Here is a 56937-nt window from a genome sequence, read left to right on the forward strand (position 1 = left end):
ATTTCACCCATCCTACGAAATTGATCCGTCTTACCGAGTTGTCACTACAAGACATGCGCGAAGCCGTAAGACTCACCGCCGGCCGCGCCAAGCTCGAAGCCTCGGGCGGCATCAACGACAGCACCTTGCGCGCATTTGCCGAAACGGGCGTGGATTACATCTCACTGGGGACGCTGACCAAGGATGTGAAGGCAGTGGATTTGTCGATGCGGTTGGTACTGTAAAAGCCGCCACTGTAAAGCTGCCCCCAGACTTATGTTTTTCCTATCTGCCGACGGGAACCGGGGGCAGACTACGCGCCCAAGGATCGAAGAAATCGTGGCCTGTCTTTAGGTTCCTCTGGTTTCCCCTGGCCGAAAAAGTCGTAAACCAAAGTTTGTTTCTGGCTTCCGTTATAGCCACGGCCGAAGCGGCACAATAGCGAGCACCATCGTGTTGTCATCCGCCAATAGCACTACCATGGGCTGCACCCGCGCCATCAAGGGTAGCCAGCCCGTTGCCTGCGGCCATGCCGCAAGAACAGCCGCCACAGTATCGCCCTCATTGAACGCAACAAGCTGATCCAGATTTTGGGCCCTGCTTTTCATCTGTCCGGCCAAGTCTGCCAGGGGGCGATAGAGCTCGGGACGCTGGGCAATATCGCTCCCCCCCAGGACTACCTCGAATAGGATTTCATTGCGCCGTTCGCCATCGACCGGCCGAACGGCCGCTACCCAGCGTGGCCCCGTCCACGCAGGCGCTTGATACTGGGGTAGCGCTTCAGCCAGCCGGCGCGTGTCGATATCCACCACCGGTACCACATCGAAACGGTCGACATTGAAGGCCAGCCAGGCCGGCCGGCCTTGCGCGACCGTCCACAGGCCATAGCCCAAGGCGGCCAGTTGCAACGCCACGATCACCGTCAGATCGAATTTGAGAGACTTCTTGCCGGTTTTGTAGACCACAAGGGTCAACAATGGCCCCAGCGTCACATCGACCGCCAGCAGCAGCAGAAAGATCGAGGTCACACCCAGCGCCAAGTGCAGGGGGGCGGGGTACCAGAGCCCGAATACCAGACCCAGGGCGCCTAGCGCGATAGCCAGAGAACAAAGCAGATGAATAAAAAAGACCTTGAAACGGGCGGACATTGGCAACTTCCAGACAGATTTTAGCAACAGATGGGAGTCAAAAGGAGAAAGCCCCTAAACCCCAAACAGCACAACGCCCCGCAGGTGCAGGGCGCTGTTTAGATCAAACTAACTGGGAATAAACCGGGATCTATTCCTATTAGCTTTAGTTGAGATACCGCAATTAACGGCACTCAGCCGGAGCGTACTTAGCTAGCAAAGTACCTGCGGCAAGAGGAGTAATCCCGTTCGCTGTAGCGGTAACATTCGTGGCAGACGCACAACCCCAATCGATAGAACCGGTAACACCAGCGGCTTGAGCAGCAGAGAGAGACTGGCCAGCCGCGGAGTCACGAATCCAAGGAGTCAAAGTCAAGGTATTCGCAGCAGCAGCGACACCTACGTCGGTCGCATCATAGGTAATGGTAATCAGACCAGATGCGCCAGTAATCAACACAGAAGTAACATACTTGGAAGTCGCGCCAAGGTTGTTCGCCTGAGCATTCCAAGTGGTAGCCACTCGAGCCAGATCAGCGGCTGAAGCAGAACCTTCTGTAGCAATAGCTAATTTTGCAGGTTGCGCCAGATTCAATCCTTCGGTGATCCGGGTGCGTACGGTATAGTCCTGATAAGCCGGCAGCGCAACGGCCGCCAGAATACCAATAATCGCAACCACGATCATCAATTCGATCAGGGTAAAACCCTTTTGCATTTGAGCTTTCATGTTTTCTCTCCTAGGGATGGATAGGTCGGTGACCTGGCCCTACCAATGCAGGCAGCGTGCCAACCTTACCAGCAAGTCGGCCAGCCCAGGTGCTGTGGGTTTTCTGGGTTCCCGCCTACGCGGGGACGACGTTCCGAGCCGAGAGCGGCAAGGCCTTGGTCCTCTTGACGGATATGTTTGAGGGATGACAGATATTGGGGACCTCAAACAACATCCATTCTTGCATGCGGAAAAGCTCACTCCGGCACTAACTGCCAATTTTCGTCACCTCAACTAGCCTCGTTTGGCAGCCACGGGCGACTAGGTTATAAGGCAGGTATTGTTTGTGGAGCGCGTGATGAACGAGAGCATTTCCCTTTCAGGCCTGGCCAGGCAGTTGGCACAGGCCGAACTGATGGACGAAAAATCCGCCCAGCAGGCCCAACTGCAGGCCCAGCGCAACAAGCTGCCGCTGGTGACCTATCTGGTGCAGAACAAGCTGGTGAAAAGCCGAGTCCTGGCCGAGTTGGCCGCCGAACAGTTCGGCGTGGCTTTTTTCGATCTGAATGTAATCGACAAAGAAGGCCAGCCACGGGATCTGGTCAGCGAGAAACTGGTTCGCCAGCATCGTGTGCTGCCGCTCTGGCGCAGAGGCAACAAACTGTTCGTGGCGCTCTCCGACCCGACCAATCACCAGGCCGTCACCGATGTGCAGTTCAGCACCGGCCTGACCACAGAAGCAATTTTGGTCGAGGACGACAAACTCGGCGATGCCATCGACAAGTTCTTCGACTCGGCCAATAGCGGCATGGACGAGCTGGCAGACGTTGATCTGGATGGGCTGGATGTCGAGGCGGTTGATGATGAGAAGTCGGTCGGCGAAGGTGGCGCCGACGCTGACGATGCGCCGGTAGTGCGCTTCGTCAACAAGATGCTGCTGGATGCCATCAAAGGCGGCTCTTCCGACCTGCACTTCGAGCCTTACGAAAAAGCCTATCGGGTACGCTTTCGTACCGACGGCATCCTCCATGAGGTCGCTCGCCCGCCCATCCAGCTGGCGCCGCGAATTTCCGCCCGTCTCAAGGTGATGGCCGCGCTAGATATCTCTGAGCGCCGCAAGCCGCAGGATGGCCGGATCAAGATGAAGATCTCCAAGAGCAAGGCCATCGACTTTCGCGTCAACACCCTGCCCACACTCTGGGGCGAAAAGATCGTGATGCGGATTCTCGACCCCACAAGCGCGCAGATGGGCATCGACGCACTGGGCTACGAGGAGGAGCAGAAAGAGCTGTATATGAGCGCCCTCAAACAGCCTCAGGGCATGATTCTGGTCACCGGCCCCACTGGCTCGGGCAAGACGGTGTCGCTCTACACCGGCCTGAACATCCTCAACACGCCTGATGTGAATATTTCCACCGCCGAAGACCCGGTGGAGATCAACCTGGAGGGTATCAACCAGGTCAACGTCAACCCCAAGCAGGGCATGGACTTCACCCAGGCGCTGCGCGCCTTTCTGCGTCAGGACCCGGACATCATCATGGTCGGTGAGATCCGCGACCTGGACACAGCCTCTATTGCCGTCAAGGCCGCGCAGACCGGGCATATGGTGATGTCCACCCTGCACACCAACAGCGCCGCGGAAACCCTGACCCGCCTGCGCAATATGGGCGTGCCTTCCTTCAATATCGCCACCTCGGTCAACCTGATCATCGCCCAGCGTCTGGCGCGCAAGCTGTGCAACAACTGCAAGAAGGAAGTGAACGTACCGCGCGAGACGCTGCTGGCCGAAGGTTTCCCCGAAGACAAGATCGGCACATTCAAAATCTACGGCCCGGTCGGTTGCGATAACTGCAAGGGCGGTTACAAAGGCCGTGTCGGTATTTATGAAGTGGTTAAAAACACGCCCAACCTGCAGCGGATTATCATGGAGGAAGGCAACTCCATTGATATTGCCGCGCAGATGCGTAAAGACGGCTTTAATGACCTGCGCACCTCCGCTTTGCTCAAGGCCATGCAAGGGGTCACCAGCCTTGAGGAAGTCAACCGCGTAACCAAGGATTAACCATGGCGGAAAGAGCTCTAAAAACCAGTGTATTCACCTGGGAAGGCAAGAACAAAAGTGGCGCCGTCGTCAAAGGAGAGATCAGCGGCCAAAACCCATCCCTGGTTAAGGCTCACCTTAGAAAGCAAGGCATCAACCCGACCAAGGTACGTAAGAAGTCGAGCATCTCGCTTGGCGGGGCCGGCAAAAAGATCAAGCCCATGGACATCGCCCTGTTTACCCGGCAGATGGCGACCATGATGAAGGCGGGTGTACCACTGCTGCAGTCCTTCGACATTATTGCTGAAGGTTTTGACAACCCCAACATGCGCAAACTGGTCGACGAAGTGAAGCAAGAAGTGGCTGCTGGTAACAGCTTTGCGGCTTCGCTGCGCAAGAAGCCGCAATACTTCGATGAACTGTATTGCAACCTGGTGGAGTCTGGCGAACAGGCCGGTGCCCTGGAAAACCTGCTGGACCGAATTGCCACCTACAAAGAAAAGACCGAAGCCCTGAAGGCCAAGATCAAGAAGGCGATGAACTATCCAATCGCTGTTGTGGTGGTCGCCATCATCGTCTCAGCCATTTTGCTCATTAAAGTTGTACCGCAATTCGAGGAAGTTTTCGCCAACTTTGGCGCTGAGCTACCTGCGTTCACACTGATGGTCATTGGCATATCGCAATTTCTTCAGGAGTGGTGGTTCATTTTTCTACTTGGAATATTCGCTGCAGCCTTTAGCTTCAGGGAAGCTATGAAACGCTCGCAAAAACTTCGTGATTCTGTCGACCGTGGCGTTCTGAAGCTCCCCATTGTTGGTGACATCCTCTATAAATCCGCTGTAGCCCGCTTTGCGCGGACCCTTTCCACTACCTTTGCGGCAGGCGTACCGCTGGTGGATGCACTCGATTCGGTAGCTGGTGCCACCGGCAACGTGGTCTTCAAGAATGCCACCAACAAGATCAAGGCCGATGTATCCACCGGTATGCAGCTTAACTTCTCCATGCGTACAACCGGCACCTTTCCCAGCATGGCCGTGCAGATGACGGCCATCGGAGAGGAGTCCGGCGCGCTGGATGAAATGCTCGACAAGGTGGCCAGCTTCTATGAGGCTGAAGTGGACAATATGGTCGACGGCCTCACCAGCCTGATGGAACCGATCATCATGTCGGTACTGGGTGTACTGGTAGGCGGCCTGATCATCGCCATGTACCTGCCAATCTTCCAGCTAGGCGCAGTGGTCTGATTAATGCCTGTACTCGACTTTTTGGCCAGCCATGTGCTGGCCTTTGTTTTGTGCGCTCTGCTACTGGGCCTGCTGGTTGGCAGCTTCCTCAACGTAGTGATCTATCGCCTACCGGTGATGCTGCAACGTGATTGGCAGAGCCAGGCGCGCGAGGTGCTGGAGTTGCCGCCAGCACCAACCGCTCAGACCTTCAACCTGATCCTGCCCAATTCCTGCTGCCCGCAATGCGGCCATGAGATAAAGCCCTGGGAGAACATCCCGGTCATCAGCTATTTGTTCCTGCGCGGCAAGTGTTCGAACTGCAAAACCCCAATCAGCAAGCGTTACCCCATCGTCGAACTGGCCTGCGGGCTGCTTTCCGCTTACGTCGCCTGGCATTTCGGGTTTACCTGGCAGGCTGGGGCGATGCTGGTGCTGGCCTGGGGGCTGCTGGCGATGAGTTTGATCGATGCCGATCACCAGATTCTGCCGGATGTACTAGTGCTGCCGTTGCTGTGGCTGGGCTTGATCGTCAATTACTTCGGGCTTTTCACCAGCCTGGAGGATGCTCTGTGGGGTGCAATTGCCGGTTATCTGAGCCTGTGGTCGGTGTACTGGCTGTTCAAGCTGATCACCGGCAAGGAAGGTATGGGTTACGGTGACTTCAAGCTACTGGCGATGCTCGGGGCCTGGGGTGGCTGGCAGGTTCTGCCGCTGACCATTCTGCTGTCGTCGCTGGTCGGGGCGGTGCTCGGTGTAATCATGCTGCGCATGCGTGGCAGCGATTCCGGCACGCCGATTCCCTTCGGCCCTTATCTGGCGATTGCCGGGTGGATCGCCCTGCTGTGGGGCGATGTGATTACCGGCAGTTATCTGAAGTTCGCTGGGTTTTGAGTCAAACAGCCATAGTTGCCCAAGTTGTAGGAGCCCCGCCCCGGGGCGAAGCTTTTGAATTTAGCGCTGAACCTCAGCACCATTCGCCGCGGGGCGCGGCTCCTACAGGGTTTGAGCTAACCCAGCGACACTCGTCATTCCTGCGAAAGCGGGAGTCCAGGAGTTATCCTGACTCCACGAGCTGGGTCCCCGCCTTCGCGGGGATGACGGATCGCGGTACACGCGGTTCGCATCATCCAGCAATCCCCCCTACAATCGCGGCCTTGAGCAGTAACGAGACCGCATTGGCGTGATGAAACCCTGGATACTCGGCCTGACTGGCGGCATTGGCAGCGGCAAGAGCGCGGTGGCGCAAGGCTTTATCGAACGCGGCGTGCACGTGGCGGACGCCGATCATGCGGCGCGCTGGGTGGTGGAGCCAGGGCGTCCGGCGCTGGCAAAGATTGTTGAGCACTTTGGTGCAGGCGTACTGCAAGCCAATGGCGAGCTGGACCGCGCCGCACTGCGCAAGCTGATATTTGCCGCCCCCGAGCAACGCCGCTGGCTGGAAAGCCTGCTGCATCCGCTGATCGGTCAGGAGATCGTTCAGGTGCTGGCGCGCGCAGAATCGCCCTATGCCATTCTGGTGTCGCCACTACTGGTCGAGTCCGGCCAGCGGCAGATGACCCAACGCATATTGGTCGTCGACACGCCTGCCGAGTTGCAGGTGCAACGCACCATCGCACGCGATCAGAGTTCGGAAGAACAGGTTCGCGCCATCATGCAGGCCCAGGCCAGCCGCGAAGAGCGCCTGCGCCATGCTCACGACGTGCTGGTCAATGATCGTGATATGGCCTGGCTGGACGCGGAGGTCGAGCGCCTGCACAACTTTTACCTGACCCTGCGCGGAGGCCAACCATGACCATTACCGTTCAATGCCCAACCTGTAGCGCACCCGTCGAGTGGAAAGCCGAAAACACCTACCGCCCCTTCTGCTGCGAACGCTGCAAGCTGATCGATCTGGGCGCCTGGGCTGCCGAAGAGCATGCGATTCCCGGCAATGACCTGGAAGACGAGCTGTTCAGCGGCGACCTGCCGACGCGCCCGCATTGATTACAGGCCTGGAAAGAGCCGATTGGCTCGTCTCTCGCTACCACTCTTGGCGACGAGGAAAGCATCGTGACTAGCGCAGCTTGTCCGTAGGAGCCCGCTTGCGGGCGATCAAGTACAAGAGCATCGCCAGCAAGCCGGCTCCTACAGGTTGCTATGCAGCTTTCTATGGCCGCATAAAAGCGTAGTCGCGGTCATCGTCGAGGTTGTCGGCGAGAAACTGCAGTTCGTGCGCCAGCTCCTCGGGATCACGTAGCGACTTGCTCCGCTGTACGACCTCCGACAGCAGCGCACGCAATGCCACGACAGGCTCATGGCCCTGCACTTCGGCGTCATGTAAGTCGTCCTGAACAACGTTTCTTGCCCAGCTGTGAACACTCATATCGAGTCCCTCGGAGGCGTTTCTCACAGCATGGCGGCAGGCCCGTTTCAGATATTGACGGGGATCAATCCGCTCGCCGCCATTCAATCGGCCAATACGGCGTCATTCACTCGCCGCGATCACTCTCCTTCCAGGGCGCCTGCAGGTAACGGCTGCGGTTGAAGGTTTCCAACCAGTCCGGGTAGAACACCACCAACGCGGTGACGATGGTGCCGTTGATAAAGGCTTCGGGGAACGCCACCAGCCACAGGTAGCCGGCAAAGTCGTCCAGCCAGGGCGGCATGGGGAACAGCCCATCCATCCACAACAGGGCGAGACCGCCGAGCAAGGTCATCAGGGTCGCCAATGCCGCCGGGAAGAACCCGCAGAAGAAGATGTAGACGAACAGGTTGCGCGGCTGCGCGCGTTCTACACGGATTGCGCACAGCTCGGTGACCAGCACCGGAATCAGCACCAGCAGCACGCCGTTGATACCGAGCGAGGCCAGGTCCATACGACCGATAGCCAGCAGGCCAAGCTGCGCCGCCAGTCCCGCCAGCACGGCAAGTGGCCAATCAAGCAACAGGGTTACGGCGGTCATACCGATGAAGTGATAGGAAAGCCCGGAGTCGAAATCGCGGCGCACCAGCCAAAGCAGGAACAGCGCGAGCATGGTGCCGAACAGCAGATGCTGGCGGCGCAGATCACTGAACAGCTCGACCCAGGGCGCCCGCGCCACCGCCCAGAGCAGCGCCAGCCCGTAGACCAGCCAGCCGACCAACAAGGTGGAGAACGCCAGCAGGTTGGAAGCGATCATGCGCGCACACCCTCTCCTTCATTCATCGCCATGCCCGGCAGTCTACACCGGTACTCGAATTTGATTTTGCCGGCAGAGCAACTGCAATGGCGACTGCCCTGCCATTGATCGACAACAGCCAACAAAGCCCAGCTGGATTTCCACGCTCACTGGAACGACCGAAGCTGCAGGCACTGGCATGCGGGTAAGCGCTGCGGCTAAGCTTCAGACATGGACGATTCCGATTATCTGCGCTTACTTACGCACCAGGCCGAACAAGCCAATGCCTTCCTCTCCAACGCCAAGAAATGGGAGCGTGAGCGTTGGGTCTGTCAACGCCTGCTGCAAGCGCTGAACGTGCGCCATCACAGCAATGACTTCACGCCCAGCGGCCAGGAGCCGCCGGACGTGCTGTTTCGCGATGCCAATTTCGAAGTGTTTTTCGTGCTCGATGAAGGCCGGCGCCTCAATGACGAGTGGCGCGCCGAACTGGAGCGGCGCCGCAGCGCCTTTTCCCTGAGCCAACTGGTGCGTCGCGAAGCGCGCCCCAAACGCATTCCCGCCAGCGAAATGCAGGCGCGCCTGGCACCAACCCTGCGCAAGAAGGCGCATAACTATCGCGAGCGTGGCATCGACCTCGGCGAACTCGACCTGGTCGCCTTCGTCAGCCTCAAGCGCGCCGTGCTCGACTGCAACAGCCACTTCCCGCCCCCTACCGAATACCTGCGCCAAGGCTGGCGCTCGCTGTCGCTGGTTGGCCCGCGCTTCGCCCGCGTGCTGTTCGCTCACCCGGATGCGCCGGATTTTCTACGGCAGAACCTCGGGCGCAGCCTGCTGTTCGACATCGGTATCGGCCTGTGAGCCCCTTGCAGGAATTGCTCGCCGACGTGCCGCAAGTCGGCCAGGTGCGCTGGATAGGCGTGCGCCCCAAGGCGCGCGAGGCGATGCTCGAAGTCGAGGCCGTGGAAGCACGGCGTGAAGCCGGCCTGACCGGCGATCACAGCCGCCCCGGGCCACGCAATGCGCGGCAGGTCACGCTGATCCAGTGGGAACACCTGGCCGTCGTTGCCGCCTTGCTCGGCCGCGATGCGCCCATGCCGCCCAGCGAGCTGCGCCGCAATATCGCGGTCGCCGGCATCAATCTGTTCAGCCTCAAGGGCCGGCGCTTTCGCATTGGCCAGGCGCTGCTGGAAACCACCGGCTGGTGCCAACCCTGCGCCCGCCTGGAGGAACGTCTCGGTCGCGGCACCTTCCAGGCCATGCGCGGCCATGGCGGCATTACCGCTCGTGTGATCGAGGGCGGCATCATCCGCCTGGAGGACGCCGTAAGCGCGGAATCCCTCGAAACGATATCTGACCCGCAGGACAACGACGCTCGCCAAGGCTGGCGGGCACGCCTAGCAGGCCGTTGAAAAACGTAGGCGACGACTGCATGGATGCAGGAGGTAGAGCGAAGCAGGAAGCCCGAGCCGAGGCAGCCAATGCAAGGCAAAAAAAGGCGAAAAACGGTCGGAGTCGCGCTCGACTTTACGAGCTGTAAATGAGCATTTTGAGCCTGTTTTTAACGCAGCAGTGGCAACGCAGATAGTTTTTCAACAGCCTGCTAAGATAGCCGCATTCAAGCAGAGGCCCACCCATGACCAGTCGCCTGAGCCCCGAAGACCAACAGAAAGTCGACCAATACCTGAGCGCACCGCAGCATCAGGTTGAACGTCAGCCGTTTCGCGTTTGGCGTCTGCTGGCGCTGGTCGTGGTCGTGACCATTGGCCTGGGCCTGCTGAGCCGCTTGCTGAGTCGACTGGTGCTATGAGCTGCCTTGCGCTCGCCCTCTCGCACTCACACCGTCTTTTTCAAAGCCTTGTGAGCAATATCCATGTCCCATCGCATCGTGATTGTCGGCGGCGGCGCCGGCGGTTTGGAGCTGGCCACCCGCCTTGGTAGAAAACTGGGCAAGAGTGGCGCTGCCCGGATCATTCTGGTCGACGCCAACCTCACCCATATCTGGAAGCCCCTGCTGCACGAAGTGGCCGCCGGCTCGTTGAACTCCTCGGAAGACGAACTGAACTACGTGGCCCAGGCCAAGTGGAACCATTTCGAGTTCCAGCTCGGGCGCATGTCCGGCCTCGACCGTACCAGCAAGAGCATCACCCTGGCACCGACGCTGGATGACGATGGCCAGGTACTGATGCCTGAACGCCGCATCACCTACGACAGCCTGGTCATTGCCGTTGGCAGCACCACCAATGACTTCGGCACGCCTGGTGCCGCCGAGCACTGCATTTTCCTCGACACCCGCGCGCAGGCCGAGCGCTTCCACCGGCGCATGCTCAGCCACTACCTGCGTGCACATGCCAGCGAGAACGAATACGGTTCGAAGATCGATATCGCCATCGTCGGCGCCGGTGCCACCGGGGTCGAGCTGGCAGCAGAACTGCACCACGCGGCCAAGCAGTTGGTCGCCTATGGCCTAGACCGCATTCGCCCCGAAGACATGCGCATCACCCTGATCGAGGCCGGGCCACGTGTGCTGCCTGCTCTGCCCGAGCGCATCGCACGGCCGGTGCATCAGACCCTGGAGAAGCTCGGCGTCACCGTGCTGACCGGTGCGGCTGTCAGCGAAGTGACTGCCGACGGCCTGAAAACCGCCGACGGCAACTTCATCCCGGCCAGCCTGAAAGTCTGGGCTGCCGGCATTCGCGCCCCCGGTTTTCTCAAGGATCTCGACGGCCTGGAGAGCAACCGCATCAACCAGCTGCAGGTTCGTCCGACCCTGCAAACGACGCTCGATGACGACGTATTCGCCTTCGGCGACTGCGCAGCCTGCCCGCAGCCGGGCACTGAGGGCCGCAACGTGCCGCCACGCGCCCAGGCAGCGCATCAGCAGGCATCGCTGCTGGCCAAGTCGCTACGCTTGAAGATCAGCGCCCAGCCGCTGCCGGAATATCGCTATCGCGATTACGGCTCGCTGATCTCGCTGTCGAGCTTCTCCGCGGTCGGTAACCTGATGGGCAACCTGACCGGCAGCGTCATGCTCGAAGGCTGGCTGGCACGGGTGTTCTACGTGTCGCTGTATCGCATGCACCAGATGGCCCTGTATGGCGTGCCACGCACCCTGCTGCTGATGCTCAGCGACCGTATCGGGCGCAGCACCGAGCCGCGCCTGAAGCTGCACTAGAAGCGACCCAATAGGTAACTGTAGGAGCGGCGACCCGCCGCGAACCTGGGCGGCGCGGCTGGAAAAGCTTCGCCCCGAGGCGGGGCTCCTACGAAAGGCTGTTCGCATCAGCCACCCAAGGCCTGCCGATCCCCCTCTCCCCCGGCCCCTCTCCCGCAAGCGGGAGAGGGGAGACAAGCACGCAGCGCAATTCCAGTCTTGTAGGGTGGGCCGGGCGGCGATCCGCTTCAGCCCACGTCCACCACCGCTGGTGGGCTAAAGCCCACCCTACGAGCTGAAGCGCCCGCACGGAGAATTTGGAATTGCCGCTGCAGACAGCCGGTTGCCCGTGGTGCGCATGGCGCAAAGCCGATACGCAAAAACGAAAAAGCCCGCGCTAGGCGGGCTTCGTCGTTGTGGTGGTGGGTCGTGTAGGATTCGAACCTACGACCAATTGGTTAAAAGCCAACTGCTCTACCAACTGAGCTAACGACCCGAAAATGGTCGGGGTAGGGGGATTCGAACTCCCGACATCTTGCTCCCAAAGCAAGCGCGCTACCGGACTGCGCTATACCCCGATTGGAAGTTGGCTCCGCGACCTGGACTCGAACCAGGGACCCAATGATTAACAGTCATTTGCTCTACCGACTGAGCTATCGCGGAACTTCGGTCTTCCAGCTCTTCTGCGCTTTGGCTTTCGCTTTACCGCTTCAGAGGCGCGCCATTTTACGTAGCAAAATTTCCCTGTCAACCCCTGCAAACTGCTTTTACGACAATGCTTTGCAGACAAGCCATGGACTACTATATGTTTCATCGAACTGTGGCACGACGCAGGACGCGCCAGCCGAAGACGCCAGCCAGGACAGTCCATGAGCAACCAGGACAAGCCCCCCATTCATCCCAAGGTGGTTAGCCTCGCCAGCCGCGGTATACAGCCGCGTTTCAGCGATCTGGTACAAGCCTGCCGCAAACTGGTGATGAATCGACTGGCGGAGCATCTGAGCGGTGTATTCGGCCAGGTCGATGACACCCTGTTCGAGTGCGCCGAGAAAGCCGAGAACAACAAGGTGCAGACGTTGTTCTTCGACAACATGCGCGAGATCCGCCGCCAGCGTCCACAGATCGAGCGCAGCTACCACCAGGCCATCGCCAACAATTTTTCCGATTTCCTCGACGGCAAGCTGCAGGATCGGACGCCGGCCGAAGTGGCCCCCGAGCAATTGGCCCTGGTGCAGAACGAGGATTACGAAGAAACCCTGCAAGTCACCAATATGGTCAGCCGGGTCAAGGCACGCTGCACCCAGCCGCTATTCGCTCTGGAGCAGCGCCTGGCGCTGCTCAACAACGGCCAGAAGCTCGGCGAGGACAGCAACCCCTTCGGCCCACAGGCCATTGCCCAGGCGTTTCGCGATGCGCTGGCGCCCTGCCCCTTCCCACTGCAGATCAAGACCATCCTCTACATGCTCTTCGATCGCCATGTGATGCAGAGCCTCGATTCACTCTATGGCGCACTCAACCAGCGCCTGATCGATGCCGGCGTGCTGCCCAACCTCAAGTACAGCGCACAGATCAATCAAAGCGTCAGCCGCCCCGATGCGCCTGCGCCAGAAGCCCCGACGCCCCAACAAGCAGCGGGCAGACCGGGCACGACGCCAGCGCCCGTAGAACCGGCGCTGTTCGATCTGGATCTCAGCGCACCGCCGCCGAGTGATCCGGGCGCGCTGTTCAGCGGCTTGTCCAGCCTGCTCGGCGAGCACCGCCAGAGCCACCCGGACGCTCCGCTGCTGGGCGGCACACGGAGCATCGTCAGCTTCTCACCGCGCGAGGCCAGCCGCACCTACAGCGCCAGCGAGTTACTCGCTGCGCTCAACCGCATGCAACAGCAGTCAGCCCACGAACTGACCCAGCGCCTGCATCAACCGCAAGCCGTTGAAGGCCTCAAGGCCGACCTGCAGCAGCAACTGGAATCGCACAGCAGCCTGCCGGGCGACAGCAAGGTGTCCGATCAGGAAGCCGACGTGATCGACCTGGTTGGCATGCTGTTCGACTTCATCCTCGATGACGAGAACCTGCCGGACGCCTGCAAGACCGCACTCTCGCACCTGCATACGCCCTATCTGAAAATCGCCCTGCAGGACAAGGCACTGTTCACCCAGCACCATCATCCGGCACGACGCCTGCTCAATACCATGGCCCAGGCTGGCGTGCTTTACGGCAGCGAAGGTGACGAACGCGGGCTGCTGGCCAAGATGCAGTGGGTAGTCGAACGGGTGATTCACGGTTTCAGCGGTGATCTGGGACTGTTCGACAGCCTGATCGAGGAGTTCAACGAGTATGTCGAGACCCTACGCCACAAGGTCGAACTGCGCGAACGCCGCGCGGTCGAGGCGGCCAAGGGGCGTGATCGTCTACTGGGGGCTCGCGAGCAGGCGCTTGAGGTGGTTCAGCGATGCGTCGGAAAGCGCGACCTACCAACCATCATCCGCAACTTCCTCGAACTGACCTGGGCCGACGTCCTGGTGTTCGTCCTGCTGCGCCATGGCGAACAGAGCACGGAGTGGAAGCGCTCCTGTGAAGTGGCCGAACAGCTGGCCTGGAGCGGCACACCGCTGGGCGAGGCCGAGGTGCTGCAGTTGCAGGAACAGCGCGTACCGATGCTCAGCGACCTGCGCAAGGGCCTGGAATTGCTCGGCGGCTACCATGAGGACGGCATCCGTCGCCTGCTGCAGGACCTGGTGGCCTGCCAGCATGCGGTGCAAGCCAAACAACCACAGTTGGCCGCCCAGCTCAAACCTACCCTGCCAGAAAGTCCCCTGGGCGCCATGCTTGGAGAAGATGCCGATCTGGCTCGCCAGGCACCTTTGCGCAGCAAGCTCTCGGCACGCGCACAAGCCCTGGCCAAGGAGTTGGCCAGCGTCGAGTTCGGCACCTGGTTCGAGTTCGTCGAGGGCGGCAAGAGCCGCGCGCTCAAGCTTTCCTGGTTCAGCCCGACCACGCACAACTACATGTTCGTCGACCACAGTGGCCAGCGCGTGGCGATCAAGCCGCTGACCCTGCTGGCCAGCGAGATGGAAAAGGGCCTGGCCCGCATCGTGACACCCGAACGCGCGGCGCCCCTGGTGGATCGCGCGCTGACTGCCATTTACCGTGTGCTGCAGCGTTTCACCGGGCGCACGGCCGAACCCCGCTGAGGAATTTCCATGGAAGAGCGTCGTCAACACAGCCGCCATGGCATCGAAATGCAGCTGGAGGTCTTCGACCTCAACAGCGGCCAGCGCCTGGGCCGGATAGTCGACCTGTCTGCCGATGGTTTCATGCTGTTCAGCGGCACCCCCCACACCGCCGACGCGGTGCTGGAATGCCGCCTGGTGTGCACCTCAGGTAGCGATGCGGTACAGGAAGTGCGCCTGGGCGCCGATTGCCTGTGGAGCCGCCCCGGCGCCGACGGCCAGCATTGCTGGGCCGGCTTTCATATCATCGATCTGGCCGAGGATCAGGCCAAGGCTCTGGAGAGCCTGCTGGCCAGGCTTTGAGGGCACCAAACCTACACCAACGAAAAAGCTGATGCCAATCAGATAAGCACTATAAGGCGGTCTTGCGTGGGAGCCCCGCCCCGGGGCGAAGCTTGTGGATTTGTGCTGAACGCGTGATCGATTCGCCGCTAGGCGCGGCGCCTACAGATAGGTAGTGCTCTTTCGAGCGACACACACGCCGAACGGATAGGCGTTCCGCCCCAGGGCGAAGCTTTTCGTGTCCCCCCGGTTCGCGGCGGGGCGCCGCTCCTACAGATGGCCTGCACCCGCAACGAAAAACGGAGCCCGCAGGCTAATGCTGATCAGATAAGTTCGTCACCACCCCCTCCTACTTGCAGTAGAGGGGGCGCTTTTCGTAGGAGCCAGCTTGCTGGCGATGCTTTTTATGGCGGATCGCCAGCAAGCCGGCTCCTACAAAAATCGAGTGCAACGGCTTAACTGACTGGCATTAGCCCGCAGGCTCCGTTTTTTCATCCCGGCGTAACACCGGGATATCGCATGGTGGGTTACGCGGCGCACTCTGCTCGTGCAACCAGCCAATTACGTGCCTGGCGCCGCTAACCCACCCTACGCCAGCTTCTTGTAACGTACACGGTGCGGCTGCGCGGCGGCATCGCCCAGGCGTTTCTTGCGGTCGGCTTCGAACTCGGTGTAGTTGCCTTCGAAGAAGTTGACCTTGCCGTCGTCCTCATAGGAGAGGATGTGCGTGGCGATACGGTCGAGGAACCAGCGATCGTGGGAAATCACCACGGCGGCGCCCGGAAAGTCCAGCAGCGCCTCTTCCAGCGCGCGCAGGGTTTCCACGTCGAGGTCGTTGGACGGTTCGTCGAGCAGCAGCACGTTGCCGCCCTGCTTCAAGGTCAGCGCCATGTGCAGGCGACCACGCTCACCACCGGAGAGGTCCTTGACGAACTTCTGCTGGTCGGCGCCCTTGAAGTTGAAGCGGCCGACGTAACCGCGCGACGGCACCTCGTAGTTGCCGACCTTGATCATGTCGAAGCCGTCGGAAATCTGCTCCCACACGGTCTTGTTGCCGTCGAGCATCTCGCGGCTCTGCTCGACGCTGGCGATCTGTACGGTTTCACCGATCTCGATGGTGCCGGAGTCCGGCTGCTCCTTGCCGGTGATCATGCGCAACAGGGTCGACTTACCGGCGCCGTTACCACCGATCACGCCGACAATGGCGCCTTTGGGGATGCTGAAGGACAGGTCGTCGATCAGCACGCGGTCGCCGAAGGACTTCGATACGTTGTGGAAATCGATGACCTTGTCGCCCAGACGCGGGCCAGCCGGGATGTAGATCTCGTTGGTCTCGCTGCGCTTCTGGAATTCCTGCGACTGCATCTCCTCGAAGCGCTGCAGGCGCGCCTTGGACTTGGACTGGCGTGCCTTGGCACCCTGGCGTACCCACTCCAGTTCGGCCTTCATCGCCTTGGCGTGCGATGCCTCGGCCTTGGCTTCCTGAGCCAGACGGTTGGCCTTCGACTCCAGCCAGCCGGAGTAGTTGCCCTCGTAGGGGATACCGTGGCCGCGGTCGAGTTCGAGAATCCAGCCGGCGACATTGTCGAGGAAGTAACGGTCGTGGGTGATGGCCACCACGGTGCCGGGGAAGTCGTGCAGGAAGCGCTCCAGCCAGGCCACCGAGTCGGCGTCCAGGTGGTTGGTCGGCTCGTCCAGCAACAGCATGTCGGGGGCCGACAACAGCAGGCGGCATAGCGCCACGCGGCGTTTCTCACCACCGGACAGGTGCTCGATCTTGGCGTCCCAGGCCGGCAGACGCAGGGCGTCGGCGGCGACTTCCAGCTGGCGCTCGAGGTTGTGGCCGTCGGAGGCCTGCAGGATGGCTTCGAGCTTGGCCTGCTCGGCGGCCAGCGCGTCGAAATCGGCATCCGGCTCGGCGTAAGCGGCGTAGACTTCGTCGAGGCGCGCCTGGGCCTGCTTGATCTCGCCTACGGCCTCTTCGACGATGTCACGCACGGTCTTGCTCGGGTCGAGCTGCGGCTCCTGTGGCAGGTAGCCGACCTTGATCCCCGGCATCGGACGGGCCTCGCCGTCGATCTCGGTGTCGACGCCGGCCATGATGCGCAGCAGCGTGGACTTACCGGCACCGTTGAGGCCCAACACGCCGATCTTGGCGCCTGGGAAGAATGACAGGGAGATGTCCTTGAGAATTTCACGCTTCGGCGGGACAACCTTGCTGACCCGATGCATGCTGTAGACGTACTGAGCCATGGAGAACCTGACTGGTGAGAATTGGGAGCTGGAAACGGCGCGCCATGCAGGTCGCGTGAAAACATGATGAATGCGTTGAGGGGCTATGTTCGCGTTAGCTGTTGTACACCCTGTAGGAGCGGATTTATCCGCGAAATTCGCGGCTGAAGCCGCTCCTACCGAAAAGCCAGGGTCGTTAACGTGCGCTAGCCATCAGTTTTCACACCACTTACGTGTACGCAATGTGCAGAGACCTTAGCCCCTGCGGTGGCGAACGCCAAGTACCGCGCGGACAGTTCACGCGCGCGGCGCAAAACTACCGGAATGTGCGTGACAGGGCAAACCTACGTTCGTCGGCGCAGCTGGCACTTGGCCACGTTTGCAGGCATTCTAACCGGCTCGCGCGAGCGCAGGCATGCCCGCGCGTCTCAACGCTTAAAATAGCCCAGCACTGGCTGCAGGTTCACAGAACGTGTCGATTCCCTCATCCCTGCCTTCCTCCTCCCCGGGCGAGTCGCGCGCAGCATTGCGCCGTGCACTGGTGGTGCTGGTGCTGGCGATGCTGGGATTGCTGGCCTGGCAGCTGACCCAGGAATACCGCCAGTTGCTCGATAGTCAGAAGCAACTGAGCCAGGGTTACAGCGCCCAACTGGCCAAGCACCTGAGTCTGAACATGCGCCTCAAGGCACAGGCGGGCCAGGCGATGCTGCAAAGCAGCCCTGCGCGCGCTGGCGACGGCAGCGAATTGGTCACGGCATTGCGCAGCATCTTCCCGACCGTCAACAGCGTGGCCTGGCTCGATGCCGACGGGCAGTTGCTGGCCGACAGCGCCAGCGAGTCGCGCGACCTCAGCTTCATTCGCAACCAGCAGCAACGCAGCGGCGCGGCGCCCTATCACTTCGCCTTCAGCGCACTGGACGGCGGCGCGCTCTACCTGCTGCTGCGTCAGCCTGACGACAGTCACCGAGTATTGCGCATGCGCACCAGTGCGTTGCGTGGCTGGCTGCGCGAGCAGCACCAGAGCGAGCATGACTGGTTGCTCGAAGATCTGCTCAGTCACCGCGTGATAGCACGTGCCGATGACCTGCAACAGGCTGGCGGCATCATCGCGCCGGTTACTGCGGCAGAACAGGCACAAAGCCTGGAACTGATCGCCCTGCCCGGCAGCGACTGGCAACTGCGCGCCCTGTTCGATGCAGAACGCGCCGGCAACGAGCTGATGCCGACCCTGGCCGGCAAGTTCCTGCTGTTCGCGCTGTGCAGCCTGCTGACCCTGCTGGCCCTGTACGGCCTGCAACGCGAGCAGCGCAGCCTGCAGCGCCTGAATACCGAAACACGCCGCTCGCTGCGCCAGGCCGCCAGCGCGCTCGGTGCCGTCGAAGAACGCATTCTGGTGACCCAGGCCGATGGCAAGGTGCGCTACCTGAACCCGCAGGCCGAAGCGCTGTTCGGGGTTCCCAGCAACGTGGCCGGGGAACTCCATCTGCTTGATCTGCTGCCCGATCTCGACCCGCTGCTGCTCAACAGTCCACAACTGAGCAGCGATCTGGGACCGGAGCTGATCAGAGTCGAAAGCGAGGGGCGCGAGCGACTGTTCGCCGTGACCCGTAGCGATATCAGCGAAGTCGGGCGTCATGCCGGTTACGTCTGGGTGCTGCGTGACGTGACCGACGAGCAGCAGGCCATGCGCGTGCTGCAGGAAACCCGCAGGCGCTATCAGGATATCTTCGAGGGCACCGGCGTGGCCCTGTGCGTGCTCGACCTCTCCGGCCTGCGCTGCCTGTTGCTGCAGCACAAGTTGCGCGATGCGGCGGGTCTGCAGCGCTGGTTGCAGGCCGATGCCGAGCATCAGCAACTGTTGGTCGAGCAACTACGCATTACCGAAGCCAACCAGGTGGCGCTCAACCTGCTCGGGGTGAAGAGCACCGAGCAGGCCTGGCAGCAACTGATCGACAACGGCCCGATACAGCACGACGATCTGCGTTATCGCCTGGCCGTGGCCGTGCTCGAAGGCCCCAATCTGGTGGAGCTGGAAACCCAGCTGGTCACCGCACAGGGCCTGCAGCGTCATGTATGGCTGGTACTGCGTCTGCCGGAAATGATTCAGGATTATCAGGCCGTCACCCTTAGCATCAGCGATATCACCAGCCGCAAGCGTATCGAGCTGTCGCTGATCGAGCGTGAGCGTTTCTGGTCCGAGGTGGTGCGCTCGGTTCCTGACCTGCTCTATGTACATGACATGCAGAACCGGCAAGTGCTGTTCAGCAACCACAGCCTCGGATTGCAGCTGGGCTATAGCGTCAGCGAGCTCAAGGCGATGGCCGGAGACTTCTGGGAGCAGGTACTGCACCCGGACGACAGCGAATACTACTGGCGCATTCGCAACCTGCAGAAAGTGGTCGGCAACGGCCTGCTGCTCGAATCGGTGCTGCGCTGGCGTCACCGCAATGGCCAATGGCACTGGTTCAGCATCCGTGAGCAGGCTCTGGCGCGTGATGAGCGCGGTCGCGTCAGCCGCCTGATCGGCTTGGCCAAGGACATTACCGAGCAGATCGAGCGCAACCAATCGCTGCGTGACAGCGAGCAACGCTACCGTCTGCTGGCGGAAAGCATCAGCGACGTGATCGTCTCCACCGACGACAGCCTGAACCTGAACTACGTCAGCCCGTCGGTGGAAGCCATGCTCGGTTACGACGCCGAATGGGTGACAACCAACGGCCTGCAAGGCCTGGCGGCCAACCCGCAGCAGCTCGCCAGCCTCTACCAGCTGCTCGAGCGGATTCGCGATTCGCTCGGCGAGCGTGACCGCCTCGAGCGTCTGCGCGAGGAGCTGCCGGATCAGCTCTTCGTCTTCGACTGCCTGCGCGCCGACGGCCACAAGATCCCGGTGGAGCTGCGCCTGGTGCTGATGTGGGACGAGAACGGTCGCTTCGGAGGCATCCTCGGCGTTGGCCGCGACATCAGCCAGCAACGCCGCGCGGAAAAAGACCTGCGCATGGCCGCCACGGTATTCGAGCACTCCACCGCAGCGATTCTGGTGACCGACCCGGCCGGTTACATCGTTCAGGTCAACAAGGCCTTCAGCCGCGTCAGTGGTTATTCCGCCGGCCAGGTGCTCGACCAGCTTCCCGGCATGCTCACCGCCGACCGCCAGCAGGCGGCGCACCTGCAGTACATCCTCGGCCAACTCAACCAGCGCGGCAGTTGGGAAGGCGAGGTGTGGCTCAAGCGCAAGGGTGGGGAGAACTTCCCGGCCTGGGTCGGCATTACCGCGGTGCATGACGAGGAAGGCGACCTGGTCAGCTACGTGTGTTTCTTCAGCGACATCAGCGAACGCAAGGCCAGCGAACAGCGCATCCATCGTCTGGCCTACTACGACGCCCTGACCCACCTGCCCAACCGCACCCTGTTCCAGGATCGCCTGCACAGTGCCCTGCAGCATGCGGATCGGCATGACGAATGGGTGGTGCTGATGTTCCTCGACCTCGACCGCTTCAAGCCGATCAACGATTCGCTCGGCCACGCCGCCGGCGACCGCATGCTCAAGGATGTAGCCGTGCGCCTGTCGGCCTGCGTCGACGGCGACGACACCGTGGCGCGCATGGGCGGCGACGAATTCACCCTGCTGCTGCAGCCGCGCGCCACCCGCGAGGGCGCATTGAATCGCGCCATTCATGTCGCCGAGCAGATTCTCTCCAGCCTGGCGCGCCCTTTCGTCCTCGAAGGCCGCGAATTCTTCGTCACCGCCAGTATCGGTATCGCCCTCGCCCCGCAGGACGGTAATGAGCTGAGCCAATTGATGAAGAACGCCGACACTGCGATGTATCACGCCAAGGAACGCGGCAAGAACAACTTCCAGTTCTACCAGGCCGACATGAACGCCAGCGCCCTGGAACGCCTGGAACTGGAAAGCGACCTGCGCCACGCCCAGGAGCAGGGCCAGTTCGTGCTGTACTACCAGCCGCAATTTTCCGGCGACGGCCGCCGCCTGACCGGCGTCGAGGCACTGCTGCGCTGGAGTCACCCGACACGCGGCCTGGTACCGCCGGATGAATTCATCCCGGTGCTGGAGGAGCTCGGCCTGGTGGTGCAGGTCGGTGAGTGGGTACTGGAGGAAGCCTGCCGGCAGCTCAAGGCCTGGCATGAGGAAAAGATCCGCATCCCCAAGATCTCGGTCAACCTGTCGGCCCGGCAGTTCGCCGAAGGCGATCTGACGACGCGCATCGCCGCCATTCTGACCAGAACCGAGGTGCCTCCGGCCTGCCTGGAAGTGGAGCTGACCGAAAGCATCCTGATGCGCGACGTGGACAGCGCAATGCAGACCCTCAGCGAACTCAAGCACCTGGGCCTGTGCATTGCCGTGGATGATTTCGGCACCGGTTACTCGTCGCTGAATTACCTCAAGCAGTTCCCCATCGACGTCTTGAAGATCGACCGCAGCTTCGTCGACGGTCTGCCGGACGGCGAACAGGATGCGCAGATCGCCCGCGCCATCATCGCCATGGCACACAGCCTGAACATGATGGTGATCGCCGAAGGCGTGGAAAGCCATGCGCAGCTGGACTTCCTGCGTGAACACGGCTGTGACGAAGTACAGGGCTACCTACTGGGCAGGCCTATGCCTGCACGCCAGCTCACGGCCCAGTTCAGCGGTGCAGCGCTGTTCATGCTGAGCTAGCGCCGCAAGGCAGATTGGCCGCCCCTTGCGCACGAGCAGCATGAAGGCCATTTGTCAGGCTCATGACCGACCTTCATATGCCTGAATGCGACCTTTGCGGTAGAATCCGCCGCCTATTTCTTCCGCCCAACTGGTTTTCAGGGGATTGCTATGTTCAGCCGTGATTTGAACCTCGCTCGTTATGACGCCGAACTCTTTGCCGCGATGGAGCAGGAAGCTCAGCGCCAGGAAGAGCACATCGAGCTGATCGCCTCGGAAAACTACACCAGCCCGGCGGTGATGGAAGCCCAGGGCAGCGTGCTGACCAACAAGTACGCAGAAGGTTATCCGGGCAAGCGTTACTACGGTGGTTGCGAGTACGTCGACGTGGTCGAGCAACTCGCCATCGACCGCGCCAAGGAGCTGTTCGGCGCCGACTACGCCAACGTCCAGCCGCACTCCGGCAGCCAGGCCAACAGCGCCGTCTACATGGCCCTGCTCAACGCCGGTGACACCGTGCTGGGCATGAGCCTGGCCCACGGCGGCCACCTGACCCACGGCGCCAGCGTCAGCTTCTCCGGCAAGATCTACAACGCCGTGCAGTACGGCATCAACGACCAGGGCCTGATCGACTACGACGAAGTCGAGCGCCTGGCCATCGAACACAAGCCGAAGATGATCATCGCCGGCTTCAGCGCTTACTCGCAGGTGCTGGACTTCCCACGCTTCCGCGCCATCGCCGACAAGGTCGGTGCCTACCTGTTCGTTGACATGGCTCACGTGGCGGGTCTGGTCGCTGCCGGCCTGTACCCGAACCCGGTGCCGTTCGCCGACGTGGTCACCACCACCACTCACAAGACCCTGCGCGGCCCGCGCGGCGGCCTGATCCTGGCGCGCAAGAACGAGGAGCTGGAGAAGAAGTTCAACTCCGCGGTATTCCCGGGCGGCCAGGGCGGCCCGCTGGAGCACGTCATCGCCGCCAAGGCCGTGTGCTTCAAGGAAGCGCTGCAGCCTGAGTTCAAGGCCTACCAGGCTCAGGTGATCAAGAACGCCCAGACCATGGCCCAGGTGTTCATCGACAACGGCTACGACGTGGTCTCCGGCGGTACCGAGAACCACCTGTTCCTGCTGAGCCTGATCAAGCAGGACATCACCGGTAAGGATGCCGACGCCGCTCTGGGTCGCGCCTTCATCACCGTGAACAAGAACAGCGTACCGAACGACCCGCGTTCGCCGTTCGTCACCTCCGGCCTGCGTATCGGCACCCCGGCCGTCACCACTCGCGGCTTCAAGGAAGACGAATGCCGTCAACTGGCAAGCTGGATCTGCGAAGTACTGGCCAATATCGGCAACGATGAAGTCGAAGGCCGCGTGCGCGAGCAGGTCAAGGCCCTGTGCGCCAAGTTCCCGGTCTACGGCAACTGAGGCCGCGTCTGAAACGAAGAAGCCCGCCAAATTGGCGGGCTTCTTTTTGCCTTCTAGATTTCCCTCTCGTGCACGGGATACAGCCGGTGCGCAGGGCGCACCCTACTGAACTCCGCGGGCCGTAGGGTGCGCCATGCGCACCGACAACGAAGCGGGCTTTACCGCCTACGCCGGCTGTTTCACATAGCGCGCCAGCTGCGCGTCACGGCTCATCACCTCGAGCGTGGCTGCCAGCACCTGCTCACTGGTGGCGTCGGCTTTACTGAAAATGCTGCCGAAGTTGTCGTGGGTGACCTTGGCGAAATGCGCACGATCCTGAGCCTCCACACCCAGCAAGGTGGCGTAGGCGTCCAGCGCTTCGCCCTGGCCCATCGCCATGTCTTCAGCGATGGAGTCGAGCATGCCGTTCATCGCCAGCATGGAGCGGCCGTTGTAGCCCAGCGCGCCACTGGTGTCGCAACCGTTGGTACCGGAAGTCATACCGAAAGTGGCATTACCCGAAGTGCCATTGGTGGTGGTGGCCAGGAAGTGCGGCGCCATGCCACGCTGCCCTTCGAACAGCATGTTGCCCCAACCGCAGCCATTGCCACCTGCAGCGTCGGCATACGCACCAACACTGGCCATGCTCAACAGGCCGAAGACCAAACCTTTGCCCAGCAGTCGCTTGCTCATATGTGTCGCTCCGCAATATCGAGTAATAAAAACTACACAAGGAGCTTTGGCGAGACTTGGCCACCTGTCAAACTTATGTACCTCAGCGGCGTCCGGCGGTACAGGGACGAAGCACGAGGCCGCCAGCCTTGGCTATAGTGATGTAAATCCTTCAGGAGTATGGGCATGAGTGAATCAGCCAACGAGCGTCGGCGCTTTCAGCGCATCGCCTTCGACGCCCCCACCGTGATTGCTCAAGGTGAGCGGCAATGGTCGGCAGCTCTGCACGATATTTCACTCAAGGGCCTGCTGGTCAAGACCCCACGTGACTGGAACGGGGACCCGAACCAGCCCTTCGAAGCCCTTATCGAACTGGGGGACGAAGCCAAGGTGAAGATGGAAGTGGTACTGACGCGCACCCAGCCGCAGTCGCTCGGCTTCGTCTGTCGGCATATCGACCTGGAATCGATCAGCCACCTGCGCCGCCTGATCGAGCTCAATCTTGGTGATGAGCAACTGCTGGAACGTGAACTGGCGGCATTGGGCGAAGACGACTAGGTTCTATACGAAAAGTCGTCGAGCGAAGGTCAGGCGAGGCAAAAACCGGTGAGGAAGCGCAGTTTACGAGTGGTAAATGAGCATTCCGAACCGGTTTTTAACGAAGCATCACCGAGCGCAGGCACTTTTCGTACAGAGCCTAGCAGTCAGTGGCGCAAGCAGGCAGCCTCTGCCTGTTCACGACGTTGGCGACGCGCCTGAATACGCTGCGCCTGACGACGCGCATCGCGCGACTCAATGGCCTTGGCGTCGAAGTTGAAAGCCCGGGAAAAGAAATCGAAGAACAGAAACATGATGGCGTCTCCTTCAGTGGATACGCCTTCATGCTGCGCGTCGATAGCCTGCTACTTATTGACCTCGGTCAATTTTCGACCCGCCCCACTCGCGGCAGAACGCCGCAGCCGATACAGAGACGTAGCCCGATGGATCTGTAGGAGCCGGCTTGCCGGCGATGCTTTTATCGATGATCGCCCGCAAGCGGGCTCCTACAGTTGGTACATGTGCAGGTACAGCAGGAAGGGTTTTAGCCGCGACTTTAGTTACTCGAAAAGCGCATCCAGCGCCTGTTCCAGGCGCGTGACGGCTACTATCTGCAAACCCGGCGGTGCTTCCTTGGGCGCATTGCCCTTGGGCACGATGGCGCGTTTGAAACCGTGCTTGGCCGCCTCTTTCAGACGCTCCTGACCACTCGGCACCGGACGGATCTCGCCGGACAGGCCGATCTCGCCGAACACCAGCAAGTCATGCTGCAACGGCCGGTTGCGCAGGCTGGAGATCACCGCCGCCATCAGTGCCAGGTCGGACGCCGTTTCCAGCACCTTGACCCCGCCGACCACGTTGAGAAATACGTCCTGGTCATAGGTCGGGATGCCGCCGTGGCGGTGCAGCACCGCCAGAAGCATGGCCAGGCGGTTCTGATCCAGGCCCAACGTGACGCGGCGCGGGTTGCCCAGGTGGCTGGTGTCGACCAGGGCCTGCACCTCCACCAGCATCGGCCGCGAGCCTTCCCAGGTGGCCATCACCACACTGCCGGGCACGGCTTCCTGAGCACGGGTGAGGAAGATCGCCGAGGGGTTGGAAACTTCCTTCAGGCCCTTGTCGGTCATGCCGAACACACCCAGTTCGTTGACCGCGCCGAAACGGTTCTTCACCGCCCTCAGCAGGCGCAGACGACCGTCTGACTCGCCCTCGAAATACAACACGGTGTCGACCATGTGCTCCAGCACGCGCGGGCCAGCCAGCGCGCCTTCCTTGGTCACGTGACCGACGAGAAAGATCGCCGTGCCGCTCTGTTTGGCGAAGCGCACCAGCAGCGCCGCACTCTCGCGCACCTGAGCGACGCCGCCGGGGGCAGACTGCAGTTGCTCGGTGAAAATGGTCTGGATCGAGTCGATGACCATGACCTTGGGCTTTTCCTGGCGCACGGTGGCGATGATCGACTCGATGCAGGTTTCGGTCATCACCTTGAGCTTGTCCTGCGGCAGATCCAGGCGGCGCGCACGCATGGCCACCTGCTGCTGCGACTCCTCACCAGTGACGTAGAGGGCGGGAAAACGCGTGGCGATATTGCACAGGGTCTGCAGCAGGATGGTCGACTTGCCGATGCCAGGGTCGCCACCGATCAGCACCACCGAGCCATCCACCAGGCCGCCACCGAGCACCCGATCCAGCTCGCCGGATGCGGTGGAAAAGCGCGGAATTTCCTCGACACTGACCTCAGCCAGGGTCTTGATATTGGCCTTGTCGCCGGCCCAACCAGTGCGCCCGCTGGGCGTGGCGCCCTCGACCACGGTTTCGACCAAGGTATTCCAGGCGCCGCACTCACCACACTGCCCTGCCCATTTGGGAAAGGTGGCGCCGCACTCGGTGCAGCCATACATGCGTTTTGCCTTGGCCATTGCGATCAATCCTGCCGCTGAACGAAGGCTGGAACGATACCGAACAACTGGATAAATTTACAGACCACACCACTCTGCCCGGAATGCTCATATGCAGATCCAACTGCTACCCACCAGCGCCGAACAGCTGCCGCTGCTGGCCAACCTCTACCAGTTCTACGCCTACGAGAGTTCCGACTGGGAGCAGGAGGATGTGGAGACGGACGGACGCTTCTACATCCACCAACCACACCTGCAACGCTACTGGCAGGAGCCGGGCTGGAGTGCGCAGCTGATCCTCGCCGATGGTTTCATCGCCGGCTTTCTGCTGATCGAGCGCAGCGACCTGCCGGGTATCGATGCGCCGGAATTCGCTGACCTGTTCATCCTGAAAAAGTACCGCCGCCACGGCATCGGTCGTGCGCTGGTGCAGCAGGTAATGGGCGACGGCAGCCCCTGGCTGCTGCGTTTCTACCACCAGGATGAGTTGGCCTGCGCGTTCTGGCAGCAGCTGTTGAGCGAATGGCCCAGACCGGCGCGCGAAGTGTGGACGGAAGAAGAGGCGGACGGGCTAATGCTGATCAGATAAGTTCGTCACCACCCCCTCCTACTTGCAGTAGAGGGGCGTTTTTCGTAGGAGCCAGCTTGCTGGCGATGCTTTTTATGGCGGATCGCCGGCAAGCCGGCTCCTACAAAGATCGAGTGCAACGGCTTAACTGACTGGCATTAGGCGGACGGGCTGCTCACTTATCTGATCAACCCGCCCGTACATTGAAAACGTCTGATCGCAGGGGCCCACTTGCGGGCGATCAGCCTTTCACCAACACGCCGGCAAACCGGCTTCTACGACTCAGCCCTTGCAGCCATTGCCACAACCGCAGCACTGCCCCGCAGCGCGTTTGAGCTGGCGCGCCAGCTCGTCCTTCATTGCCACACGGTTGAGTTTCAACGCGCTGAGGGCGACGTCATCGAGCAACTCGATACCGTCCTCGATACGGCAGATGCGCTTGTCCAGTGCTTCGTATTCTTCGGCCAGGCGCGAGAACTGTTCATCGCTCTGGCGCAGGCGCTGCAGTTCGTTGCGCAGTTCGGGGAAATCATGAACCAGCGGATGATGGTCGACGTGCATGGTGGAGCCTCTGACAGGAAAGATGGCTCCAGCCTAGCGTCACAGACACCCCGCTCACTTGATCAGGATCAAGCACTGCCCGCCTTGCGCAACAGTTCGGCGATCTCGTCCTTGAGCGCCACCCGCTGCAACTTCAGGCCCTGCAGGATCAGATCATCCGCAGCCTCACGCCCCGCCTCGATGGCGTAGATACGCCTGTCCAGTGCTTCATAGTCACTGGCCAAACGTGGAAAGTGCGGGTCGCTGTGCAGCAACGTGCGCAAGGCATCGTGCTGCTGCGGAAACTCTCGACTAAGCGGATGATGTTCGAGCGGCATGGAGGATTCTCCGGAAAGGGTTTCCTTAGGGTCTGTTGCCGTTTCGACGCGAGCCGCGTTGCTGCGCGAAACGGCAACAGACCCTAGCCTAGTCGAAGCTGCGCCGAATGCTGCAGCGCAAGGAGTTACAAGCCCTTGCGTACCTGCGCAGCCCTCTGAAACAAAATGTTGCAGCCTTGCTGCAATATCACCTGTCCTTTTGCGTTAATTTTATCGGCCGTTCGTCACTAGCCCATCTACATGACACTCCTGATAGCGTTCGCTGTCCTCTCCATCCTGGTTTCGTTCATCTGCTCCATCCTCGAAGCCGCCCTGCTTTCCCTCACGCCTAGTTACATCGCACAGCAGAAGGCCGACAAACCGCAGCTGTACGAAAGGCTGAAAGAGCTCAAAGACAAGATCGACCAGCCGCTGGCGGCCATCCTGACCCTCAATACCGTGGCACATACCGTTGGTGCGACTGGTGTCGGTGCGCAGGTGGCAATCGTCTTCGGTGACGGTTACCTGGGTATCGCCTCGGCGGTCATGACCCTGCTGATCCTGGTGCTTTCGGAAATTCTGCCGAAGACCATCGGTGCACGTTACTGGCGCGCCCTGGCGCCCGTTCTGCCGGGCATGCTGCGGGCAATGATCCTGCTGCTCAAGCCGTTCATCGTGCTTTCAGACCTGATCATGCGCCTGTTCGGCGGCAAGGAGCCGGAACATGATATTCGCCAGGAAATCAAGGCACTGACCCTGCTCGGCCGTGAAGTGGGCAAGCTCGACGAAGACGAACATCGAGTGATCAGCAACATCCTCGACCTGCACGAGATTCGCCTACGCGACATCATGACGCCGCGCATTGTCTGCGAGTCGGCCGCACCGGATGAGTCGATTGCCGCATTCAAGGCACGTGCCCGGGAAAGCCAGTTCTCCCGCTACCCGGTCATTGGCGAAGACGAATCCCCGCTGGGCGTGGTGTTTCGCTACGACGCCCTGGCCGCCGAGAACGATGCCGAGCCAATCACCCGCATCATGAAGCCGCTCAAGGTCGTGCCGGAAAGCATGAACGTGGAGAACCTGATGACCCTGATGATGCAGGAACGTCAGCACATGTGCCTGGTGTACGACGAATTCGGCAGCTGGCGCGGCCTGGTGACCCTGGAAGACATCATGGAAACCATCATCGGCAAGCCGATCCTCGATGAGACCGATGACATTCCCAATATGCGCCGCTTCGCCAAGCGCCGCTGGGAGCACCGCATCAAGGCCATCCGCGAGGACTGATCACCAGTAGTTCTCCACCGCCACCTGACCCGGTCTGCGGGTCAGGCTCAGGTTGAGGCCGCGCGCTTTCAGACGCTGGCGAATGTCTTCGATCATCTGCGGGTTGCCGCAGATCATCACCCGCGAATGCTCGGGCGTCAATTCCAGCCCGGCAGCGCGCTCCAGCTCGCCGCTGTCGAGCAGGTCGGTGATCCGCGCATGCAGGCAGCCCGGCGCCTGTTCACGGGTAACCACCGGCAAATAGGTGAGCTTGTGCGCGAACTCGGCCAAATGCTCCAGTTCAGCGAAGCTTCTGATCAGCGGCTGATAGGCCAGCTCGGCGCTGGTGCGCGCGCTGTACACCAGCACGATGCGCGCGAAGCGCTGCCACACCTCGAAGTCCTGCAGGATCGACAAAAACGGCGCGATGCCGGTGCCGCTGCCCAACAGCCACAGATCGCGGCCATCGACGAAGCGATCCAGGGTCAGGTAGCCGGTGGCCTGCTTCTCCACCAGCAGGCTGTCGCCAACCCGCAGGCGGCTCAGCTCGCGGGTAAATTCACCGCCCGGCACCACGATGGAGAAGAACTCGAGAAACTCGTCATGCGGCGCGGACACCAGCGAATAGGCACGCCAGACCACTGAACCATCGACTTTCTCGACACCGAGACGTACGAACTGCCCGGCGCGAAAGCGAAAGCCCGCATCCCGCGTGGTACGCAGGGTAAACAGGCTCGGCGTCAGGCTGTGAACCTCGAGCAGCGTCTGACGGGTGAACTTGTTGTCACTGACGGTCATAATCTCCCCCCTTGTCCGAATCTGCTGTCAGTGTCGCCTATTGTGCGACCGGCAAACACCGACGGTTTCCATGCCTATTTTCACAACCCCCTTCGCCAGCCTCGAACTCCAGCGCCAGCCGCATCAGGCCAACGAGCCGCTGCAAGCTTTCGACGCAGCCGACGAATACCTGCTCGCGCACCTGCACGAGCACGGCATCGAAGCCGGTAGCCGCGTGCTGCTGCTCAACGACAGCTTTGGCGCCCTCGCCTGCTCACTGGCCGGGCACTGCCAGGTGACCAGCAGCAGCGATTCGCACCTGGGCTTTCTCGCCCTGCAGAAAAACCTCGCCAGCAATGGCCTGAGTGGCGACGCAGTCACTTTTTTGCCGAGTAGCGAAACGCCACAGGGGCCGTTCGACTGGGTACTGATCCGCGTGCCCAAGACCCTGGCGCTGCTGGAAGAACAACTGATCCGCCTGCACGGCCAACTGGCGCCGGGCGCTCGCGTGGTCGCCGGGGCGATGATCAAACACCTGCCGCGCGCTGCCGGTGATCTGCTGGAACAATACATCGGCCCGGTACAGGCCTCGCTGGCGGTGAAGAAAGCCCGCCTGCTCAGCGCCATGCCTGAGGCCAAGGCCGCGCCACGCTCGCCCTACCCGAGCCGCTATCGCCTGGATAAACCGGCGCTGGAGCTGATCAACCACGCCAACGTGTTCTGCCGCGACGGCCTGGATATCGGCACCCGCGCCTTCCTACCGCACCTGCCACGCCACCTCGGCGCACGCCGCGTCGCCGATCTGGGCTGCGGCAACGGCGTGCTCGGCATCGCCTATGCCCTGGGCAGCCCGCAGGCACAGCTGACCCTGGTGGACGAGTCGTACATGGCGGTGCAGTCGGCGCAGGAAAACTGGCAGGCGGCGCTGGGTGAGCGACCTGTCACCATTCGTGCTGGCGACGGCCTGGCCGAGCAGCCGGCCGACTCGCTGGATCTGGTGCTGTGCAATCCGCCGTTCCATCAACAGCAGGTGGTCGGTGATTTCCTCGCCTGGCGCATGTTCCAGCAGGCCCGCGCGGCATTGGTGACCGGCGGTGAGCTGTGGATCGTCGGCAACCGCCACCTGGGCTATCACGCCAAGCTGGCGCGGCTGTTCCGTGGCGTCGAGCAGGTGGCGGCCACCCCGAAGTTCGTGGTGCTCAAGGCGAAAAAGTGACCCGTTGATTGTAACGACCGAAAAGTATCACTAAAGTGACACTTTCATCTTCGCAACGGGCACCGTCCATGAAAATCGAGTTGGTCACCAACCTGAAGCGACAGGCCACCAAGATTCTGGCCGACCTTCACGAGTCCAAAGAACCCGTACTGATCACCGAGCATGGCATGCCTTCGGCTTACCTGGTGGATGTCGATGACTACCAGTTCATGCAGAAGCGCCTCGCCCTTCTGGATGCATTGGCTCGCGGAGAGCGGGCCATCGCCGAGGGCAACACGTTCAGCCACGAGCAAGCCAAGGAGCGGCTGGCCAAGTGGCTGAAATAGTCTGGACAAGCGCCGCGCTGGAGCAGCTCAACGACCTCGCCGAGTACATCGCCCTCGACAAACCGGATGCCGCCAGAGCGCTGGTCGGCAAAGTGCTGGAAGCCGTTGCCCGGCTGGAACAATTCCCCCTCTCCGGGCGGGTGCCGGAGGAGCTTCCCGGCGCTGTCTATCGCGAGGTCGTCGTGCCTCCCTGCCGAATCTTCTATCGGCATAGCGATGAAAAGGTCTTCATCATCCACATCATGCGAGAGGAGCGCATGCTGCGCGCTCACATGCTCGGATGAATCTCACAGGGTCAGGGTAAAGCGCGACAGCAACGCCCCCGGCAACGCCATCGAACCCGTCTGCCGGGCGCCATAGGTACCGCTGGGCAGCAACAGTTCGGGCTCGCGGGTCAGAGCCTCGAGTTGCGGGCCGAGAAAATCGAACAGCGAGTCGTCGAAACGCATGGTGTTGACCGGCGCCTGGATCTGCCCGTCCTCGACCCAGAAGGTGGCGAAGCGGGTCATGCCGGTCAGGCGCCCGGCCGGCAGATCGGAGAAGTTGCCGTACCACAGGTTGCCGATATATAGCCCCGTGCCGAGCCGCTGCAGCACCTCGCGCTCATCCAGATCGCCGCCGTGCATGTGCAGTGACAACGGGTATTCGCCGCGTCCGGCACCATTGGCGGTCAGGCCGTACTCGGCAGCGCTGCGCGAGCTGACCAGGCGCTCGCCGGGGCGACCACGGTCGATCAGGCGCAGCGGCTGGCGTGGCCCTTCAGGCGTGAAGGCCGGAGCCAGACCGCCCTCGATGCGCTCGTCCACGGTCACCTGGGTGTTGAGCTCGGCCTTGCCGCTGAATAGCCGCTGCAAGGGGCTGCCGCCCGAGGCCAGCGCCTGCGCACCGAAGCCCCAGCAGCACAGACTGACCAGCTCCTCCAGCGCTGCCGGCGCCAGATAGGCGCGATAAGCGCCCGGTTGCAACGCCTTGGCCGGACGGCCGAGAAACGCCAGTTGCTGTCGCGCGCTGTCGAGCTTGCAGGCGAACGCCTGAGCGTCCCACTGCTCACCGGCATAAGCGCTTTTCACCGCCTGGCCGTTGTCATGGAACAGGCTGAATTCGAGGTTGAAACTGCTGGCGGCGTACCAGCCGAACGCGCCCCAGGAACTGGCGAAGCCCTGATACTGCGGGCCGACGGCGAGAAAGCCGACCAGATCCAGCCCCTGCGCTGCTGCAACCACCTGGTGCGCGATGGTCGTGCCATCCAGCGCAACCGTTTCACCCATGGATTCGCTGCGCCAGGCGTCACGGTTCAGGCGCAGATAAGGGTCGTCACTCAGGGTCGGCAGCACGTCACGCAGGTGCTGCAAAGCCTGCTGCAGCAGGGGCAGATCCTCGTCTAGCACCCCACTGAGCGCCAGCTTGCTTTCGGCATGGCGCTGCCCCTGGTACAGCGACAAGGTGACGTACACCTGCTGCACCTGCCCGGCCTGACGCACCTGTCCCTGGTTGAAGCGGATAAAGCTGGAGACCTCGGCGTCGTAGGCCAGGGTAAAGCCCTCCTCGCCCACGACTTGCGCCTGCAGATACTCCAGCAACGCGGTGAAATGCTGACGTGCATCCATCAGGCGACCCCTCCAAACACATCGATATCGGCGAATACACAGGCCGGTGAGGCATGCCCGACACGGATCACCTGATTGGGTTCGCCCTTGCCGCAATAGGGCGTGCCCATCACCTCGAAGGTGCTGGCGTCGCCGACCGCCTTGAGGTTGCGCCAGAAGCCCGAGCTGATACCGCGGTAGTTGGGGTTCTTCACCACGCCCTTGAGTTCGCCGTTTTCGATCAACTGGCCCCATTCACAGCCGAACTGGAATTTGTTGCGCGCATCGTCGATCGACCAGGAACGGTTGTTGCTCATCAGGATGCCGCGCTCGATGCCACCGATCAGCTCGGCCAGGCTCTGCTCGCCCGGTTCCAGATTGAGGTTGGCCATGCGGTCGATGGGCGGTCGGTTCCAACTGCAGGCGCGGCTGTTGGCCACACCCAGCAGGCCACTGCGCCATTGCGACAGCGCGCCGCCGAGCGGACGCTGAAGGATGCCGTCACGGATCAGTAGCTGCCGTTCGGCCGCGTGCCGTCATCGTCATGGCGATAGCTGGACAACTCTCCAGGCACATCCGGATCGAAACTGACATTGAGCAGCGGCGAGCCATATTGGTAATGCCCGAAATCGCTCTGACGGATAAAGCTGGTGCCGGCGAAATTGCGCTCATCACCGAGAATGCGGTCCAGCTCCAGCGGATGGCCGATGGACTCGTGAATCTGCAGAATCATCTGGTCCGGCATCAGCAACAGATCGCGCGAACCGTTCGGGGTGTTCGGCGCCAGCAGCAGTTGCAATGCTTCGTCGGCGATACGCGCGGCGCTGCCGATCACACCCAACTGCTGCAACACCTCGGCGCCGCCCTGGCGCGCCAGATGCGTGCCGCCGAAGCTACGGCTCTGGCTGTCGTGTTCGTCGCTTGCGGTAACGCCCACCTGCGGGAACACATAGCGCTGGGCGCGCCGCAGGCAGGCGCCCGCGCTGTTGAGAAATATCTGCTCATAGCAGGTGAACGTCAGCCCGACGTGGCTATCGACCAGACGCGCATCCTGGGGAATCAATGCCGACTCTGCCATCAACAGCTCGAACCAGTGGGCAGCGCCCGCCAGCGGCTGCTCGTAGCCTGGCATCACATCGTCGCTGTGCTCGGTGGGGTGCGACAGGCTGGCGAGATCCAGCAGGTTATGCCCGACCAGGGCACAGGCCATCAGCTCGGCACGCTCCAGCGCAGCCTGCAAGCCAGCCTGACTGAGATCGCTGGTGGCCGCATAGGCTTCGACACCGGCGATACGCACTGTGAGCATGGCGCCAGCATCGTCGACGAAGGAAGGCGCCTGCGCCACACGCCGCCGCACCCAGTAGGACTCCCTGCTCTCGCGCACATGGCGCAGCGACCAGTAGTCGGCAGTGGATTTCAGCGCTGCGAAGCGGCGTTTGAGGGTATCGCTGAGGGCGAACATAGGGGCTCCCTTGTTAGGTGGCACAGGGAGGCAGTATGGGAAGGATTGGCGGGATGGGGCAACCAGGACAGCGGCGAGCAGTCCGTAGACGGGTGGCTATTTGATGGCGTAGTGTCGTAGCCGATTTTGTATTCAGCGCGATTAAAAATAGGTCGCGCCTTGGAACGAAGATCTACCTGTTATCGCTATGGTGGATGAGAAAAGCGTCATCCACCCTACTTGCCGTTTTAGATGATTCACAACGGAGAATTAAGTTGAAATTAAATTCAATCGCCATTCTTTTACTACTTACCGTACATACAACCGCGCTTGCTGCTGATGCAGAAACAGATGCACATCTCCGGAAAGGTCTTGCTCAGGCTATTAGCTCATTGCCGATGCAGGTAGACAAAAGAACGACCTTGGTATCATTAATGCTGCTGCCAGGTCATGTCCTTAGCTATAGATATTCCTTAGACCTAAATGGCATGATTGATGATGCGGCGGCACAAGCCAATTTGAGCCGAGCCCAACTCCTGCAGAGGCTCCAACAGAAATCTGGAAACGATTGGTTAAAACTCTGGGCTGACCAATACATCTTCCCACTCATAGTAAAAAGTGGCTGTAGCCAACCGTTCACTCAGTCAATACTGAAGCTCGGCTACACGATTAACCACACGATGACGAATACCGACGGCACCTATCTATTTGAGCGGTTTATCACCCGCAAAGACTGTAATTTTTAATTCACTTGGCCGCTGCGCGAGCTCACTGACGGTTAATTAACGCCCTGTAGTTAAAGGTTGGCATATGAATAGCTCTCCCCCCTTAACTGATCCGATAGCTCAATTTGCCTGGCACCGTATAAATGGAAAAGATTGGCCTATTACATTGATCGTAGGAAGCAACTGGATAACAGCAACCAGTCCGGAGACGTACATGGTTAACGCAGACGAGCCAGCCACATACGATGAAGTCGAAACCATGTTGATTGAAGCCGGTGGTATTGGACACTTTGTGTCAACTCAGTAAACCAGCAAGGGTGGATAACGCGAAGCTTGTCCACCCTTCGCAACGCGCACAGCCCATAGAAAGCGTTCCCACGCTCTGCGTGGAATGATCGATCAGCCCCGCAGGTAGACCACCTGGGTATGGGTGCACTCGTACAGACCATGTTTGCCATCAGCGCCGCCGATGCCCGACTTGCGCACCCCGGCATGGAAGCCCTGCATCGCCTCGAAGTTTTCGCGGTTGATGTAGGTTTCGCCGAAGTCGATTTCGCGCATACGGTGCATCGCCTTGCTCAGGTCGCGGGTTTAGAGCGACTAGGTCAGACCGTACTCGCAGTCGTTGGCCAGGCCGATAGCCTCGTAGAGGTCGTCGACGATCTGAATCGGCAGCACCGGCCCGAAAACTTCGATCAGCAAGTTAGGTGGGCAACGCGAAGCTTGCCCACCTTCTAGGGGATGCTGACACGTCAGCCCCCCAGCTCCCGCGGAGCTACGCGACTACGGCGTCCCCAAACCCGCCGCGCTCATGAACTGGCGCAACAGCCAGGCCACGATGCCCAGCGCTGTGACGCTGCAGGCCCAGATCAGCACCAGCCAACCCAGACGCTGCCACAGCGGTTTCTTCCCTTCGGTTTCGGTCATGACCGTCTCCTAAGAACCTGATTCAAAGCCTCGCGAGCTAGAGCCATGCAAGGCGCAACGTTGGTAACAGCCTCCGGCTGGTCAAAGCAGGCGAGAACCGGTCGGAGTCGCGTTCGACTGTACAAGTGGTACATGAGCAGGCCGAGCCTGCTTTTAACGCCGCAGGGCCGACGCGCAGCAGGCTTTGGACCGGTTCTCAGTGATAGCCGTCATCCACCGTCACCTTGCCTCTAAACACGTAATAGCTCCAGGCGGTGTACATGAGAATGAAGGGGATGATGAACAGCGCGCCCACCAGCATGAAGCCCTGGCTCTGCGGCGGCGCGGCGGCGTCCCAGATGCTGATCGACGGCGGGATGACGTTCGGCCACAGGCTGATGCCCAGGCCGCTGTAACCGAGGAAGATCAACGCCAGGGTGAGCAGGAACGGCGAGTAGTTGGCGTTGTTGGCCACGGCGCGCAGCAGCGCCCAGGTGCACAACAGCACCAACACCGGCACGGGCATGAACCAGAACAGGTTGGGCAGGCTGAACCAGCGCTCGGCGATATCCGGATGCGCCAGCGGCGTCCACAGGCTGACGATGCCGGTCACGGCCAGCACCACGAAGATCAGCGGCCGGCCGAGGTCATGCATCTGCTGCTGCAGACGGCCTTCGGTCTTCATGATCAGCCAGGTGCAGCCGAGCAATGCATAGGCAGCGATCAGCGCCAGGCCGCAGAACACCGAGAACGGCGTCAGCCAGTCGAAGGCGCCGCCGGCAAATCGGCGGTTCACCACTTCGAAGCCATCGATATACGCCCCCAGCGCTACACCCTGGAAGAAGGTGGCGGTCAGTGAACCGCCGATAAAGGCCTTGTCCCACAGGTGACGCTTGGCGGCCTTGGCCTTGAAGCGGAACTCGAAAGCCACGCCTCGGAAGATCAGCCCCAGCAGCATCAGGATCAGCGGCAGGTACAGCGCATCGAGCACCACCGAGTAGGCCAGCGGGAAGGCGCCGAACAGCGCCGCGCCGCCGAGTACCAGCCAGGTTTCGTTGCCGTCCCAGACCGGCGCCACGGTATTCATCATCACATCGCGCTCGCCGTCGTCACGGACGAAGGGAAAGAGGATGCCGATACCCAGATCGAAGCCATCCATCACCACATACATCATCACACCGAAGGCGATGATCACCGCCCAGATCAGCGGAAGGTCGATACCCATGTTCAGTTCCTCTGCGGCAAGGTGTCGGTTTCGCCATCGTCCAGGCCTTCTTCGGCAGCCGACAACGGCCGTGCCGGCGTACGCGGCTGACCAGGACCACCGGACGACACTTGCTTGCCCTCATCGAGCTTCGGCCCCTTGCGCACCAGACGCAGCATGTAGCCGATGCCCGCACCGAACAGGACGAAATAGACCACCACGAACAGCACCAGGGTGATGCCCAACTGCGTCGCGCTGTGCCCGGACGAAGCATCGGCGGTGCGCATCAGGCCATGGATGATCCACGGCTGGCGGCCGATCTCGGTGGTGTACCAGCCGGCGAGGATGGCGATGATCCCGCTCGGCCCCATCCACACCGCCAGGTGCAGGAACGGCCGGCAGGTATAGAGCCGGTCGCCGCGACGCAGCCAGGTGCCCCACAGGCCGACGAAGATCATCATCAGGCCCATGGCAACCATGATGCGGAAAGTCCAGAAGACGATGGTGGAGTTAGCGCGGTCTTCCGGCGGGAAGTCCTTCAGCGCCGGCACCTGCTTGTCCAGGCTGTGGGTCAGGATCAGGCTGCCGAGCGCGGGGATTTCCACCTTGAAGCGGGTTTCCTCGCGCTCCATATCCGGCCAGCCGAAGAGGATCAGCGGGGTCGGCTCGTCGCCGACGTTCTCCCAGTGCCCCTCAATGGCGGCGATCTTCGCCGGCTGATACTTGAGCGTGTTGAGGCCGTGCAGGTCACCGATGAAGGCCTGCACCGGCGCCACCAGCAGGGCCATCCACAGTGCCATCGAGAGCATCTTGCGGATCGCCGGGTTGTCACGCCCGCGCAGCAGGTGCCAGGCCGCCGAGGCGCCAACGAAGAAGGCGGTGGCGAGGAACGCCGCCGTAGCCATATGCGCCAGGCGATAGGGGAACGACGGGTTGAACACCACGGCGAACCAGTCCACCGGAATCACCCGCCCGTCGATGATCTCGAACCCCTGCGGCGTGTGCATCCAGCTATTGGAGGCGAGAATCCAGAAAGTCGAGATCAGCGTGCCGATGGCCACCATCACCGTGGAGAAGAAGTGCAGGCCCGGCCCGACGCGATTCCAGCCGAACAGCATGACGCCGAGGAAGCCCGCTTCGAGGAAGAACGCGGTGAGCACCTCGTACGTCAGTAGTGGCCCGGTGACCGCCCCGGCAAAATCGGAGAATGCGCTCCAGTTGGTGCCGAACTGGTAGGCCATGACCAGACCGGAGACCACGCCCATGCCGAAGTTGACCGCGAAGATCTTCGACCAGAAGTGGTAGAGATCGCGGTATAGCGTATTGCCGGTCTTCAGCCACAGACCTTCGAGCACCGCCAGATAACTGGCCAGGCCAATGGTGATGGCCGGGAAGACGATGTGGAAGGAAATGGTGAAGGCAAACTGGATTCGGGCGAGATCAAGCGCCTCTAGACCGAACATGTGGTGTCCTCATTCAGGGTTATCTTGGCCCCGGCACGCAAAGCCGAGCCACAGACTCCAGGTGTTGGAGTCACACGAGCTGAAATTGTTCTTATGACATACAGTGCAGCCGAACGTCTGCCAGATGAAGCCCGACGTGCAGTATTGATTTGAATCAATTTTGCAATGAAAGACTAGCGGCTAAAGGCGCAACAGGCGCTGTGGTGATTTGCCGCGCGACAGGCCACCACCGCACGGCTCCGACGAGCAATTGCTGAAGAGGCGTTGCAGCAGACGCCGCCTGCTCAGGCATGCCGGTCATTTGAGCCTCGGTGAGCGAGCGCATGGGCGACATGTCGTCGCTCGGATCAGGCATGGCGTCTGTTGTCATTCGTCAACGACGCCCATCCGAAGGACAGGCCAATCAGCTCCTGCTTGCAGCGCACAACGTTCGCGCCGAAGCTATGCGGCTCGAACGGAGCCACACCATGAACCTCGCTGAACTCACCGCCCGCATGCACGCCATTCGCGATCACAACGATTGGCGCCGTTACCAGAGCCCGAAGAACCTGGCCATGGCCGCCAGCGTGGAAATGGCCGAGCTGGTGGAGATCTTCCAGTGGCTGAGCGAAGAGCAGTCGCGCCAGCTGTCTGCCGACCAGCTCGCCCACGCTGGGCAGGAAGTAGCCGACGTGGTGCTCTATCTGCTGCAACTGTGCAATGAACTGGGCCTCGACATGAACCAGGCGGTGCTAGACAAGCTCGCCGACAACGAACGGCGCTTCCTCAAATGAGCGACCGCCACTTCGACGAACTCGCCACCCGTTTCGCCGAAAAGATCTATGGCGGCGCCAAGGGTGCCATCCGCCTCGCCGCGCTGCAGGCCGACCTGGCCGAAGCGCTGCCGGACCGCCCACTGCGCGTGCTGGATGTCGGTGCAGGGCTTGGCCACATGAGCCTGTGGCTGGCCCAGCGTGGTCACCAGGTCACCCTGGCCGAGCCGGCCGAGCCCATGCTCGAAGGTGCGCGCCAGCGCTTCGCCGAAGCCGGCCAGAGTGCCACGTTCATCCAGGCGCCCTGGCAGGAACTGCTCGGCCAGTTGCAGGAGCCCTTCGATCTGGTGCTGTGCCACGCCGTGCTGGAGTGGCTGGCCGAGCCGGCGGCCATCCTGCCGGTGCTGCACCAGCTGACGGCCAAGAACGGTTGGTTGTCGCTGGCCTTCTACAACAAGGACGCGCTGATCTACCGCAACCTGCTCAAGGGGCATTTTCGCAAACTGCGCAAGGAACACTTCGCCGGCGAGAAACAGAGCCTGACGCCACAGCAACCGGTCGACCCGCGCGAGCTGGCCACGCAACTCGCCGCCGACTGGCAGGTCGAAAGCCGTAGCGGCGTACGCGTTTTCCACGATTACATGCCGCAGCAATTCCAGGCCAAGGCCAAGCTGATCGACCTGCTGGAAATGGAACTGGCGCACCGCCGCCACCCCAGCTTCGAGGGGCTCGGCCGCTACCTGCACTGGATCTGCCGACCACGCTGAAGTCGCGGCGTACGTGTTGGACGAAGCCGATAGTCCGGCGTAGCCTGAAAGCCATCGGGGATGTCGCGCGCGACCACGGAGACAACCATGCGCACCGCCATAGCCATACTCATCCTGCCGCTGCTGGCCGCCTGTCAGAGCCAGAATCCCTACCGCGCCGAATCGCTGCCCATGCCACCAGCCCCGCCGCAAGCGGCTACCACCTTCGACCGCAGCGCCTACCCGGCCGCACCGCGCGATTACGGCCGTTATCGCAGCTGGAGCTGGCTGGACGGCCGGGCGCCCAGCAGTGAACTGGCCGACAGCGTCAGCGCCGGTCTCGACCAGTACGGTCTGCGCCCGGCACTCAATGGTTCCGGCGACGTGCTGGTCAACGCCCGTATCAGCCAGGAAACCCGACTGCGCCAGTATCAGGACAATGTCGGCGGCTACTACGGCACCGGCAGCCACTGGGACCGCCGCTACGGCGCCTACGGTAGCGTCCCTATCGTGCGCACCTACGAACAGAAAGTGGCCGTGGTGCGCATCGAACTGATCGACCCACGCGACCGCCAGGTGGTCTGGTCCGGTAGCGGCGAAGCCGTGGCCGGCAAGGATCAGGCAGCACAGGCCGAGGCCATGCGCGTGGCCATCCGCGCGGCGCTGGACGGCTATCCTCCTTATTGATCGACTGCCCTGGAGAACGACATGCGTACCCTGCCCTACCTGCTCCTCGCCTTGCTGCTGGGTGGTTGCGCCAGCGTCAGCCTGGAGCGAGACTTCGACCCCAGTCGTGACTTCGCGGCCTACCGCACCTGGAGCTGGATGGACGACAAGCTCTCGTATCAACCCGATGATGCCCGCCTGAAAAGCGACATCACCGAAGCCCGCATCAGTCAGGCCGTGGCCGAACAACTCGACCAGCGCGGCCTGCGCCAGGCGACCGATGGCAAGGGCGACCTCAAGGTGCAGAGCGTGCTGATCGTCGACGAGCGCCAGGATCAGATCACCACCCAGTACGGCGGTGGCTGGGGCGGCTATTGGGGCGGTTACTGGGGAGGCCCGGCGTTTACCGAAACGCGCCGCGTGGACTACAAGGTCGCCACCCTGCAGATCGACCTGTATGACGCCAAGGACGGCAAGCTGGTGTGGCGCGGCAGCGGTGAACAGATCATGCGCAGCCAGCCGCCGACACCTGCCGAGCGCGAACGGGCGATCCGCGAAACCGTTACTCAGGTGCTCTCGCAATATCCACCGCGCTGAACAAGGACCGTCCGCTTTGAATGCGAACCTGCAACACCGCCCGGCCACGGCCAGCGACCTCGGTGACGTGGTCGCTTTCCCACAGAACCCCGATGAACTGTTCTTCTGTTACCCGAAAGCCATCTGGCCGCTGAACGTCGGCCAGCTCGCCGCCGCCATCGCCGAGCGGCGCGAAAGCACCGTGGTGGAACTTGATGGGAAAGTCGCCGGCTTCGCCAATTTCTACCAGTGGCAGCACGGCGAATTCTGCGCCCTGGGCAACCTGATGGTGGCGCCCTGGGCTCGCAGTCAGGGCGTCGCTCAGTACCTGGTGGAGGTGATGGAGAAGATCGCCCGCGAGCGCTACAAGGCGCCACTGATGAAGGTCTCCTGCTTCAACGCCAATGCAGGCGGGCTGCTGCTCTATGCCCGCCTGGGCTACCAGACCGTCGGCATCGTCGAACGCCGCGCCCCGGATGGCAGCCGCGTGGCGCTGGTGCAACTGGAAAAAGCCCTGCCGTAACGCCCTCGCCCGTCACCCGATTGTCCTCTCTGGAGTTACCCATGAACCACATCAGCGGCTGGTTGCTGGCCCTGCCCTTTCTCGCCGGCGCCGTGCTGCCTCTGCAGGCTGGCATCAACGGCCAGCTCGCCCGCCAGCTGTCCAGCGTTTTCGCCGCCGCATTGATCTCCTTCGCCGTCGGCAGCCTGGCGCTGCTGCTGATGACACTGAGCCAGCGCGAGATGCCTGGTCTCGGTGCGCTCAAGGGACTCACCTGGTGGCACTGGAGCGGTGGCCTGCTCGGTGCCTTCTTCATCGCCACAGCGGCCTTCGCCGGGCCGCGGGTCGGCGCACTGCTGTTCATGGTGCTGGTGATTGCCGGGCAGTTGGCCATGGCCATCACGCTCGATCATTTCGGCTGGGCCGGTTTTCGCGAAGCGCCGATCACCTTTGGCAAGGTGGCGGGCCTGCTGCTGATCGTCGCCGGCATCTGGATGATTCGCCGCGGCTGACAGGTGGCGGCAAATACTGGCAAATGGACATCCTCGCGCTCACGAAAAGGCGCTATGCTCAGGCAAGCAGCTTCTGTGATCACAAAAAAGCCTCCTGGAGAAGGCTCTGACGTCGCCTGCGACGGCCCGGAGGTGGCCGCCAGCGGTGGCAGGCCGAACACGATGACCGACGCCGAAGTACCGCGCCAGCCCAATACCTTCGTCCTGTGGCGTGAGGTGGATGACACCCGCATCCGCACGCGTCTGGGGGCTTCTTCTATGTCCTCGCCTGGCTGCTGACCTGGGTATTCAGCGCGGCACCGGGCAGCCTGATGGTCAGCGGCGTGCTGGGCAGCGCAGTGTTCGCCGTACTCCTGGCAGCGCGCCTGCTGCACCGTCCCGATGGCCTCGACAGCCCTGAACAGTTGCAGCGCTGGCTGGATCGTCACTGGGGCCTGATCCTCCTGACCTCGTTGTGCTGGGGCCAGGCCCACGCCCTGGCGCTCTACAGCAACGACTACAACGACTCGGAAATGATCGCCACCCTGGCCACGGTGGCCTTCAGCACGGCAATGACCTTCAACTTCGCCATGCGCCGTGGCCGCGCCCTGTTGGCCCTGGCCCTGCTCTACCTGCCGGGCCTGGCGGTGATGGCCCTGAACTGGCAGCAACAGCATGCGATGCTGATCACCCTGACCGTCTACCTCAGCTATCTGGTGCTGGTGCTCGGCCGCAATCATCGTGAATACCGCGCCACCCTCGATCTGGAATTGAAGCTGCTGGAGCAGCAGAGCCAGCTCGATCTGCTCAGCCGCACCGACAGCCTGACCCAGCTGGGCAACCGCTATCAGTTCAACAACCTGTTCCCCAGCCTGGTGGCCAATGCGGTGCGCCAGGGCGAGCCGCTGTCGCTGGTACTGATGGATATCGACTTCTTCAAGAAGGTCAACGACTAACACGGCCACGCCGGTGGCGATGCCTGCCTGAGCGCCTTCGCCGAACGCATGCGCAAGGTGTTTCGCCGTGATGGCGACTCACTGCTGCGCCTGGGTGGCGAGGCGTTCGGCGTACTGCTGCCGGGCACCACCCTGGCCCAGGCGTGTGATCTGGCCGAGCACTTTCGCCAGGAACTGGCAACGGAAGGCCTGCTGCTGGCCGGCCAGCGCCTGGAACTGACCACCAGCCTGGGCGTCGGCTGTTTCAGCAGCAGTCATGACGGCGACGCCGATGCCTTCTTCAAGCGCGTCGACGGTGCGCTCTACCGAGCCAAACGCGAGAGCCAACTGCCACTGAATACTGCGTTGCCAGAGGCGCATGGAGGCTTCTCCCGGTTGTTATGTTGAGCCCAACGAGAAACTGGATACAAAAATGTACACAAATTGCAAATCGGTTACCGTCAGATTTCATATCGGCGGCTCACGACCAGGCTTCATTCACTACAGGCGGCATTATTTTCAGGGCTCAGGCCAGAGCGGTCGGCGCCCGCACACCGCCAGCGCGTCGCGTCACGGCCCGATGCTGAATTCCAGACGAGCGGTCTGGCCACCCTCGTCGAGTACGCTCAGTTGATGCCTGCCGCTGTCGAAGGCATGGTTGAAGGGCGCACCCAGCGCAGTGTCACCCAGCGGTCGGCCATCGAGGAACCACCAGCGCCGGCCACTTCCCCCCAGCGCCGAAAGGCTGAGCCGCAGTGGCTCATGATTGCCTTGCGGGCGACGCAGACGATCACCATCGCGCACGCCGACGATGGACAGCGGCGCCACCTGGCTGCTGCGCGGTGGCGGGCAACTCGGATCGACGCTCGGTAAACGTGCCGTGCGCTGCTCACGGCGTGGCAGCCAGGGTTCCAATGGCGCCGGCCACAAGGCCAGTTCACGCGCCTCGGCCCCGGCACAACCTGGGCCAACGCGACGCCCATCGGCATTGAGCCAATAACGCTCGCGCAGACCACTACCCAATGGCTGATCGGCTGCCAGCAACGTGGGGGGCGTGGTGCCTTCCAGCGTCCAGGCGAAGCGCAGGCGCCGACAGTTGGGATCGTCCTTGCTCATCGGCTGCCCCAACGGCCAGCAGATGGCGGCCACGCCGACCTCGGCCGGCTGCCGGTCGGCCGGCGCAGCGATGCCGCGCTGGCTGTCGCGATTGACCAGCAGATCATGCACTTGCAGCAACAGCGGCGCGGCCGAGGCCAGACCGAACTGGCCCGGCACCGGGGTGCCGTCCGGGCGGCCGATCCAGATACCGATCAGATGACGCGGGCCAACGCCGATAGCCCAGGCATCGCGAAAGCCGTAGCTGGTGCCGGTCTTCCAGGCCAGGGTCGGGCGCTGCGCCAGGTAGGCGCGCGGGTCACGATCAGGACGTGCCTGACCGCTGAGAATACGGCGGATGATCCAGGCCGAACCGGGCGACAGCAGACGCCGCTCGCGCAATTCATCGCCTGGTTGCAGACGCGGCTTGGCCGCCATACCACCGCGCGCGAAGGCGCTGTAACCGGCCACCAGCGATTCCAGCCGCGAACCGCCGCCACCGAGGATCAGCGCCAGGTTCGGCTCGGCCAGTGCCGGCAGACGGATCGGCAATCCCGCGCTGCGCAGCTCGCCGGCAAAGCGTTTCGGCCCGTAGGCTTCGAGCAACTGCACGGCGGGCAGGTTGAGCGAGGTGGCCAGCGCTTCGCTGGCCGACACCGGGCCGATGAAGCCGGCGGCGAAGTTGCCGGGGCGGTAGTCGCCGTAATGCCGCGGCACGTCCTGCAGCAGCGATTCGGAATGGATCAAGCCAGCATCCAGGGCCATGCCGTAGAGGAAGGGCTTGAGCGTCGAACCGGGCGAGCGCAGGGCGCGGACCATGTCGACATGGCCGAAGCGCGAGGTGTCAGCGATATCCACCGAACCGAGGTAGGCGCGCACGGCCATGCTTTCGTGCTCCACCACCAGGATCGCTGCCGAGGTGCGCTCCGGCAGGCGCGCGCGCCAGCCCAGCAGCAGATCCTCCAGGCGCAGCTGCAAAACGGCATCCAGCGTGGTGCGAATCAGCGGCGGACTGCCGGCGCGGTTCAACCGCCGCGCCAGCAAGGGCGCCAGGCTCGGCTCACGGCGCGGCGCGAGAAACACCGGCTCTTCCAGCGCTTCATCCACCTGCGCCTGCGGCCATACCTTAAATTCGCCCAGGCGCCGCAGCACCTTGTCACGTGCGGCCTGGGCGCGCTCGGGATGACGGTCCGGGCGCAAGCGGCTGGGCGCCTGCGGCAGTACCGCAAGCAACGCGGCATCGGCACGGGTCAGTTGGCTTGGAGGTTTGCCCAGGTAACTCCAGCTCGCCGCCGCGACACCCTCCAGGGGGCCGCCGAAGGGCGCGCGATTCAGATACAGGGTGAGGATTTCATCCTTGGACAGGTGCCACTCCAGCTGCGCGGTGCGCCACAGCTGCTTGAGCTTGCCCGGCAGATTGCGCCCGTGCGGATCGAGCAGCCGCGCCACCTGCATCGACAGCGTACTGCCGCCGGACACCACGCGCCCGCCAGTGAGGTTCTGCCAGGCCGCACGGCCCAGCGCCAGCGGGTTGATGCCGGGGTGCTGGCGGAACCAGCGGTCCTCGTAGGTCAGCAGGGCTTCGAGGTAATAGGGTGAAACTGCGTCCGGCGTCACCGGATAACGCCATACACCATCGTGGTCGGCAAAACGCCACAGCGGCGTACCGTCCTCGGCCAGCACCACGCGCGCCAGATCGTCCTCGGGCAGGGGCAGCGGGAACAGGCGGTCGGCTAGCCAGAGCAAGGCCAGGGGGAGCAGGAGGATCAGCAGCCAACGGCAAGTTAGGCGGGGCATGCAAAACCCTCTCCCCCAACCCCTCTCCCATAAATGGGAGAGGGGAGCGGATCAACGTTATGCCAAGACTCGCGGCGACGCTCATAGGCCATCTTGCTCGCCGATTTCAAGACGAATCTGTTCAAGTACAGCCTCCGTTTTAGCCAGTACCTGATGATTCCAGAAACGCAGCACACGATAGCCTCGAGTCTCCAGATAACGCTCACGTTGTTGATCGTATTCCGTCTGCAGCTGATGCTGCCCACCGTCCAGCTCGATGACGAGCCAACGTTCAGTGCAGATGAAATCGACGATATAGGGGCCAATGGGTTTCTGCCGTTTGAACTTCAGGCCTAGGAAGCGGTGAGCGCGCAGGTAATACCAGAGCCGTTGCTCGGCATCGGTCATCTCATGACGAAGGCGCTTGGCGTTGTCGAGTAGTGTCATGGTTCCTCCTTGAACCTTTTTTGCCCTCTCCCCCAGCCCCTCTCCCGCAAGCGGGAGAGGGGAGCGATATGAGGTAACCCTGATACCGAGTGCAGCCTGACTTGCAAGCCGTGTGACGCACATCTGACAGCTGACACGCTCGGCCCCCTCTCCCATTCATGGGAGAGGGTTGGGGAGAGGGTCGCTTTTAGCGCCCCCTCACCACCAGACTCTCCGGCGCACTACCCAGCGCCTGCCAGCTCGGCCGGTACATGGACTCCACCTGCGGTGGCGGTACCCGATAGCTGCCCGGCGTCACCGCACGGGCCAGGTAGAGCAGATGGCTGGCGCCGTACTCCTCCACGTCCACCGCTGCCACGTAGCGGTCGCCACGATATTCCTGGTGCTTGATCCGCGCGTTCTGCATCGACTGACGCCATTCCTTGACGTTGCTGCCGGCGTCATCGAGGCTCGCCGCGCTCTGCGCCAGGTTCTGGTTCTCCAGCTCCAGGCCAGCCGGCAACAGGTCGACGACCAGCGCATCCGGTACGCGCTGCTTGGCCCGCACAGCCAGGTGCACCAGCACCAGCTCGCCGCTGTCCAGGCGCTGCAGATCGAGCGGACGGCCGTCCATGCCAAGGTATTCGCGCTCGATGCTGAGGTTCTCGCCACCGGCGCGTGGCGCCTGGCTCGGATAACCGGACAGGGTCAGCTGCTGATACAAGGTGGTGCTGCCGGCATTACTCACGCTCAGCGGTTCGGCCAGTTCGCCACGCTCCAGCTTGATACCGGGCTGCTGGTTGCTCAGCTCGAACTGGAAGGTGCCGCTGGTAAGCGCAGCGCTCCAGGTCTGCTCCGGCTTGCCGAGAATGCCGCGACCGGCGAGGAACAGCGAATTGCGCTCCTGGGTCGACAGCCAGCGCTGGCCAGCCAGCTCATCGGCCAGGTTGAACAGGCGCTGCTCACGCTGGCCGGCCGCCAGGTCGTGCTCCCCCAGCAGGGCGAGGATCAGCGCCTGGTCGCGCAGCGGGCTGCCGTAATCGGCCATCCAACGCTCGCCATCGCGCTGCTGGACCAGCCCCTGATTCAACGCCTGCTCGGCACGCGGCGCATCGCCCATCAGCTTCAGCGCCGCTGCCAGTTGCACCAGCGGCAGGCCGGAACGCGCATCGCTGCGGCGGTCGAACAGGCTGCGCAGCGCACCCAGCGGCGCCTGTTGGCTGCGCGCCAGCACGTAGCCGGCGTAGGCCTGCACGGCGAAGCGGGTGTGGGCGAAGTCCTGGCTGTAGCTGGCCTCGATCAGGCTGCTCTGCTGCAGGTAGCGCAGCAGGCGATCACTGGCCTTCTTCAGTGCTTCCGGCGGTACGCCGAAGCCCTGCTCGCGAGCACGCAGAAGGAAATCGGTGACGTAGGCGGTGAGCCAGTATTCCTCTTCGCTCTCGGCACTCCACATGCCGAAGCCGCCGCTATGCCGCTGCATACCAAGCAGACGCTCGATGCCCAGCTCGATGCTTTTGCGTCGCTGCTCGTCAGGTTCACCCTCAAGGCCAAGGCGCTTGAGACTCGCGGCATCGGCGTAGAGCGACGGATAGAGGCCACTGGTGGTCTGCTCCAGGCAGCCGTAGGGGTAGGCCTTGAGCGCACGAATCTGCTCGCCGAGGTTAAGCGGCGGGCGGCTCGACAGCGCCAACACGGCCTCCAGCCCGGCCGGTTCGAACTGATTGAGGGTGCCCGCCGGCATGCTCCACGGCTCGCCCTCCCCCAGTACCGCGCGGAAGTGTTGCAACTGCGCCGGGTAGGCCGGTCGGATGCCCAGTGTCCACTCGCGGCTGAAGTCGCCCAGGGTCTCGTTCGGCAGCGCCAGGCCCTGCACCTCGACATGGATGCGGCCCTGGCCCAGGCCACCCTCGGCGCGCACCGGAATGCGCAGGGTGGTGCGCTCGCCATCCTTCAGGCTGATCGGTGATTCACCCTTGCCGAGCAGGCGCAGCTGGCCTTCTACGTCCAGCTGCACATCGAGCTTCTGCTCGCTGCCGGACAGGTTGGTCAGGTCCAGCGCCAGGATGGTTTCATCACCACCGGCGAGGAAGCGCGGCATCGACAGTTCGGCAATCAGCGGTGCAGCGACCACCGTCTTGGCTTCGGCCATGCCGAAGCGCTCGTCGGTCCATGCCTGCGCCATCAGGCGCAGCTCACCGTTGAAGTCGGGGATATCCAGGCTGACTTCGCCCTCGCCCTTGTCGTTCAGCTTCAGCGCATCGCTCTGCAGCGCGACGATCAACACACTGGTATCCGGACGTTTGCCACCGGCGGCGAGGCCGGCGTCACCGCCGAAGGCCAGGCTGGCGACACGCCCCTGCGCTTCGATCAGCTGACCGTAAATATCCAGCTGGTCAGCGCCATAGGCCTTGCGCCCGAAGAAAGTGGCGAAGGGATCCGGCGTGGCGTAGCTGGTGATGTTGAGGATGCCCAGGTCGACCGCAGCGACCAGCACATGCACGGTATCGGGAATGCTGCCGTCGGCGTTACGTGCACTGACCTTGACCTTCAGCGGCTGCTTGGGACGCATCTTTTCCGGCGCTTCCAGACTCACCGCCAGCTTGCGCGGGGCACGTTCCAGCGGCAGGTGCAGCAGGCCGACCGCGCGTTTCGGCGTGACTTGCGCCTTGCGCTCGCCAGGGCGAATCACCAGAGCACTGAGGTAGAGGTCGTGACGCGCCCATTTTTCGTCGATGGGCAGTTCGAAGGTCTGACCTTCGGCCGGCACGCTGATCTCCTGCCACCACAGCGGACCGTCGCTGGACTCGACCAGCAGGTAGCCGTTGCCGGCAGCCGGCGGGGTGACGGTGATCTTGGCCACGTCGCCCGCGGCGTAGGCAGGCTTGTCCAGCGCCAGCTTGACTTGGTCGGGACGCACCGCACCACCGTCGACATTGTCCTGCCAGCGGTAGCCGGCCCAGAAGCGCAGGCTGCTGACCAGGCCGGTCTGGTTGTCCACCACCTCGACCCGGTACGGGCCCCACTCCACCGGGAAGCTGACCTTGGCGGTGTCGCCCGCGGCGACCTTGAGCGGCTCGTCGCTGAGGGTAAGGAATTTCTCGTTGTAGTTGTGACGCCAGCCTTCGCCGTCGGAGAAGCTCCAGAAGTAGTCGCGGCGCTCACGCACCAGACGCACGTTGAGGTTGTCGGCGGCCAGCTTGTTGCCGGCGGCGTCGGCCACCAGAACCTCGAATTCGGCCAGGCTGTCAGCATCGACCTCCTCGCCGTCGAACAGCCCGCGCACACCCGGCAGACGCTCGGCGGGCCATACCGGCTGGATGATACGCCGGGTAATCGGACGGCCACCGGACTCCTGCAGGCTGGCCTGGAGGATCAAACGCAGCGGCGACTTGGCGTCGCTCCAGCGGTTTTCCGGGCGCAGCATGGCGCGGCCCTGGTCGTCGAGATTGACCTCGTCGAGCTCCTGGTCCAGGCTCAGATCGGCCTCGGTGATATCGCCGAACTGATAGCCCGGCAGGCTCGTCACCGCTTCACGCAGCGGACGCACATAGAGCTGCCCGGTCAGACGATTGCCAGCGGCCGGCGCACCATAGAGGTAGCGTCCGGTCACCGCGAACTCGGCGCTGTCGCCCGGCGCGTAGGGCTGGTCCTGGCCCTTGAGCTCCAGGGCCATACGCTCGGGCAGGAAGTCCTCGACGAGGAATTCGTAGAGCTGCGGGTTGCCGTCACCCAGGTCGAGCAACAGCTGCCAGCGGCCGGTCGGGGCCTCTTCGGCGAGCGGCAGCTGATACTGATAAAGGCCGTCATCGCCGGCATTCCAGACGAACTTGCGGCTGATCTGCTCGTCCGGACGGCGCACCTCGACACTGACCGGCTGGGCCTTGACCGGGCGACCATCGGCATCACGCAGCAGGCCATTGAGTAGCACGGTCTCGCCGGGGCGATACAAGTCGCGCGGGCCGAACACGAAAAACTGCAGGCCGTGCGCTTTCGGGCCAGTGATATCGAACTCGGCCAGGTCCAGCGCCGGCGTGTTCAGGCGCAGTAGGCTGGTCTGCTCGTCCTGCTTGGCCAGTAGCACCTGGGCCTTGACTGGCAGCGGAAGTTGCGCATGGCCGGCCGAATCGGTCTTGCCCTCAGCCAGCAGCGCGCCGTCGCCATCGAGCAGTTCGAGCTGCACGCCGGACTGCGCCTTGCCACCTTCCAGCGCCTGGGTGAACACGTCGAGACGGTCGCGATAGCGATGCGCGGACAGGCCGATATCACTCAGGGAAAACAGCGTCGCTGGCTGCGAGTAGCTATAGCTGCCAGCCTCACGCATCACCGCCAGGTACACGCCCGGCTGCTTGAACGGGTCCAGGCCGGCGATGGGCAGCAGCAGGGTTTCACGGGTATTGCGCGCAGGGTTGAGGTCGAAGCGCCCGCCGTAGACCAGATCGGCCATCGGCAGCAGTTCGCGGGCTTCCCAGGTATCCAGGTTGCTGGCCCGGCCCCAGCGCGACAGGAAGCGCGGCAGCGCCTCGGGCTTGATGCGGAAGAACTCGACATTGACCTTGTCGACGTTCAGCGCGATCACCGGCAGGCCTTCGGCCAGACGGGTCGGCAGCAGCGAACCGCGGCTGGCGAAACCGACGCTGGCCTGCAGGTCGCGGGTTTCGAAACGGCTGACATGCTCTTTGGCGAGCTTGCCGCCATTGACCGACGTCAGGCCGGCATCGATGGTCAGCACCAGTTTGCGCTGCGGCTCCAGGTGGCGCAGGCGCAACTCGCTGAGGTTGTCGGTCAGCTCCCAGGCGCCGTCGACCTTGCCAGCGGTGCTGTCGACCAGGTGCAGACGCTCGGCGAAGGGCTGGTCGGGGTCCAGCGGGATGGAGAAGGTCACCGACAGCGCACTGGCGCCATCGAGCTGCACCTCGGAAACGTCGACTACCTCCAGCTCGCGACCAGCGTAGCGCTTGGCCAGAGCCTCGCGGTCGACCGCTGGCTTGGGCGCCTGCGGCTGTTGCGCAGCAGGCGCGCCAGGGGTCACCGTGGCAGGGGGCTGGGAAGAATCACAGGCGCTGAGCAGGCTCAGCAGCATGGCCAGAAGCAGTCCTTTGTTCGGCATTGCGGGCTCCGGAGAGTAGGGGCGCGAAGGCCATCACTATAGCCGAGCGGCCAATGCGCCGACGAGGCAAGGCGACGAAATCCGCCAAGCTGCGCACACTCCGCAGGGCGCCTATAATCGGCGTTTTTCTGGAGCCGTCCATGTCCGCTCTGCTCGATGCCTGGCGCCACACCCCGACCCAGCGCAAGGTCTGGGCGCTGGCGGCACCGATGATTCTCTCCAACCTCTCGGTGCCCATGGTGGCCTTGGTCGACACCGCCGTGGTCGGCCATCTGCCACATGCCCACCAGCTCGCTGCGGTGGCAGTCGGCAGCAGCCTGTATACCCTGCTGACCTGGGCCATGGGCTTTCTGCGCATGGGCAGCACCGGTTTCGCCGCCCAGGCTGCAGGGCGCGAGGATGGCGGCGCGTTGCGCCAGGTGCTGGTGCAGGGGCTCGGTCTGGGCGTGTTCATGGCCCTGCTCCTGGGTCTGCTGGCCCTGCCATTCAGCAGTGCCGCACTGAGCCTGATGCAACCCTCCGCCGAGCTGGATCAGTTGGCGCGCCAGTATTTCCAGATTCGCCTGTTCGGCCTGCCCGCCAGCCTGGCGACCTATGCGCTGATCGGCTGGCTGCTGGGCACGCAAAGCGCCCGTGGCCCGCTGGCCATTCTGCTCACCGCCAACCTGATCAACGTATCGCTGGATCTGCTGTTCGTGCTCGGCCTGGAATGGGGCGTGGCCGGCGCGGCCTGGGCTTCGGTGATCGCCGAATGGAGCGGCGCCCTGCTCGGCCTGTGGCTGGCCCGTGGCGCGCTGGCACGCTATCCCGGCCAACTCGACCGCCGCGCGCTGCAACACTGGCGCAACTGGCGCCCATTGCTGGCGGTCAACCGCGACATCTTCATCCGTACCCTGGCGCTGCAACTGGTGTTCTTCCTGATCACGGTGAAAGGTACGCGCCTGGGCGATGCCACGGTGGCGGCCAATGCCCTGCTGCTCAATGGTCTGACCCTGACCGCCTACGCCCTCGACGGCCTGGCGCATGCCGTCGAAGCACTCTGCGGTCATGCCCTGGGCGCGCGTGATCGCGCTGCGCTGCGCCGCTCGCTGCTGGTGGCCGGCACCTGGTCGCTGCTAGCCAGCGCCGCCTTCGCGCTGTTCTTCCTGTTTGGCGGGCACTGGTTCGTCGGCCTGCTGACCGATATCGCCGAAGTCCGCGAACTGGCGCTGACCTTCCTGCCCTACCTGGCCCTGCTGCCGCTGCTGGCTGTGTGGAGCTACCTGCTCGACGGCCTGTTCATCGGCGCCACCCGGGCCCGCGAGATGCGCGACGCCATGCTCATCGCCCTGGCTTTGGCACTGCCACTGGCCTGGTGGCTGCAAGGCCTGGGCAATCACGGGTTGTGGTTGGCATTTCTGGCCTTCATGGGGCTGCGCAGCCTGGTACTGGCTGGCTATGCTTGGCAGCTGTCGCGGCGCGACCTGTGGTTCGCCCGAGCCGGCCGCTAATCCGCCTTCAGCCCGTCTGCCGCAAGGAGCTCCCATGGCCGCCGCACTCGTCGCCTATCTGCATTTTCTGGCGATCTTCGCCCTGTTCGCCCTGCTTAGCGTCGAGCATGTACTGTTCAAGGCGCCGCTTGACCTTGCCCGCGCGCGCAGCCTGATGATCACCGACCTGGTCTACGGCATCTGTGCCGGCCTGGTGCTGGCCACCGGTGTCGCCCGCGTGCTGTGGTTCGGCAAGGGCGCCGCCTACTACATGGGCAACAGCCTGTTCCATGCGAAGTTAGGGCTGTTCATCCTGGTCGGCTTGCTGTCGATCGTGCCCACGGTGGTGTTCATCAAATGGCGCAAAACCCTGAAGACAGGCCAGGTGCCCGCGCCCAGCGCTCGGCAGGTACGTCTGGTGACCTGGAGCATTCGCATCGAGCTGCTGCTGTTGCTGGTGATCCCGCTGCTGGCGACGCTAATGGCGCGCGGTCATGGCGTCATTGGCTGAACCGAGAGACACAAAGCATCGCCGCGAAAGCGCCGCCCACAGAGCAGCACCGTAGCCCGTATGCAATCCGGGAACGATGTCTGACGTTGCACCATCCCCGGATTGCATCCGGAGTTGCCGCAGGCGGTTTACGACGCCAGGTAGGACGAACGGGTCAGGCCCAGACGCAGAGCGTCGAGGAACTGGGTACGCTCACGGGCGCTGATCTTGGCGCTGGCCACCTTGTCGCGGTAGTGGGTCATCAACTCCTCGGGCGACAGGTGCACATAGCGCAGCATGTCCTCGATGGTGTCGTGGGTCTCGATGCCGGCATGCACCACGCTGCCATCGCCCCCCTGGTAGATGTTCACCGAGTCGGTGTCGCCGAACAGGTTGTGCATGTCGCCAAGGATTTCCTGATAGGCGCCGACCAGGAAGATGCCCAGCACATAGTCCTCACCCTCGCGAATCTCGTGTACCGGCAGGCTGGTCTCGATCGACTGCTCGTCGACATACTGACGGATCTTGCCGTCGGAGTCGCAGGTCAGGTCCTGCAGCACGGCGCGGCGCAGCGGCTCTTCGTCCAGACGTGACAGCGGCAGGATCGGCAGAATCTGGCCGATGGCCCAGGTGTCCGGCAGGCTCTGGAATACCGAGAAGTTGCAGATGTACTTGTCGGCCAACTTGTCGTTGAGCTCGTCGAGCACCGCGCGGTGCGAGCGCTGGCGCGCCTTGAGCTGGTTGTGCAGGCGACGGCAGATGGCGAAGTAACACTGCTCGGCCAGCGCCTTCTGCGCCAGGCTGAGCTTGCCAGCCGAATACTGCGCGGCCACTTCCTCGATGTAGTGGGTGGCGCGCCAGTAGGTCTCGGCGACCATTTCCGGGTCGCTGTCTTCCAGTAGTTCGATCAGCACCTGCAACACTTCCGGCTGCTCGACGCTGGCATCGATCTCCGGCACCTTGTCGTTGTGGCGCTCGACATCGGTGACCTGCACCAGCAGCACGGCATGGTGCGCGGTCATCGCCCGGCCGCTCTCGGAGAAGATGTGCGGATGGGGGATTTCCTGGCGGTCGCAGAACTCCTTGAGCATGTCGACCACGGCATCGGCGTAGTCCTGCATGTCGTAGTTGATCGAGCTGGCATTGCGCGAATGGGTACCGTCGTAGTCCACACCGAGACCGCCGCCGACGTCGATGTGATCGACCGGCAGACCCATGGCGCGCAATTCGCCGTAATAGCGGATGGCCTCGCGGAAGCCCTTGCGGTAGTCGGCGATGTTGGCGATCTGCGAGCCCATGTGAAAGTGCAGCAGGCGGATGCCCTGATCCAGCCCGGCAGCGCGGAAGCGCTCGACCACCGAGAGAATCTGCGCGGCGGACAGACCGAACTTGGACTTCTCGCCACCGGTGTCGGCCCACTTGGAGGATGCCAGCGAGGACAGGCGCACGCGCAGGCCGATCTGCGGCGCGACCTTGAGGTCAGCGGCCTCCTCGATCACCAGGGCGACTTCCGACTCTTTCTCGATGACGATGAACACGTTGTGGCCGAGCTTCTGCCCCATCAGCGCCAGGCGGATGAACTCGCGGTCCTTGTAACCGTTGCAGACGATGGTGCCGCCCTTCGGCGCCAGCGCCAGCACGGCCAACAGCTCGGGCTTGGAGCCGGCCTCGAGGCCGATGGAGACGTTCTGCGTGGCGATGATGTTCTCGATCACCGCCTCCTGCTGGTTGACCTTGATCGGGTACAGCGCGGTGTAGCGGTTCTGGTATTCCAGGCGCTCGATGCTGGCGTCGAAGGCACCGGTCAGGCGGCGCACGCGGTCCTGCAGAATGTCCGGGAAGCGCACCAGTAGCGGCAGGGACAGGCCGCTCTGACGCAGTTCGTCGACCTGCTGATAGAGATCGATGGGTTGGCTGTCCGGCCCGTTGGGACGCACCTCGATACGCCCGGCGTCGTTGATCGAGAAATAGCCGGCGCCCCAGTGGCGAATGCCGTAGACACTGCGGCTATCGGCTACGGTCCATTGGCTGCCGTCGTCTTTGCGGGTGCGTCGTGCGGACATCGGGTTCTCCCATGAGAAAAGCCTGACCTTACTGGCGGCCAGTTTAAAAATTAAGGAAGCAAGATGACGTTTGCTCGGCGGTTGACCGTACGAGCGTCATCGAAGTTTAGAAAAGGGCGCTTCAGCCGCCGGACTTCTTCGCGGTAAAACCGCGTTTGCTCAGCTCGGCCAACAACAGATCGACGTGATCACCCTGAATCTCGATCACCCCGTCCTTGAGTGCGCCGCCGGTGCCGCAGCGTTTCTTCAAGGCGCTGGCCAGCTCCTTGAGCGGCTCTTCGGCCAGCGGCACGCCACTAACGGTGGTGACGGTCTTGCCGCCACGGCCCTTGGTTTCACGGCGCACACGGGCAATACCGTCGCCATCGGGAATGCGTGTCTGTTTGCAGATGCAGGCATCCACCGCCTGGTTGCAATCCGGGCAATGACGACCGCCATCAGTGGAATAGACGAGACCGCTCAGGGCGGCAAATGAAGAGGCTTTCTTGACCACCGGCTTGTCCTCGTAGGGGTCAGGATAGGCGAAGCCCTTCTGCCAGGGGCAGCGCAAGCGGACAGACGTCCGCCGAAAAGGCCGCGCAGTGTAACGGCAAAGGCCAGACTTGCTAAGACCAAATTTGCGTCATTGTGCGGCACTTTGGCGACGCCGTTCGCCATCGCGCACGGCGCGCTCGGATTCCGCGACGCCGTAGGGTGCGCCGTGCGCACCAAGGCCCCGCATCCGGGGTAAAGGCGGTGCGCACAGCGCACCCTACGCGCAGGAGCTAACACAGCCACCCTCTCCCGCCCTTCGGGCACCCTCTCCCGCAAGCGGGAGAGGGTCATCAGCCGGCCGCAAGCGGCCTGTTTATATAGCGCTCCAGCGCCGCCAGCGAATCGGGGCAATAGGGCAGACGACGGGTTTCTTCCAGCGCCTGCTCGACGCTGATAAAGCGCGCTTCCAGTACTTCTTCCGGCTGCAACACCAGCGGCGCATCGGATACCGCCGAATAGGTCATGCACCACAGGCGACTTTCCGGAGCGTCATAGAGAAAGTGCGCATGCTCGACCAGGTCGGCATCGACGATGCCCAGTTCCTCGGCCAACTCTCGCTCGGCCGAAAGGCGGTAGTCCTCGCCTTCGAGCACCATGCCGCCGGCCGCCACGTCCCAGTAACCGGGATATAGCGCCTTGCTCAGGGTGCGCCGATGCACACACAGCAGACCGGCCGTATTGAATAGAAGAATGTA

The 56937-nt window shown here is 62.5% G+C and carries 49 protein-coding genes, 3 tRNA genes and 4 pseudogenes (1 of these 56 only partly in view); 30 read left to right on the plus strand and 26 right to left on the minus strand.

Annotation, left to right across the window (positions count from 1 at the left end; all coding sequences use genetic code 11):
- Positions 1-224, plus strand: a pseudogene (locus N5J71_RS03835) (carboxylating nicotinate-nucleotide diphosphorylase); the annotation flags it as partial.
- Positions 225-392: 168 nt separating this feature from the next.
- Here N5J71_RS03835 and tfpZ read toward each other — a convergent pair.
- A complete protein-coding gene (gene tfpZ / locus N5J71_RS03840; RefSeq protein ID WP_279534411.1) occupies positions 393-1127 on the minus strand; it encodes a TfpX/TfpZ family type IV pilin accessory protein in 735 nt (244 codons plus the stop codon).
- 163 nt (positions 1128-1290) lie between these two features.
- Complete coding sequence (locus N5J71_RS03845; RefSeq protein WP_279916344.1) at positions 1291-1830, minus strand: pilin; 540 nt, start codon at positions 1828-1830, stop codon at positions 1291-1293.
- A gap of 337 nt (positions 1831-2167) precedes the next feature.
- Between N5J71_RS03845 and pilB the strand changes: the two genes are divergently transcribed.
- From pilB to yacG, 5 genes are all read left to right on the plus strand, one after another.
- On the plus strand, positions 2168-3871 hold the full coding sequence (gene pilB, locus N5J71_RS03850; protein ID WP_279534409.1) for a type IV-A pilus assembly ATPase PilB: 1704 nt from the start codon (positions 2168-2170) through the stop codon (positions 3869-3871).
- A gap of 2 nt (positions 3872-3873) precedes the next feature.
- Positions 3874-5094: a type II secretion system F family protein gene (locus tag N5J71_RS03855; protein WP_279916345.1), complete on the plus strand. Its 1221-nt coding sequence runs from the start codon at positions 3874-3876 to the stop codon at positions 5092-5094.
- Positions 5095-5097: 3 nt separating this feature from the next.
- Complete coding sequence (locus tag N5J71_RS03860) at positions 5098-5967, plus strand: prepilin peptidase (RefSeq protein WP_279916347.1); 870 nt, start codon at positions 5098-5100, stop codon at positions 5965-5967.
- A 292-nt stretch (positions 5968-6259) separates the two neighbouring features.
- Positions 6260-6868: a dephospho-CoA kinase gene (coaE, locus tag N5J71_RS03865; protein WP_424960555.1), complete on the plus strand. Its 609-nt coding sequence runs from the start codon at positions 6260-6262 to the stop codon at positions 6866-6868.
- Positions 6865-7059: a DNA gyrase inhibitor YacG gene (gene yacG / locus N5J71_RS03870; RefSeq protein WP_017678823.1), complete on the plus strand. Its 195-nt coding sequence runs from the start codon at positions 6865-6867 to the stop codon at positions 7057-7059. The genes coaE and yacG overlap by 4 nt, the downstream gene beginning before the upstream one ends.
- 163 nt (positions 7060-7222) lie before the next feature.
- On the opposite strand, the gene N5J71_RS03875 is transcribed toward yacG, so the two are convergent.
- Positions 7223-7438 carry a hypothetical protein gene (locus N5J71_RS03875; RefSeq protein ID WP_045734051.1) on the minus strand — a complete coding sequence of 72 codons (216 nt, stop codon included), beginning with the start codon at positions 7436-7438 and terminating at the stop codon, positions 7223-7225.
- Between the two features lie 106 nt (positions 7439-7544).
- The gene (locus N5J71_RS03880) at positions 7545-8234 is read right to left on the minus strand and encodes an energy-coupling factor ABC transporter permease (protein ID WP_004425010.1); all 690 of its coding nucleotides are present in this window, start codon (positions 8232-8234) and stop codon (positions 7545-7547) included.
- A 210-nt stretch (positions 8235-8444) separates the two neighbouring features.
- Here N5J71_RS03880 and N5J71_RS03885 point away from each other — a divergent pair, with 210 nt between their 5' ends.
- From N5J71_RS03885 to N5J71_RS03900, 4 genes are all read left to right on the plus strand, one after another.
- On the plus strand, positions 8445-9074 hold the full coding sequence (locus N5J71_RS03885) for a DUF1780 domain-containing protein (RefSeq protein WP_279916349.1): 630 nt from the start codon (positions 8445-8447) through the stop codon (positions 9072-9074).
- Positions 9071-9625 (plus strand): MOSC domain-containing protein, encoded by a 555-nt coding sequence (locus tag N5J71_RS03890; protein WP_279916350.1) that lies wholly within the window; start codon positions 9071-9073, stop codon positions 9623-9625. The genes N5J71_RS03885 and N5J71_RS03890 overlap by 4 nt, the downstream gene beginning before the upstream one ends.
- Positions 9626-9849: 224 nt before the next feature.
- Positions 9850-10023, plus strand: coding sequence for a DUF3094 family protein (locus N5J71_RS03895; protein WP_074856088.1), 174 nt, complete (start codon positions 9850-9852; stop codon positions 10021-10023).
- 63 nt (positions 10024-10086) lie between these two features.
- Entirely contained in the window at positions 10087-11388 is a 1302-nt protein-coding gene (locus tag N5J71_RS03900; RefSeq protein ID WP_055984101.1) for an NAD(P)/FAD-dependent oxidoreductase, read from the plus strand.
- Positions 11389-11787: 399 nt separating this feature from the next.
- Here the strand turns inward: N5J71_RS03900 and N5J71_RS03905 are convergent.
- The 3 genes from N5J71_RS03905 to N5J71_RS03915 form a co-directional block, all read right to left on the minus strand.
- Positions 11788-11863 (minus strand) — tRNA-Lys (locus N5J71_RS03905).
- 5 nt (positions 11864-11868) lie between these two features.
- A tRNA-Pro gene (locus N5J71_RS03910) sits at positions 11869-11945 on the minus strand.
- A gap of 9 nt (positions 11946-11954) precedes the next feature.
- Positions 11955-12030: transfer RNA gene (locus N5J71_RS03915), tRNA-Asn, on the minus strand.
- Between the two features lie 206 nt (positions 12031-12236).
- Between N5J71_RS03915 and N5J71_RS03920 the strand changes: the two genes are divergently transcribed.
- Positions 12237-14558 carry a DUF1631 domain-containing protein gene (locus N5J71_RS03920; protein WP_279916351.1) on the plus strand — a complete coding sequence of 774 codons (2322 nt, stop codon included), beginning with the start codon at positions 12237-12239 and terminating at the stop codon, positions 14556-14558.
- 9 nt (positions 14559-14567) lie between these two features.
- Entirely contained in the window at positions 14568-14900 is a 333-nt protein-coding gene (locus N5J71_RS03925; RefSeq protein WP_279916352.1) for a PilZ domain-containing protein, read from the plus strand.
- Positions 14901-15467: 567 nt separating this feature from the next.
- Here N5J71_RS03925 and ettA read toward each other — a convergent pair.
- A complete protein-coding gene (ettA, locus tag N5J71_RS03930) occupies positions 15468-17132 on the minus strand; it encodes an energy-dependent translational throttle protein EttA (protein WP_116617871.1) in 1665 nt (554 codons plus the stop codon).
- 451 nt (positions 17133-17583) lie between these two features.
- Here ettA and N5J71_RS03935 point away from each other — a divergent pair, with 451 nt between their 5' ends.
- Both N5J71_RS03935 and glyA read left to right on the plus strand, forming a co-directional pair.
- The gene (locus N5J71_RS03935) at positions 17584-21789 is read left to right on the plus strand and encodes a sensor domain-containing protein (protein WP_424960556.1); all 4206 of its coding nucleotides are present in this window, start codon (positions 17584-17586) and stop codon (positions 21787-21789) included.
- A gap of 150 nt (positions 21790-21939) precedes the next feature.
- The gene (gene glyA, locus N5J71_RS03940) at positions 21940-23193 is read left to right on the plus strand and encodes a serine hydroxymethyltransferase (RefSeq protein ID WP_074676021.1); all 1254 of its coding nucleotides are present in this window, start codon (positions 21940-21942) and stop codon (positions 23191-23193) included.
- Between the two features lie 165 nt (positions 23194-23358).
- On the opposite strand, the gene N5J71_RS03945 is transcribed toward glyA, so the two are convergent.
- Positions 23359-23865: a DUF3015 domain-containing protein gene (locus N5J71_RS03945; protein ID WP_279916353.1), complete on the minus strand. Its 507-nt coding sequence runs from the start codon at positions 23863-23865 to the stop codon at positions 23359-23361.
- 165 nt (positions 23866-24030) lie between these two features.
- Here N5J71_RS03945 and N5J71_RS03950 point away from each other — a divergent pair, with 165 nt between their 5' ends.
- A complete protein-coding gene (locus tag N5J71_RS03950; protein WP_279916354.1) occupies positions 24031-24402 on the plus strand; it encodes a PilZ domain-containing protein in 372 nt (123 codons plus the stop codon).
- 146 nt (positions 24403-24548) lie between these two features.
- Here N5J71_RS03950 and N5J71_RS03955 read toward each other — a convergent pair whose 3' ends face one another.
- Complete coding sequence (locus tag N5J71_RS03955; protein WP_017678812.1) at positions 24549-24695, minus strand: hypothetical protein; 147 nt, start codon at positions 24693-24695, stop codon at positions 24549-24551.
- 246 nt (positions 24696-24941) lie between these two features.
- The gene (radA, locus tag N5J71_RS03960; RefSeq protein ID WP_017678811.1) at positions 24942-26300 is read right to left on the minus strand and encodes a DNA repair protein RadA; all 1359 of its coding nucleotides are present in this window, start codon (positions 26298-26300) and stop codon (positions 24942-24944) included.
- Positions 26301-26391: 91 nt separating this feature from the next.
- Here radA and N5J71_RS03965 point away from each other — a divergent pair, with 91 nt between their 5' ends.
- A complete protein-coding gene (locus N5J71_RS03965) occupies positions 26392-26868 on the plus strand; it encodes a GNAT family N-acetyltransferase (RefSeq protein WP_279916356.1) in 477 nt (158 codons plus the stop codon).
- Positions 26869-27129: 261 nt separating this feature from the next.
- Here the strand turns inward: N5J71_RS03965 and N5J71_RS03970 are convergent, their stop codons facing one another.
- Both N5J71_RS03970 and N5J71_RS03975 read right to left on the minus strand, forming a co-directional pair.
- The gene (locus tag N5J71_RS03970; RefSeq protein ID WP_004425044.1) at positions 27130-27408 is read right to left on the minus strand and encodes an HP1242/YdcH family protein; all 279 of its coding nucleotides are present in this window, start codon (positions 27406-27408) and stop codon (positions 27130-27132) included.
- Positions 27409-27476: 68 nt separating this feature from the next.
- Positions 27477-27725: an HP1242/YdcH family protein gene (locus N5J71_RS03975; RefSeq protein WP_004425048.1), complete on the minus strand. Its 249-nt coding sequence runs from the start codon at positions 27723-27725 to the stop codon at positions 27477-27479.
- A 240-nt stretch (positions 27726-27965) separates the two neighbouring features.
- On the opposite strand from N5J71_RS03975, the gene N5J71_RS03980 reads away from it, so the two are divergent.
- Positions 27966-28991 (plus strand): CNNM domain-containing protein, encoded by a 1026-nt coding sequence (locus N5J71_RS03980; protein ID WP_279916357.1) that lies wholly within the window; start codon positions 27966-27968, stop codon positions 28989-28991.
- On the opposite strand, the gene N5J71_RS03985 is transcribed toward N5J71_RS03980, so the two are convergent.
- On the minus strand, positions 28992-29768 hold the full coding sequence (locus tag N5J71_RS03985) for a ferredoxin--NADP reductase (protein WP_279916358.1): 777 nt from the start codon (positions 29766-29768) through the stop codon (positions 28992-28994).
- Positions 29769-29838: 70 nt separating this feature from the next.
- On the opposite strand from N5J71_RS03985, the gene N5J71_RS03990 reads away from it, so the two are divergent.
- The 3 genes from N5J71_RS03990 to N5J71_RS04000 all read left to right on the plus strand — a co-directional run bounded on the left by N5J71_RS03990 (position 29839) and on the right by N5J71_RS04000 (position 31573).
- Positions 29839-30963 carry a methyltransferase gene (locus N5J71_RS03990; protein ID WP_279916359.1) on the plus strand — a complete coding sequence of 375 codons (1125 nt, stop codon included), beginning with the start codon at positions 29839-29841 and terminating at the stop codon, positions 30961-30963.
- 68 nt (positions 30964-31031) lie between these two features.
- A complete protein-coding gene (locus tag N5J71_RS03995; protein WP_279916360.1) occupies positions 31032-31289 on the plus strand; it encodes a type II toxin-antitoxin system Phd/YefM family antitoxin in 258 nt (85 codons plus the stop codon).
- Entirely contained in the window at positions 31277-31573 is a 297-nt protein-coding gene (locus N5J71_RS04000) for a type II toxin-antitoxin system RelE/ParE family toxin (protein ID WP_279916361.1), read from the plus strand. The genes N5J71_RS03995 and N5J71_RS04000 overlap by 13 nt, the downstream gene beginning before the upstream one ends.
- A gap of 3 nt (positions 31574-31576) precedes the next feature.
- On the opposite strand, the gene N5J71_RS04005 is transcribed toward N5J71_RS04000, so the two are convergent.
- On the minus strand, positions 31577-32896 hold the full coding sequence (locus N5J71_RS04005) for a TldD/PmbA family protein (protein WP_279916362.1): 1320 nt from the start codon (positions 32894-32896) through the stop codon (positions 31577-31579).
- Positions 32896-34337, minus strand: a pseudogene (locus N5J71_RS04010) (TldD/PmbA family protein). The gene N5J71_RS04005 and the pseudogene N5J71_RS04010 overlap by 1 nt, the downstream one beginning before the upstream one ends.
- A 254-nt stretch (positions 34338-34591) precedes the next feature.
- Here N5J71_RS04010 and N5J71_RS04015 point away from each other — a divergent pair.
- The gene (locus N5J71_RS04015) at positions 34592-35062 is read left to right on the plus strand and encodes a hypothetical protein (protein WP_162884207.1); all 471 of its coding nucleotides are present in this window, start codon (positions 34592-34594) and stop codon (positions 35060-35062) included.
- A 378-nt stretch (positions 35063-35440) separates the two neighbouring features.
- On the opposite strand, the pseudogene N5J71_RS04020 reads toward N5J71_RS04015, so the two are convergent.
- From N5J71_RS04020 to N5J71_RS04035, 4 genes and pseudogenes are all read right to left on the minus strand, one after another.
- Positions 35441-35734: pseudogene (locus tag N5J71_RS04020) on the minus strand (aldehyde dehydrogenase family protein); the annotation flags it as partial.
- A gap of 90 nt (positions 35735-35824) precedes the next feature.
- Positions 35825-35968 carry a DUF2474 domain-containing protein gene (locus tag N5J71_RS04025; RefSeq protein WP_279916363.1) on the minus strand — a complete coding sequence of 48 codons (144 nt, stop codon included), beginning with the start codon at positions 35966-35968 and terminating at the stop codon, positions 35825-35827.
- A gap of 196 nt (positions 35969-36164) precedes the next feature.
- Positions 36165-37172, minus strand: a complete 1008-nt coding sequence (gene cydB, locus N5J71_RS04030; protein ID WP_257598199.1) for a cytochrome d ubiquinol oxidase subunit II — start codon at positions 37170-37172, stop codon at positions 36165-36167.
- A 2-nt stretch (positions 37173-37174) separates the two neighbouring features.
- The gene (locus N5J71_RS04035) at positions 37175-38614 is read right to left on the minus strand and encodes a cytochrome ubiquinol oxidase subunit I (RefSeq protein WP_004425078.1); all 1440 of its coding nucleotides are present in this window, start codon (positions 38612-38614) and stop codon (positions 37175-37177) included.
- Between the two features lie 467 nt (positions 38615-39081).
- Here N5J71_RS04035 and N5J71_RS04040 point away from each other — a divergent pair, with 467 nt between their 5' ends.
- The 7 genes and pseudogenes from N5J71_RS04040 (at position 39082) to N5J71_RS04070 (ending at position 43690) form a co-directional block, all read left to right on the plus strand.
- Positions 39082-39387, plus strand: coding sequence for a nucleotide pyrophosphohydrolase (locus N5J71_RS04040; RefSeq protein ID WP_074856117.1), 306 nt, complete (start codon positions 39082-39084; stop codon positions 39385-39387).
- Complete coding sequence (locus tag N5J71_RS04045) at positions 39384-40133, plus strand: methyltransferase domain-containing protein (RefSeq protein WP_074856119.1); 750 nt, start codon at positions 39384-39386, stop codon at positions 40131-40133. The genes N5J71_RS04040 and N5J71_RS04045 overlap by 4 nt, the downstream gene beginning before the upstream one ends.
- An 87-nt stretch (positions 40134-40220) precedes the next feature.
- Positions 40221-40799: a DUF4136 domain-containing protein gene (locus N5J71_RS04050; protein ID WP_279916364.1), complete on the plus strand. Its 579-nt coding sequence runs from the start codon at positions 40221-40223 to the stop codon at positions 40797-40799.
- A gap of 21 nt (positions 40800-40820) precedes the next feature.
- The gene (locus tag N5J71_RS04055; RefSeq protein WP_115299112.1) at positions 40821-41375 is read left to right on the plus strand and encodes a DUF4136 domain-containing protein; all 555 of its coding nucleotides are present in this window, start codon (positions 40821-40823) and stop codon (positions 41373-41375) included.
- A 16-nt stretch (positions 41376-41391) separates the two neighbouring features.
- Positions 41392-41877, plus strand: coding sequence for a GNAT family N-acetyltransferase (locus tag N5J71_RS04060; protein WP_279916365.1), 486 nt, complete (start codon positions 41392-41394; stop codon positions 41875-41877).
- Positions 41878-41918: 41 nt separating this feature from the next.
- A complete protein-coding gene (locus N5J71_RS04065; RefSeq protein WP_074676084.1) occupies positions 41919-42368 on the plus strand; it encodes a DMT family transporter in 450 nt (149 codons plus the stop codon).
- A gap of 569 nt (positions 42369-42937) precedes the next feature.
- A pseudogene (locus tag N5J71_RS04070) lies at positions 42938-43690 on the plus strand (GGDEF domain-containing protein).
- Between the two features lie 162 nt (positions 43691-43852).
- Here the strand turns inward: N5J71_RS04070 and pbpC are convergent.
- The 3 genes from pbpC to N5J71_RS04085 form a co-directional block, all read right to left on the minus strand.
- Complete coding sequence (gene pbpC / locus N5J71_RS04075; RefSeq protein ID WP_279916366.1) at positions 43853-46174, minus strand: peptidoglycan glycosyltransferase PbpC; 2322 nt, start codon at positions 46172-46174, stop codon at positions 43853-43855.
- Positions 46175-46255: 81 nt separating this feature from the next.
- Entirely contained in the window at positions 46256-46600 is a 345-nt protein-coding gene (locus N5J71_RS04080; RefSeq protein ID WP_108234542.1) for an endonuclease domain-containing protein, read from the minus strand.
- Positions 46601-46787: 187 nt separating this feature from the next.
- A complete protein-coding gene (locus N5J71_RS04085; protein ID WP_279916367.1) occupies positions 46788-51686 on the minus strand; it encodes an alpha-2-macroglobulin family protein in 4899 nt (1632 codons plus the stop codon).
- A gap of 140 nt (positions 51687-51826) precedes the next feature.
- On the opposite strand from N5J71_RS04085, the gene N5J71_RS04090 reads away from it, so the two are divergent.
- Both N5J71_RS04090 and N5J71_RS04095 read left to right on the plus strand, forming a co-directional pair.
- The gene (locus tag N5J71_RS04090) at positions 51827-53176 is read left to right on the plus strand and encodes an MATE family efflux transporter (protein WP_257598206.1); all 1350 of its coding nucleotides are present in this window, start codon (positions 51827-51829) and stop codon (positions 53174-53176) included.
- A 34-nt stretch (positions 53177-53210) separates the two neighbouring features.
- On the plus strand, positions 53211-53666 hold the full coding sequence (locus N5J71_RS04095; RefSeq protein ID WP_004425098.1) for a DUF2214 family protein: 456 nt from the start codon (positions 53211-53213) through the stop codon (positions 53664-53666).
- 128 nt (positions 53667-53794) lie between these two features.
- On the opposite strand, the gene speA is transcribed toward N5J71_RS04095, so the two are convergent.
- The 3 genes from speA to N5J71_RS04110 all read right to left on the minus strand — a co-directional run.
- Entirely contained in the window at positions 53795-55708 is a 1914-nt protein-coding gene (speA, locus tag N5J71_RS04100; RefSeq protein WP_004425099.1) for an arginine decarboxylase, read from the minus strand.
- A 121-nt stretch (positions 55709-55829) separates the two neighbouring features.
- Positions 55830-56201 carry a translation initiation factor Sui1 gene (locus N5J71_RS04105; protein WP_039965134.1) on the minus strand — a complete coding sequence of 124 codons (372 nt, stop codon included), beginning with the start codon at positions 56199-56201 and terminating at the stop codon, positions 55830-55832.
- 331 nt (positions 56202-56532) lie between these two features.
- Positions 56533-56937 carry the 3' portion of an NUDIX hydrolase gene (locus N5J71_RS04110; RefSeq protein ID WP_084340334.1) on the minus strand. 144 nt of this gene lie beyond the right edge of the window, so 405 of the gene's 549 nt are visible here — the last part of the coding sequence; its start codon lies off the right edge, out of view; its stop codon occupies positions 56533-56535.

The sequence above is a fragment of the Ectopseudomonas oleovorans genome, assembly GCF_029845265.1.
GTDB classification, from domain to species: Bacteria; Pseudomonadota; Gammaproteobacteria; order Pseudomonadales; family Pseudomonadaceae; genus Aquipseudomonas; species Aquipseudomonas oleovorans.

Coding starts and splice junctions, on each gene's coding strand:
- tfpZ (WP_279534411.1), bottom strand. CDS start 1,127: ATGTCCGCCCGTTTCAAGGTCTTTTTTATTCATCTGCTTTGTTCTCTG.
- N5J71_RS03845 (WP_279916344.1), bottom strand. CDS start 1,830: ATGAAAGCTCAAATGCAAAAGGGTTTTACCCTGATCGAATTGATGATC.
- pilB (WP_279534409.1), top strand. CDS start 2,168: ATGAACGAGAGCATTTCCCTTTCAGGCCTGGCCAGGCAGTTGGCACAG.
- N5J71_RS03855 (WP_279916345.1), top strand. CDS start 3,874: ATGGCGGAAAGAGCTCTAAAAACCAGTGTATTCACCTGGGAAGGCAAG.
- N5J71_RS03860 (WP_279916347.1), top strand. CDS start 5,098: ATGCCTGTACTCGACTTTTTGGCCAGCCATGTGCTGGCCTTTGTTTTG.
- coaE (WP_424960555.1), top strand. CDS start 6,260: ATGAAACCCTGGATACTCGGCCTGACTGGCGGCATTGGCAGCGGCAAG.
- yacG (WP_017678823.1), top strand. CDS start 6,865: ATGACCATTACCGTTCAATGCCCAACCTGTAGCGCACCCGTCGAGTGG.
- N5J71_RS03875 (WP_045734051.1), bottom strand. CDS start 7,438: ATGAGTGTTCACAGCTGGGCAAGAAACGTTGTTCAGGACGACTTACAT.
- N5J71_RS03880 (WP_004425010.1), bottom strand. CDS start 8,234: ATGATCGCTTCCAACCTGCTGGCGTTCTCCACCTTGTTGGTCGGCTGG.
- N5J71_RS03885 (WP_279916349.1), top strand. CDS start 8,445: ATGGACGATTCCGATTATCTGCGCTTACTTACGCACCAGGCCGAACAA.
- N5J71_RS03895 (WP_074856088.1), top strand. CDS start 9,850: ATGACCAGTCGCCTGAGCCCCGAAGACCAACAGAAAGTCGACCAATAC.
- N5J71_RS03900 (WP_055984101.1), top strand. CDS start 10,087: ATGTCCCATCGCATCGTGATTGTCGGCGGCGGCGCCGGCGGTTTGGAG.
- N5J71_RS03920 (WP_279916351.1), top strand. CDS start 12,237: ATGAGCAACCAGGACAAGCCCCCCATTCATCCCAAGGTGGTTAGCCTC.
- N5J71_RS03925 (WP_279916352.1), top strand. CDS start 14,568: ATGGAAGAGCGTCGTCAACACAGCCGCCATGGCATCGAAATGCAGCTG.
- ettA (WP_116617871.1), bottom strand. CDS start 17,132: ATGGCTCAGTACGTCTACAGCATGCATCGGGTCAGCAAGGTTGTCCCG.
- glyA (WP_074676021.1), top strand. CDS start 21,940: ATGTTCAGCCGTGATTTGAACCTCGCTCGTTATGACGCCGAACTCTTT.
- N5J71_RS03945 (WP_279916353.1), bottom strand. CDS start 23,865: ATGAGCAAGCGACTGCTGGGCAAAGGTTTGGTCTTCGGCCTGTTGAGC.
- N5J71_RS03950 (WP_279916354.1), top strand. CDS start 24,031: ATGAGTGAATCAGCCAACGAGCGTCGGCGCTTTCAGCGCATCGCCTTC.
- N5J71_RS03955 (WP_017678812.1), bottom strand. CDS start 24,695: ATGTTTCTGTTCTTCGATTTCTTTTCCCGGGCTTTCAACTTCGACGCC.
- radA (WP_017678811.1), bottom strand. CDS start 26,300: ATGGCCAAGGCAAAACGCATGTATGGCTGCACCGAGTGCGGCGCCACC.
- N5J71_RS03965 (WP_279916356.1), top strand. CDS start 26,392: ATGCAGATCCAACTGCTACCCACCAGCGCCGAACAGCTGCCGCTGCTG.
- N5J71_RS03970 (WP_004425044.1), bottom strand. CDS start 27,408: ATGCACGTCGACCATCATCCGCTGGTTCATGATTTCCCCGAACTGCGC.
- N5J71_RS03975 (WP_004425048.1), bottom strand. CDS start 27,725: ATGCCGCTCGAACATCATCCGCTTAGTCGAGAGTTTCCGCAGCAGCAC.
- N5J71_RS03980 (WP_279916357.1), top strand. CDS start 27,966: ATGACACTCCTGATAGCGTTCGCTGTCCTCTCCATCCTGGTTTCGTTC.
- N5J71_RS03985 (WP_279916358.1), bottom strand. CDS start 29,768: ATGACCGTCAGTGACAACAAGTTCACCCGTCAGACGCTGCTCGAGGTT.
- N5J71_RS03990 (WP_279916359.1), top strand. CDS start 29,839: ATGCCTATTTTCACAACCCCCTTCGCCAGCCTCGAACTCCAGCGCCAG.
- N5J71_RS03995 (WP_279916360.1), top strand. CDS start 31,032: ATGAAAATCGAGTTGGTCACCAACCTGAAGCGACAGGCCACCAAGATT.
- N5J71_RS04005 (WP_279916362.1), bottom strand. CDS start 32,896: ATGGATGCACGTCAGCATTTCACCGCGTTGCTGGAGTATCTGCAGGCG.
- N5J71_RS04025 (WP_279916363.1), bottom strand. CDS start 35,968: ATGACCGAAACCGAAGGGAAGAAACCGCTGTGGCAGCGTCTGGGTTGG.
- cydB (WP_257598199.1), bottom strand. CDS start 37,172: ATGGGTATCGACCTTCCGCTGATCTGGGCGGTGATCATCGCCTTCGGT.
- N5J71_RS04035 (WP_004425078.1), bottom strand. CDS start 38,614: ATGTTCGGTCTAGAGGCGCTTGATCTCGCCCGAATCCAGTTTGCCTTC.
- N5J71_RS04040 (WP_074856117.1), top strand. CDS start 39,082: ATGAACCTCGCTGAACTCACCGCCCGCATGCACGCCATTCGCGATCAC.
- N5J71_RS04045 (WP_074856119.1), top strand. CDS start 39,384: ATGAGCGACCGCCACTTCGACGAACTCGCCACCCGTTTCGCCGAAAAG.
- N5J71_RS04050 (WP_279916364.1), top strand. CDS start 40,221: ATGCGCACCGCCATAGCCATACTCATCCTGCCGCTGCTGGCCGCCTGT.
- N5J71_RS04055 (WP_115299112.1), top strand. CDS start 40,821: ATGCGTACCCTGCCCTACCTGCTCCTCGCCTTGCTGCTGGGTGGTTGC.
- N5J71_RS04065 (WP_074676084.1), top strand. CDS start 41,919: ATGAACCACATCAGCGGCTGGTTGCTGGCCCTGCCCTTTCTCGCCGGC.
- pbpC (WP_279916366.1), bottom strand. CDS start 46,174: ATGCCCCGCCTAACTTGCCGTTGGCTGCTGATCCTCCTGCTCCCCCTG.
- N5J71_RS04080 (WP_108234542.1), bottom strand. CDS start 46,600: ATGACACTACTCGACAACGCCAAGCGCCTTCGTCATGAGATGACCGAT.
- N5J71_RS04085 (WP_279916367.1), bottom strand. CDS start 51,686: ATGCCGAACAAAGGACTGCTTCTGGCCATGCTGCTGAGCCTGCTCAGC.
- N5J71_RS04090 (WP_257598206.1), top strand. CDS start 51,827: ATGTCCGCTCTGCTCGATGCCTGGCGCCACACCCCGACCCAGCGCAAG.
- N5J71_RS04095 (WP_004425098.1), top strand. CDS start 53,211: ATGGCCGCCGCACTCGTCGCCTATCTGCATTTTCTGGCGATCTTCGCC.
- speA (WP_004425099.1), bottom strand. CDS start 55,708: ATGTCCGCACGACGCACCCGCAAAGACGACGGCAGCCAATGGACCGTA.